Genomic DNA, 57671 nt, shown 5'->3' on the forward strand with positions numbered 1-57671 from the left:
AGCGAAAATGCACGCCCCAAGCGTGCATTGATCGATGAAATAAAAGAAGTTGACCTCTGGAAAAGAAAGAAAACGCTAAAGTTTTAACCACTAAAACAGAACGCCCACGATACATTCCCTGTTCCACATCGATAGAAGACGACGCAAGGGAACCTCAACATTCATCTTAAAGCGAAAATGCACGCCCCAAGCGTGCATTGATCGATGAAATAAAAGAAGTTGACCTCTGGAAAAGAAAGAAAACGCTCAGTCTTTAACCACTAAAACGGAACGCCCACGATACATTCCCGTTTTCAAATCAATGTGATGAGGACGACGTAATTCACCAGAATTTTTATCTTCGATATAAGTCGGCGCCTTCAGAGCATCAGCCGAACGGCGCATGCCCCTCTTCGCTGGAGAGGTTTTTCGTTTAGGTACAGCCATAAAAAGACACTCCAAATCCATTAAAACAGAAAAAGCAATGTCAAAAATGACAATGCTTCATTTAAAATACCATAAAATTTGAGTATATTATACACTGATAAAAAAGAAGAGGCAATGTCAAAATGATCCTCCTCTTACCAAAAATGACCTTCCTGTTATCAAAAATGGTGTCACAATAATCAAATGAATATCAAAAACATTGCAAAATTTAAGAATTTTATACACCAATGAAAGCTTTTTTATAAGCCCTTCATTCAATTTTTATTTGGTTTAAAAAGGGATTTGCGCATACAGTAGAGATACAGATAAAAAGAGAAGTTGATTTTTAATAAAAAACGACGCCAATTTATGAAAACAAGAAAAAGCAACAACCTTTCTCTTTAAACTTCATAATTTCATTTTTGTAAAAACAAAGGAAGCAAGAATGCACGAATTTACCACCCTTCTTGCAAAACATGGAAATACCGTTGAAAAGCGGCTTGATACCCTGTTAAGTGATCAAATCCAAACTGGTGAAATTTCACGCCCTAAAAATTTAATCAAAGCCATGCGCTATGGTGTGCTGAACGGTGGAAAACGCTTGCGTCCTTTTCTTGTAATTCAAAGTGCTGCACTTTTTGATGTCCCTGTAGAACATTCTCTTGATGTTGCGTGTGCCTTAGAATGTATCCATTGTTATTCGCTCATTCATGATGATCTTCCCGCTATGGATAACGATATACTCCGGCGTGGAAAACCCACTGTCCATGTAGCATTTGATGAAGCAACAGCAATTCTAGCAGGCAATGCCCTCTTAACATTTGCCTTTGAAATCATTGCCCATAAAGCTAGTAATCTATCTACAGATATTAGAATCAAGCTGATCACGTCTCTTGCACAATCGGCAGGACTTGGCGGTATGTTAGGTGGACAAATGCTGGACCTTGAAGCTGAAAAAAGACCGCAAGAAAGTACTGACATCATCACTCTACAACACATGAAAACAGCAGCCCTGATAAGCTTTGCTTGCCAAGCAGGTGCCATCATTGGCAATGCATCTAAAGAATTAACTGAAAAACTTACTGATTTTGGGACCTATCTTGGTTTAGCCTTTCAATTAACCGATGACCTTCTTGATGTCACCGCCAACACGCAAACCCTAGGAAAAACGGCTGGGAAAGATGAAACGGCACAAAAAGCCACTTTTGTTCATCTTTACGGCATTAAAGAAACCCAAAAAAAGCGTGATACACTCATCAGTAAAGCAGAAGCATTCTTACATCCTTTTGGCGCTAAAGCACTCCCCCTCCAACAAGCAGCACACTTTAGTGCAATACGCCAAAATTAAACTTCATCTACCCTATTGTACATAGTGTACACCGTCATATTTATTAAATGCATAATAGACTTTTCAAAGAAACATTACCATTAATCTCCATTATACTCCTTATCATGAAATGGGTGCGACAAATCTTGAGAGGAATTTCATTAAAACAAGCCGCGTGAATTTATAACACAAATGCATTCTGGGTATCCTATTTTGCATGAAAAATGCCTTCCATTAAAGACTGAAAGAAACAAAATGTGAAAATGCGTAATCACCATGTTTTAAAAGATATTACAGTGGGTGGTGGGTGCTTTAAAGCCGAATAAAAAACAACCGGAAAGAGGAAAACTCGTTTTCTCCTTTATATCTTTAATCTTCTAACGATAAGGCAAAAAATAAACAGAATAAGTATAAAACCAGGCATTTTATAAATCCGCAAAAAACAATAAAAATGCCGATTGGCTTTGTAGCCTTATCAAAGTCATCTGTTGTTTATTGCCAACCCTAGAAGTACAATGCCCTCAGTAGAGAGTCGTAATTTTTATGCCTTTCCACGCTATCTTGTTATAGAAGATCAAATATGGTTACATTCTGTAAATTCAGTCGTGTATTGCTTGCTCTCTAAAAACACTTTTACAAAAATGCTCGTTGTTTAGTTTAAGCATTATTTTTTTGAAGCTCGTATTTAAAATATCAGAAAAAAATGAATATAATGGCTATTTTGATTTTTATGCCACCCTCAAAGAACAAAGTCTTTTAATCCAATCTGCTCTGTAAACAGTCTAGTGTCCTACCGAGTAGGTTTCTCTCGTTTTCCACGCATGCGATTCACTTAAACTAAAGACGCAATAAACAAGACTTAAGAATATTCACCATGCAATTTTTAAAATATTTAATGTATCAAACAAGATACCTTCACCACCCCTCAAATGACAGTATGTTACGGCATAACAGGATAAATAAAGCCATTAATTTCAATAGAACGAAAGACCAAAAAAATATTATTACCGATCTCTCTTTTCTTAGCAAGAAATATATAATACATTGATTTATAATGATAATTTGCGGTTTTTAACTTGAATAAGAACCCTGAATACCGTAAGATTCTCTCATTTCAAATCTGTGTATATTGAATCAATAAAAATCACTTGCTTGCACATCACAAGCGGGAAAAGCCGTGTGGGGCAAAACATCAAAGAAAAGACTAAAAAATGCCTCTTATGAACCGTCTTAAAAACCAAGGGCAGTCCGCAACATTAGGGGCTAGCAAAGTGAATAATTGTGTCGGCATGCTCCTTCAAAAGCAGAAACATTTTTATTTACAAAAGTGTGTAATAACTTCAATTGAATAATAATCATGATCACTGTACAACTTTAATTCATCACGCTCTTTATCTCGTTTATTCAATTCATCACATAAAAAGAGAATTGATAAGATTAAACAGAGAATGATCATTGCAACAGAAAGATAAAAAAGGCCTTATTTTTAATATAATAGCGCAATTTAATTTATGATAAGTACTTTTTTCAAGCTAAGTGTAAATTTCCTCCTTTAAGTGAAATTTTCTTATTAAGATGAAAAGCATCATTGTAAGTGAACCTATGCCTGTTGTAAAAGCTGGAAAATATGTCCACCTTTTGAAGCCATAATAAAAAAACATGCAACATGGCCAAGAAAATGCCGCGATTATCAAGAGTATTATAGCCATTTAATATCCTTTGAGAGAATTTTTCTCATTATCCATTCAATGTCATTTGTAAATTCTTCTTGGTTTCATCATGTCATATATCGTGTTTAGCTCTATGCAAAAACGCGCTATTTGTTTAGTGTTGTCACCATGACCAGCTCTCATACTAGACACAAGGTCAATAATTTGTGTTGTTGGGCTGATGCCATTTCCGCTGGAAGAATTAAGAAATTTTTTCGCGTAATCAATCATGGGGTCGGTAGAATTCATAGACATATTATAGGCCCAAATAAAATCGCTTTCTCTCCAGTTATAGTCATTACGCAAACTGCTTATGACATTGAGTAACATATCTGCTGATATCCATTCATTATAATCACCACGCAATAAATTAACGAAGCGTCCACATAAAACAATCAGTATGTGACGATGCCGTATAATGTCAAACTTTGGTACGATATTCTGATAGCCATGGCTGTATACAAATTTTTTTGCTTGTTCATGCTTTTGAAAATGTTCAAAAGCGCCGTAATTTTCACTGATATATTTTTCGTAAAGTCTATCGTACTGTTCTAGACTATCCACGCGCGTACATCCCACCAATACAAATACAGAAAAAAGAGTTATCAATGTTACAACACGCGTTATGGATAACGATTTCATCGCTTTACCTTTTAATGACCATAATTTGTACGGCTTAACAGATTCCTATCAAATATATCAATATATGCTGTTTTCTTGTGGCTTATTTGTAGCAAATTGTACTCAACAATATTTCTGTACTTGGTTTTATTCCCTCTCAAAGAGGGGAGATATCATTCAAAGTTTCCATAGATAAGTTTATTATCTGGATAAGAGTATTTTCTAACATCAGAAAATACAGAGCTAACGCCACAATCAAAGAGAAAATACTCAAAAACGAGCCATAATGAGAATGAACAACGTAAAAAAATTATCTCAACAAGATGATTGATATTTTAAAGAAAACAGCAATAAAACGCGTTAAATATATCAACAATAAAATCCGTCATGAGGAAAGCCTATTTGAACAGGCTATAAATTGTCCGACTGCTTAAATTAGCTCTAATGAGATAAAGTGTTACCAGCAAGGAACCAATGAAAATGGGAAAACTGCTCCATCACCATTCCTTAATAAGCATATAATCTGGCACAATCATTTTCTTTATCAGCGTCCAATCTTATCAGCAACTCTTTGTGCAATATTCATGAGCAGCATTTTTATTTCCTTTTTAACGATTATTATGCCAAGCCCACTTATAATGTACAAGCAGATGACTTTGATTACTTCAACATACATAGATTTGAAATAAGAGTAACTGACACTATTCAGTCTTTCTCATTCAACATGCAAAAACAACGATGTGCCTTAATAAATAAAAGCCTTGCCCCACTATGAAACCCTATAAAACACGTATCGTAATAAGTTAATATTCTCACTGAACTTTTTTGAGAGTTCCTTCTAAAAAAAATACTGCTAACAAGTAAATCAATAAATAAATAGCAAAAATATAAACGAGTGAGAAAAAGCCAAATATATTGACCATATACGCACTCATGTAAAAAAATACCAATAAGCTAAATCTCCCAACAGTTGACAAGAAAGATTCATATGTAGCCCTGAAATAATCACTAATACTATCATGCAAAACAACTTCTACACGAAGATATGTATACTTAATGAGATAAAAAATCATACAGACTAAAATGACAGCCATTTCTTTTCTTGGTTCAAAGAAAGCAACGGTAAAAATCAGTGAAGCCGAAAGAAACAACAGTAAAATAAAATTCACTCTTTCACTTAGTTTTGTAAAGAGAAGACTAGCCAAGAGCTGAGAGAACAATATAAGTGAAAATGTCACACCAAGATCAAAATAAGTGACATTAATATTATGATCTTTAAATATCCACTGCCAATACTGCGAGAATATATTGAAAAAGATCAATGAAAAATAAAAGCATAAAGAGATATAAGGAACTCTAATAAAAATAGATAACATCTCTTTAGCATCATAAATAAGAGAATTCGCTTTATTTGGTTTTTTCTCTCCCTTCAGGTCATCAAGAAAAAACAAACCAAATAGTGTTGTCATCAACATTAAAAACGCCGCGATATACCATATATATTGGCTAGAATAATCAGCAAAATATGCCCCGATTAAACTGAATATAAACATGCCGATGTAATTATATTGAGAGCTGGAACCAAGCACTTTTTTAGTGGATGTCAATTTTTCTTTTGCATATTGAACAAGTAAAGCATTATAGGCTCCAGCAATTAATGTCAGCGATAAGGCATTAAAAGTTTCTGCCAAAAGAAAACCATAAAAGCTTGTAGAAAATCCCATGAGAAAGAGCCATGTGGCAGCAAAAGCCGCTGCCAAAACGATCGATATTTTATAACTTTTTCGATCAGCAAAATATCCCAGAGGAATATCGGTAACCATCATAATAAAAGCCTGAAACGACTTAATGACACCAATATCAATAAGCGTTAAGCCTTTTTCAAGCATATAAAAGACAATAAAGGCGCCAGTTAAAATCCTTATACCGTTAAATAAAAAGCCAAACGCTAATATACTTGTCATGCATTCCCCCAATAACGCCCAAAAAGGCACCCGTATACATCATTTTATATCAATATAAAAGCTTACATTTTACGACAAATAGGACTATAATCGCTATAAGGATTTCCAATCCTATCAATTTGATACCCCAAAAAATGCTGGGAAAATGCCTGAAAAATCAATAAACAATGTTCTTTCTATAATTTGATATTTGAAGAATCCGTTAAATATTTTACTGTCTCAAGAGCAGCCAAAAACCAGCAACAACATTTACGGATCCATTTAAAGTATTCATATCGTTTTGCTTAATAGTCTTAACACACTCAAACTCATTAATATCCTTCATAAGCTTCTGATTCTAAAACAGGCATATCATCTGGTTTTACCTAAAATAATAAGCAACCAACAACAGTATTGACCATAGCTAAAGCAGCATACAACAGCACCCTCTTCACATTGAAGACAGCTTGTTTAAAAAAACGACACACCCTTTTTACTTCAACCTTATGCGATTTTTACCTCAACCTTGCCCAAAGCGTGTATGAATATAATCACTCAAAAGCGCTTCAAATTCTTCAGCAATGTGATCACCCCGCAAAGTTTTTACCTTTTGTCCCTCAATAAAAACAGGTGCCGCTGGACTTTCCCCCACTCCAGGCAAAGAGATTCCAATATCCGCATGTTTTGACTCCCCCGGTCCATTGACGATACATCCCATCACAGCCACCTTCAAACTTTCAACGCCAGGGTATTTTTCACGCCAAACAGGCATATTTTTGTATAAATCTGCTTCAATTTTTTGCGCCAATTGTTGAAAGACCGTAGAAGTTGTGCGCCCACAACCAGGACAAGCCGCAACAACAGGCAAAAATTGGCGAAACCCCATCACTTGCAAAAGTTCTTGCCCCACCTTTACTTCTCGTGTCCGATCACCACCAGGTTTTGGTGTTAAGGAAATTCGTATCGTATCGCCAATCCCTTGCTGTAATAAAATACCCAAAGCCACCGAAGAAGCAACAATGCCCTTTGTTCCCATCCCAGCTTCCGTTAATCCCAAATGAAGAGCATAATCACAACGCGCCGCCAAGGTGGTATAGACAGCAATAAGATCTTGGACATCACTCACTTTAGCAGAAAGAATAATTTTATCACGCCCCAACCCTAACTCTTCTGCTAAAGTAGCCGAAAGCAAAGCCGACTGCACAACAGTTTCCCGCATCACTTCAGCCACAGATAAGGGTTTTTCTTGCTGTGCATTTTCATCCATAAGCCGTGTTAACAACGCATTATCAAGAGAGCCCCAATTCACGCCAATGCGAATAGGTTTATGATACCGACAAGCAATCTCAATAATTTCTGCAAATTGACGATCTTTTTTTGCGCCAAAACCAACATTTCCAGGATTGATGCGATATTTTGCAAGCGCCTCAGCACACGCAGGATGCTCAGATAAAAGCTTATGACCAATATAATGAAAATCCCCAACCAATGGTACAAAAAATCCTAACCTCTCCAATCGCTCCCGTATTTTTGGTACAGCCGCCGCCGCTTCATCGCGATCAACAGTAATTCGAACCAATTGTGAACCAGCTTGCCAAAGAGCAGCTACTTGAGAAACAGTTGCATCAACATCAGCGGTATCTGTATTGGTCATTGACTGTACAACTATCGGGCTCTGCCCCCCAATAATCACATCACCAACAGCAACACCAACAGATCGACGACGCTCAAGTGGTTTAGATAAAAAATAGGTCGTACTCATCAAGTCCTCAAATTTTTAAAACCTGCGCTATCAATCATTATTTACATTGACTTCCTCCGCGCTTCAAAGGACGAAAATTACACCGCCCACCAATCTTAACAGATTGCTCTCAAAAGGTTCTACCTACTAACACTGATGCAATACAATTCATAGGTGGATTCATTCTATAGACGCACCGGATAAGTTCTACTACTTCTGTTCAAGTTTATACTTCTACACTTGGTTGCTTCAAAAAGAAACTGAAACAAAACAGAGATAATACTGTATTTTTAAGTTGCCTGCCGATACCTTACATCAACGTCACCACAAAACAGTGTTTACAACACAACAGATAACGCCTAACAAAGCGCAATTTTTAAAAATGCATGAAAGACATCGCCAAATTAATCCAACATATTGATTTATAATAATCTATTTTTTACAAATTTGAATAGCAACCCCAAATATCGTAAGATTTCCTCATTTTAAATCTTCTTAATTGAATCAATCAATACCACTCCCTACAGCCACAAGAGAATAGATAGATAAAAACTCCTTATAAACTATTTCAAGTGCCAAAAGCTATCCCAACATTTTAAACAAACAAAAAAATGAAGACATCGCCCACCATCTTTATGAATGAATCTTACACCATTTTGTAAAAATTTTTACCTTACATCCTTAACAAACACCATCACGAAATGAACTCAAGCACATTAAGAAATGCCTCATTAAACCCAAACTCTTAACTCTCATCTCACCCACGCGCGGCATTATCAATGCAACCTTTCAATTTTCAAGCCGTTATAGCAAAACCCCAAACACCATCCCAACTGTCACACAACAATTTAACACATGAAGGAGTCAATAAATGTGTCTATTTTCACCCCATAGAAAAAATGCTAAAATTAAAAAACGTATAGCACAATTAAAAAGAGAGCTGGTCCCCGTAAATCATTGGAGTTTTCAAAATGATAGCTTTGAAAATATTTCTGAGCTGTTTAACACATGGAAACAAAAAGGCCGTCACGCACTTTATCACCTCAACGAACATGCTACAGAATTAAAGAAAAAAGCGAAAGAAAATCCTAAAAAAACCCTCGCATTAGCAGCAGGAGTCGTTTTAGTAAGCTTCTTACTGATCCGTAAAAATTAATAACACAACCAATAACCTTCCCTTTTAATGCCCGCCTCAAAACGGGCATTTTTATGGTTTACAAAATATAAACTTTACGTCTTTCTCCTAACTTTACGCCCTCACCTAAAAGGATAAGTTTCCCATCCGACCCAGTCTATAATCCAATTTTTTATCTGGCTTCCCCCTACCCCCATCTTCCAAACATGCGGTGACACCACACCTCAAAGGACAGTGTTGTGCAAAACCACAAGCAAAGCTTCCAATACTCCACCCCCCCCTACTGAGTTAGTTCAAAAGAAATGGAAGTGAGTAAAGATGCATGCGCTTTAATATTCTAAGGAACATTATTTTACATCATGACATAAAAGTATAAGAAGCCTAAGAGCTTTAAAACATGTAGTATAGCAAACCAAACGAAATCTTCCAATGTAAACAACCACTTGCTATAAGTAAATGACGCAAAAATTAAACTGAAAAAACCCAAAATTTCATCCTCCAGAATCGACTCGCTGCGAAGTATCTACATAGGTAACTACGGACATGCCAGGAATGAGTTTTTCAATCCCTTCCTGCCCAGGATCTAAAGCAATCCGTACTGAAATACGTTGCGCAATTTTGATAAAATTACCAATTGTCGTATCCGTTTTTAACAATGAAAATTCTGAGCCTGTAGCAGGTGCAAAACGAACCACACGCCCTGTTAACTTTTTGTTGTTCAATGCATCAACAGAAAAAACAACCGGTTGTCCCACACGCATCTGAGAAAGTTGCGTTTCCTTATAATTAGCAATAATCCAAATATCATCAGAAATAACAGAGACCAATTGTGTCCCTGGCATAACATATTGCCCTACCCGCGCTCCAACTAATCCAATATAGCCTGTTCGAGGAGATAAAATCTTTGTGTGATCGAGATTAAGTTTTGCCAACTCAACACTCACCTTCGCTCCCGCAATTTCTGACTGTAAACTTTGCCGTTCAAGATCCAATTGTTTTTGCAATTGGCGTTTTGTTTCGAGAGCTGTCAAGAGTTGTGAAAGAGGACGAGAAACAGAACTTGCCGCATCACCAAAACCTAACTTTTTACTATCTGGAACAACATTGGAAAATGCTCGTGAACGCGCCAATTCCACCTCTGCTGTATTAATTTCGCCCTGCAAAAGCTGTGCTTGTAATTCAATACTTGCCAGTTTTGCATTTTTTGAATCGAGAACAGCCTGTGCCCGTGCAAGCTGCTGCCGAAAAAGAGAATCATCGAGCTCAAAAAGCAGCATTCCCTTTTCAACGCGTTGATAATCTTGCACATAAATCCGTGCGATTACCCCAGAGATCTGTGAACTAACCAGAGTAACATTGCCCTTAATAGAAGCATTATCCGTTATTTGAATGTTACTCACAAAAGGAGGAAGCCTCCAAGCCCACAAAATCAGCAAAACACCCGTAATGCCCGATAGGAATGCAACAATCGTAGCTTTTGACCGTAATTTTTTTATCATTTTTTTTTGCACCCCTCTTTTTATGACATTACTCTACTTTTCTAATGCACGCAAAGAGCATGACTTAACAATCATTGTGGCAAGAAAAATAACGAATACAACCATTGAAATATAAAAATAAAGCCGAAAAACGTCATCATAAGCAAAAATATTTGCTGTTAACTTAAATTTCTCTATCAACATAGAAGTACCCTGCTCACTTCTCAAGCCATTGGGAACAGAAACACCATAAGAAGGCGAAAATAAAGTATTCATCTCACCAGAAATAAGCGGATCAGTAATAATAATATTTTGTGTTAAGGACTCAAAGTTCTTATGGGCAAAATAAAACTGAAGGCTGCCAAAAAAAGCCGACCCCATCAATCCCCCTGTCACTTGCGTTAGCAAAAAAACAGCAATAAAACTTAAAACGTAACGCGGTCCTCGCTCACCAGCGATCACAAACCCTTTGAAAAGAGCAGGAGGCAAAAAAAGTGCATAACTAAAACTCACCAACCCTTGGCTCAACATCATATCTTGTGGGCGCGTTAAATGGTTTACATGACTATCTAAATAAGCTCCTAACGCCAAACAACCCAAAGACAACAAATAAAAATAATCCTCACGCCCCGCCCGTAAAAAAAAGACACAAACAGCCCCCCCTAACAGAATCCCTAATGTCACCGCAAGATACATGGGCGCCATCTCACGATTGAGCAAACCAAAAAGATTAAAAAACCCTACGGGCAAATTTGACCGCTCCAATAAAAAAACATGAAAAATAAATAAAATAAAAACAGATTGGACCATTTCTTTACTGAAAATCCAACGGAGATCAATCAACGGTTTTTCTCTATTAAGCTCAATAATAATAGCAATAGCCAACGATAAAATAGCAAGTGCGAGCCCCCAACCAATCCATGGTGCTTCATACCACCAATACAATATGCCAACAGACATGATCACAGCATTTAATCCAAGACCAAGAGCAATCAAACCATAGCTTATCCAATCTAATTTTTGAATAACCTTACTACGCACAACAGGAGTAAGAGGCAAAGTATAGATACAGACCAAGCTGATAAGAACCAACCCCATTTCCAGAGCGGAAAGACTGGAAAAACCACCATTTTCCAGCAAATCAGGAGAAATCAAACGTGATAAAGGTGCCGCTAAAGCCGCATTCATATAATTCAAACTAAGACCAACAGTAAACTTCTTTGCTGGAGCAAAAGCTTCCATCATATAAAGCAGCGCAAGCGAAGCCAAAGGAGCAGCAGCAATCCCAGCAAAAAAGCGAATAATCAATGCAGAACGCAAATCCGTAACAAAGAGCTGCAACACGCAAACCAAAACAAAGCCAAGAATTGATAATTCAGCAAAAGCGCGCAGCCCAAATTGATAGCGGATTTTGATCAACATAATCGCTACACTCACATTTGGCGCCATATAAGCCGCTACCAGCCATGTCGTCTCGGCCAAAGTTGCATGAAAATCACCCGTAAGATGGACAATGTTAGACTGAACAATATTAGCCCCTAAACCATAAGCCCATTGCAAAATAAGAGAAGCAAAAATATAAACAAAGCACTTTGGCAAAGGTCCTGCAAAGACACGACCAGGATGAGGAAAAGGTTTTGCACTCCTTTTAGCAGACACAACCGTACTCTTTTTTCCGCTCATGTCATCTTTTCCTGTAACTCTGCTACGCTTCTATCAACACAGCACCATCAGCTGACAACTGCTGGAAAAAAGCCTCTATTTTATGATTGTCCTCATCACTTGTCCCTCCTTCTAACGTCGCTTGAATCTGCAAAATCTGCTGTTCTAATACATCAAAAGAAAGATTCTCTACAGCCACAACGTGCTCTACCAATAAAGAGCAGCCTGAAAAGGTAATATTTGCAACGCCCCCGCATACAACAAATAATTTTTCACCCACAGAGGTGCGAACACGAACACTGCCCAACACAATACTTGCCACCAATGGCGCATGATGCGCCATAACTGTCAAATAACCTGAGGCTGAAGGAAGAACAACAGACACGACCTGCTCTGAAAACACAATTTTTTCAGGCGATACAAGCTCAAATAAAAAATGCTCTTCTCTATTGTTTTCCACAAAAGTCTCCACAATACCCGATATAAGGACTCTCCGTTTTCTCCAACGACTCGTCCTTTTTAACGAAAAATACCCATGACAGTTTTCTCTTGAATAAGAAGCTTCTTACTAAGAAGCCTCTGCCATGAGACGCTTTCCTTTTTCAAGTGCTTCATCAATCGAACCAACCATATAAAAAGCAGCTTCTGGTAAATCATCGTAATCGCCAGCACAAAGCCCCTTAAAGCCTTTGATTGTCTCTTCCAAAGGAACGAGTTTCCCCGGCGAACCAGTAAAGGCTTCCGCAACATGGAAAGGTTGCGAAAGGAAACGTTCAATTTTACGTGCCCGCCCCACCAGCAATTTGTCATCTTCAGAAAGTTCATCCATTCCAAGAATAGCAATAATATCCTGAAGCGCTCTATAACGTTGTAAAATGGTTTGCACTTGACAAGCAACAGTGTAATGCTCTTCCCCCACAATCAATGGATCCAACATACGCGAGAAAGAGTCAAGCGGATCAACCGCTGGATAAATCCCCTTTTCCGCAATAGAGCGCGAAAGAACAGTTGTTGCATCCAAATGAGCAAAAGACGCTGCCGGCGCCGGATCCGTCAAGTCATCTGCCGGAACATAAATTGCCTGAACGGAAGTAATAGAGCCTGTTTTTGTACTGGTAATACGTTCTTGCAACGCCCCCATATCCGTTGCCAAAGTCGGCTGATACCCAACAGCAGAAGGAATACGCCCTAAAAGAGCAGATACCTCAGCTCCTGCTTGCGTGAAACGGAAAATATTATCCACAAAGAAGAGAACATCTTGTCCTTCATCACGGAAACTTTCTGCAATTGTCAATCCTGAAAGAGCCACACGCGCACGCGCTCCTGGTGGTTCATTCATTTGCCCGTAAACAAGGGCACACTTTGACCCTTCCGTTGAACCATTATTCTCTTTTGGATTCACATTCACGCGGCTTTCGATCATTTCATAATAAAGATCATTTCCTTCACGTGTACGTTCTCCCACACCAGCAAATACAGAATAGCCACCATGTGCCTTTGCAATATTATTTATAAGCTCCATAATGAGAACGGTTTTTCCAACACCAGCACCACCAAACAAGCCAATTTTACCCCCTTTAGAATAAGGGGCTAACAAATCCACGACTTTAATACCGGTTACGAGAATTTCCGAAACAGTCGATTGTTCAACATATTCAGGTGCCTCTTGGTGAATAGAACGTGTTTTGGTTGAAGCGATTGGTCCCACATTATCCACCGGTTCCCCAATCACATTCATAATACGTCCCAACGTTGCTTCTCCTACAGGAACGCTAATTTGTGTGCCTGTATCCACAACCTTTTGGCCCCGCATCAAACCATCAGTCGTATCCATAGCAATCGTACGTACGGTATTTTCACCCAAATGCTGCGCAACTTCTAATACCAAGCGATTGCCTAAATTCTCTGTTTCCAAAGCGTTGAGAATTTTTGGCAATTCACCTTCAAATTGCACATCAACGACAGCACCAATAATCTGCTTGATTTCACCAACAGCGCCTTTTGCATGCTCTTCTTTTTTTGCGGATGTATCTTTTTTTACAGGTGTATCTTTAGCTGCATCACGCGCAGGTACAGAGGAAGCCTTTACATCCACTTGAGATTTCGAAGCGGCTTTTTTCACGCTGGAACGAGCAGCTGGTTTCTTTTTTTCACCTTTTTCTGTTCCTTTGCTTGAGGTTACTGCTTTTACCATCAATCCTTACCTTCTCCATTTAAAGCGCTTCAGCGCCCGCAATAATTTCGATCAATTCTGTCGTAATCTGTGCTTGACGTTGACGATTATAAGCCACCGTCAATTTACTAATCATTTCACCCGCATTGCGCGATGCATTATCCATAGCTGTCATCTTGGCGCCCATTTCACCAGCAACATTTTCTAGCAAAGCCCGAAAGATTTGCACCGAAAGATTACGTGGTACAAGGGCCTCTAAAAGAGACGCAGCATCAGGTTCATATTCATAAACAATCGATTGTGAACCTTTGTTATGATCGATTTGCTCCACAATATCTATTGCCCCAACAGCTGCTTTTGGAGCAACCATTGGAATCAAATCCAAAGCTGTTGGACGCTGATTAATTACGGAAACAAATTCAGAATAAAACAGCGTACAAACATCGAAAGCGCCTTCATTGAATAAATCAACAATCCGTTGACTAATCATCACTGCCTCTGCAAAACCAATTCGCTTTACAGCATGCAAATCGATATGATCAATTATCAAGCCTTTGTAATCACGCGATAAAATATCCGCGCCTTTTTTACCCACAGTGATAATTTTTACTATTTTATCAGTCGCCAACAATGCCTTAATCTGTTCACGTGCACGACGAGCAATTTGCACGTTAAAAGCACCACACAAACCGCGCTCAGCAGTACACACCACCAAAAGATGTACATCATCGCGCCCCGTACCACGCATAAGAGTAGGCGCATCAACACCATCTACATCAGCAGCAACACTGGTCAAAATATCAGCCATTCTCTTCGCATAAGGACGTGCAGACTGCGCTGCCTCTTGAGCACGATGCAACCTTGCCGCTGCAACCATTTGCATAGCTTTGGTAATCTTTTGTGTTGCTTTAACCGAAGCGATACGGTCTCTAAGATCTTTTAGTGAAGCCATTCAAGCATTCCATCAATTCATCACGAGAAATTTTTCGCATAAGTATCAAGAACAGTTATCAACTTATCTTTCAGCTCATCTGTTATTTGCTTTTGCTCAGCAATTGCCTTTAAGAGATCTTGATAATCACTACGCAACAGCACTAAAAGTCCCTGCTCAAACCGCGCAACATCAGAAACCGCCAAAGCATCAAGATAGCCATTCACACCCGCGAAAATAACCACCACCTGTTCTTCTGTTTTGAGTGGAGAAAATTGCGGCTGCTTCAACAGCTCTGTCAAACGCGCACCCCGATTTAACAGACGCTGGGTTGACGCATCCAAATCAGAGCCAAACTGCGCAAAAGCTGCCATTTCACGATATTGCGCCAATTCACCTTTAATCGAGCCAGCAACTTGCTTCATTGCCTTAATTTGTGCAGCAGAACCAACACGCGATACAGAAAGACCAACATTTACAGCAGGACGAATTCCTTGATAAAACAAATTAGTCTCTAGAAAAATTTGCCCATCAGTAATCGAAATCACATTTGTAGGAATATAGGCAGAAACATCATTTGCTTGCGTTTCAATAACCGGCAAAGCTGTCAACGACCCAGATCCATTTTCCGCATTCAACTTCGCAGCCCGCTCTAAAAGACGCGAGTGCAGATAGAAAACATCTCCCGGATAAGCTTCACGACCTGGAGGACGACGCAATAAAAGAGACATTTGACGATACGCCACCGCCTGTTTTGACAAGTCATCATAACCAATCAAAGCATGTTGCCCATTATCACGGAAATACTCACCCATAGCACACCCAGCAAGAGGTGCAATAAATTGCAGTGGTGCTGGATCAGAAGCAGTCGCTGCAACAATAATAGAATATTCCAGCGCTCCACGTTCTTCTAAAACTTTAACGAACTGTGCCACCGTCGAACGTTTTTGACCGATAGCCACATAAATACAATAAACTTTGTCTTGCTCTCGTCCAGCCCCTTTTTCATGAAAAGGTTTTTGGTTTAAAAATGTATCGAGCAAAATTGCTGTTTTTCCTGTTTGGCGATCACCAATCACCAATTCACGCTGCCCCCGTCCAATAGGGATGAGTGCGTCAATCGCTTTCAATCCGGTCGACATCGGTTCATGGACAGACTGACGCGGAATAATTCCAGGAGCCTTAACATCGACACGACGACGCTCTGTTGCTTTAATGGGACCCTTCCCATCGATAGGGTTTCCCAACGCATCAACCACACGCCCCAACAAAGCGGGACCCACAGGAACATCGACGATAGCGCCTAGCCGCTTTACACAATCACCTTCACGAATATCACGATCTGAGCCAAAAATGACCACACCAACATTATCAACTTCCAAATTGAGTGCCATACCACGCACACCGTTTGGAAAGGCGACCATTTCCCCTGCTTGGACATTATCCAAACCATAAACGCGAGCAATACCATCCCCTACAGAGAGAACCCAACCAATTTCTGAAACCTCAGCCTTTTGGTCAAAGTTTTTGATTTGCTCTTTTAGAATTTTTGAAATTTCAGATGGTCTAATATCCATCAGCTGACCTCTTTTTTCAATGCAAGCTTAAGTGAAGACAATTTTGTGAGAAGAGACGTATCAATTTGAGACGACCCCACACGAACGATTAATCCACCAAGAATTGTTGGATCCACAATGATGTGCAGCAAGACTTTTCCTCCAACAACACCTTCCAAAGCCTCACACAACTCTTGTCTTTGTTGAGAACTTAAAGGGCACGCAGAAACAATTTGCGCAGTAACCTGCCTACGAGCGCGTGCAACACAATGCTGAAAAGCACGTAAAATACCAAATACGGCACTAAGCCTACGATTTGTTGCAATAACACGTAAAAAATTACCAATGACCTGCCCTGCGTTTTTATCAGCAAATTTGATGTTTGCACAAACAGATTGCATTACCTTAATTTGCTCTTTAACTGAAAAGAATGGACTAAGCACAAAGCGTTTTAAATCCTTATGCTCCAAAACAAGCAAAAGATCCTCTACTGCCTTTTCAACCTTTTCAACGTTTCCGGCTTCTTGAACGCAATCAAAAAGCGCTTGCGCATAGCGTTGATCTACCAACGGCAGCGGTATGAGAGAAAATGAATCCGACACGAAATACCGCCTCTTTCCCTTGAGCGACTCTCTGATAGTTATCAGATGAAATGAAACAGACATTCTCAATCTTAAGAATCTTTTTCTTAAAACCTAGAACAAAAATCACTTGGTTTCTAGCATAGACATAGCCGACTCGCAACACCACAAATCGCTGCTTTTTAAAAATTTTAATAAAATATTCAAAATATTTTTGAAAAGCATTTTTTTTAGATATACAGGATGGCATCACAGTTTTTTTATGCCTCTTTTTGACATTCTCTGAGCGATTTTTTCACTCTCTTTGATTTTTCTTCAAATGCCCTTGCCACCATAATAAAACACTTCTTCTCCAAAAAACACTCCCTTTATCACCACAAGACCTTTAATGAGATGCAGCTGCGATTGAAAAAGTCTATTATTTCAAACTGATAAGAAAGAAAAAACAATGAATATCCTCCTAAAAATTAAAGAAAACATTGATCTTTTTTCTTCAAATACCCACTCCTTTTAAAAAATTTCACCAAGTAATATTTTCTTGTAAGCACACTCTTTAAATATACAAAACATTGATTTATAATGACAATATATCATTTTTCATACCGGATAAGCTTCAAATATCGACAAATTCTCTCTTTTCAAATTTTTTTATCAAAAACATGACCTTCATTAAGCCCACATAGCTTCACTTTATATATCACTATATTGCACTGATTTTAGAAAAAGCATAGATCGCTATCAATTTGAACTCGAATAGAATTGGATACTTTTGGTGTACAGCTAAGCATTTTCAGCCCTTATAAAAAGAATCCGCCTATCAAAAAGATACTGTCCCTCGTACAAAAAAGGAGTAAAAGCCGAAATGATAGTGCCCTCGAAGAAGAGAAGCGCTTCTGCTGGTTCTATAACAAAGATATTTTTTCCCGTGGCTCTACTTAATGCAATGGACATGTATCATATTTTGCTGCCTGGATGCTTATTCTGAATAATATAAGAATTCAAGTAAAGCACCTTAAGCAAAGAGACCTTCACTTTATGCGATACTGGTTTTAGAAAAAACTTTGCGGATCAATATCAATTTGAACCCGAACGGAACTGGGCATTTTGGGTGTACCGCTAAGCATTGCACGTATAAACCCTTGTATATCAAAAGAACGCTGTCCTTGCAGCAAAAGCCGAAAACGATAACGCCCCCGAACCAAAGCCAAAGGCGCTTCTGCTGGTCCCATAACCGAGATATTTTTTTCCCGTGGCGCTGCCTGACGCAATGCGCGCGCATAATGTTCTGCTGCTTGGCGCTGTTGTGCAGACACGATCAAAGAGGCAAGCCGCCCATAGGGAGGCAAATGATAATGCTGACGCGCTGCAATCTCACGTGTGTAAAAATCTTCTGGCTGGCATGCAAGTAAGGCTTTGATGACCGGATGATCTGGTTGATAAGTTTGCAATAATCCTAAACTTTTCAATCCCACACGCCCTGCTCTTCCGGTAACTTGAGAAAGCAGCTGATAGGTACGTTCACTTGCGCGTAAATCGCCATTGGCAAGACCAAGATCAGCATCAATAACACCAACCAGAGAGAGCTTGGGAAAATGATGTCCTTTAGCGACCAACTGTGTTCCAATAATAATGTCCACATCGCCATTTGCAATGGCTTGTAATTCGCTTCGCAACTTCCCAATCCCTCCTTTGAGATCTGTTGAAAGGATCAATGATCGCGCTTGAGGAAAAAGCATTTGTGTTTCTTCGGCAATTCTTTCCACACCCGGTCCACAAGCCACGAGATGATCTAATGTCCCGCATTCAGGACAGGCTTGAGGAAGTGGTTCATGATATCCACAATGATGACATTTCAGTTGCCCTTGCGCACGATGTTCGACCAACCAACTTGAACAATCGGTACAATGAAAACGATGTCCGCAAATTCGGCATAAAGTTAAAGGTGCATAACCACGACGATTAAGAAAAAGAAGAGCTTGTTCGCCCTTATCAAGCGTTTGTTTTAAAGCTCTTTCAAGAGCAAAGGAAATAAAGCGCCCCTTTTGCACTCCTCCTTGGCGCATATCAATCACCCGCAACTGTGGAAGTGCAACTTCTTTAAAACGGGAAGGTAAATGCACCTTTTGATAACGCCCTTTTAAAACATTGGCTTGGCTTTCAATCGACGGTGTTGCTGAAGATAAAATAACAGGAAAATGCTCAAAAGAGCCCCGTGCAACAGCCATATCACGCGCATGATAAAAAATGCGCTCTTCTTGTTTATAAGCGCTATCATGCTCTTCATCGACAACAATCAAGCCAAGCTCATGAAAGGGAAGAAAAAGTGCCGAACGAGCCCCCGCAACGACACGCACCCGCCCTTCTGCAACTTGCCGCCAGACGCGTTCTCTACGACGTGGCGTCAGATCAGAATGCCATTCTGCTGCCGCAGCGCCAAAACGTGCATAAAAACGATCTAAAAACTGCTGCGTTAAAGCAATTTCCGGCAATAAAATTAAAACCTGCTTACCCCCTTTGAAGGCTTGAGCAACCGCTTCAAAATAAACCTCTGTCTTTCCTGATCCGGTAACACCATCAAGCAAAAAAACTTGAAACTGAGAAGATAAAACACCTTCCCGCAATAATGTTGCTGCTTCACTTTGCGCTCCCTGCAACTGAGGGGGACAAAAATCAGGATCAGGCATTGCCACAAGATCAGGAGCAGGAACCTTAACATCTTCAAAAATTCCTAGCGCTTTTAAACCTTCAACAACAGAAACCGAAGTTCCAGCCGCATGTGCCAGACCAGAACGTGTCCATATCTTCTCATTACGCACCAATTCCAAAATCCGTGATCGCGCTGGTGTGAGACGTTCTACATTTCCACCACAATATCGCAAACCCAGCATCTGCGCTTCCGGCTCTAAAGCAGCCGGTACCGACAAAACCAATCGTGCTACAAGACCAAAAGGCGCCATTGTATAGCGACTAACAAAACGCAAAAATGTGATCATTTCTGCTTTTAATGGGGGACAATCAAAAACATGAAGCAGAGAGCGTAATTTTTCACGCGCCACAGGAGCAGACTTTTGCCCATCGGCTGTCTGCTCTCCAACGTCCACAACAAAACCGCAAAGCTCACGCCCCATCAACGGAACCCGAACAAAGGAACCAACGTTCACCTCCATAGAAGATGGAACTTTATAACTATAAGCGTGAGCAACAGGAAGAGGAACCAATACGGATACAATCTTTTCCTCTATCATGTTTGAATTCATCTTTTAAACCAATCTACGACCTATTGAGCACCAACAGGCCTAAACCTTAATCTTTAAACACTCTTATAAAATTCATTGCAGGATTCAATCCCCCCGATTACAACACTTTTCTAACAAAAATTCTTTTTAATACTCATTTCATCACCAAAGTGCCAGTAAAAGAACCAATCTCATCGTCTATAACAAAAAACTCTATAGCAAAAAAACCAGCGCCATTCTTCTGTGTAAATAAAGCGCATCACTATTAAGCATTCAACATGCTATCGGTTAAGTGCATCCTTCAACAAAGCGATCCCATAGTGTGACCTCTTCCCAACACACACGTTTATTTTTTTACCGCCTCATATCTCAATTTATCTTCAACAAACTGATTTATAAAGATATAATCATCATTTTACCTATTGTAATAAAACCCTCAATACGATGAATTTTTCTCATTTCAACCCCATCGAGGAACATTTGTAAATCCTTATTGATGAAAGAGTATCCCATGATTTTAATTATAGGGAGAATAATATTGCAAATGGAGCCGTTACAATATTCACCTTGGCTTTGTGCCAAAACGTGAAAACACGTGTATACATCTTTCAGCTTGATTGAGAATCAAGCAACAATACAAGCAGCACAAAAGCGTATTGTTGAAGAATGGAGAACACAGAATAAATCAATGTAATTGACCATAAAAAAAACCCTTCATGCGTAAAATTTTACAGGCGTTCTTCAACAGTGTTTTACGACAAAATAAATCCATCCGCTTTCATCAAAAACAAAGTTAAACATACCCCCTAAAAAAGGAAGGTATCTTATGATGCACTCTCAAATATCAAGAGCAATCGCAAATAGGAAATGAGCAAAGTGTTTGATAATGCTAGCTTATTTCCATAAATATAAAAACACCGCTACGCAAAGATGCCAATACGCAAAAATGTTGGTACGCAATGAATTCTATACCTTATCACGAGTAACACTATGAAATGGGTGTGGAAACGATAAATCATATTTCTTTACCGAAAACGGGTACATGATTAACACCATAGCATTCTTGTTCTTTACACAGATATTAATTCTTTCTCTTGCTTTTGCAGTCAACAATAGCGCATAACAAAAAATAGGATAAAGCTAAAAAGAAGAGGTTAGAGATGAAATTTTTTGTGGATAGCGCCAATATTGAAGAAATTCAAGAGTTACAGAATTTAAGCCTTGTTGATGGTGTTACCACCAATCCCTCTCTTATCCTAAAATCAGGACGCAATATTTTTGATGTTACAAAAGAAATTTGTGCTCTCGTTAGCGGACCTGTTTCTGCTGAAGTTGCAGCAACGGAATTTGAAAGCATCATGAAAGAAGCAGCTGTTTTAGCAAAGATTGCCGACAATATTTGTATCAAGCTTCCTTTAACACTCGATGGATTAAAAGCCTGTAAAGCCCTCACAGCAGCAGGACTAAAAACAAATCTCACACTTTGTTTTTCTGCCAATCAAGCCTTATTAGCCGCCAAAGCAGGTGCAACATTCGTTTCACCTTTTATTGGTAGACTTGATGATTGTGGAAATGATGGAAGTGAACTGCTTCATGAAATTCGCACAATTTATGATAACTATAACTTTGAAACACAAATCCTAGCCGCTTCAATCCGCACCGTTAATCATGTCAAAGAAGCAGCACTAAGCGGTGCTGACATTGCAACAGTTCCACCAGCAATCTTAAAAGCACTGGTCAAACACCCTCTCACCGACAAAGGGTTGCAAATATTCCTCGACGACTGGAAAAAAACAGGACAAAATATTGCTTAATATCTAGAATTTTTATTGGAAAGATCTTTTGAAAGTAACAAAAAGATCTGTTCAGCCAACTCTTCCGCAACACGTTTTTTTGCATCTTCTTCTGCTTGCAGCGTTGCATATTCTTGACGAAGTCGCTCAAAAGATGCATTCATCATTGCTGTTCCTTTTGCAACAAGAGTATTTTTCATATCCTGCAAAGTGTAAGAAGCTCTGCTCATAACAGTTCCAACAGAAGGTCGTCCCTTTCTCTTTTTCTCGAAATCAACCTCTATCTGCATAGATTCTCTTGTAAAGACGGATATCTGTAATGCCAATTGATAAGCAGGTAGAGAAGGTTTAGCACCATTTCCATACAAAAGAAAAAGCAGATGGTTGCGCACCATTTGACCAAAACGATCCGAAGGTTCTTCCACAACAATAGAAGCAAGCTTTTGCGCTAATCCCAAAGAAGCTTGTCCAGAAGGGTATCCAGAAGCAGGATTCCCATAAGAAGCAGAATCCATTGTCATTGCACTCTGCAACTCTTGACGGTAAAGCGGTTCAACTTTGCATCCACACAACAGTGTGAATACACCAGCTAAAATGACAAGAATAGAACTTCTAAAAAACGACATTCACAATCCTTTTTGGAACAACAATGATTTTTTTCACAGGCTTTTCAACCAGCTGCGCCTTTACAAAATCTAACGCCAAAACCGCTTCTTTAATCATCACCTCATCAGCAGTTGCTGCAACGCTCACCTCACCGCGTTTTTTACCATTAATTTGTACTGGCAAAGTATAGCATTCCGCAACGGTTAACGTAGGATCATAAATAGGCCAAGCAAGCGCAGATATTAAATTTTTTCCCCCTAAAGCAGCATGACATTCTTCTGCTAAATGGGGCATCATTGGTGCAATCATAGCAAGAAAAAAATCCATGGCTTGACGTAAAGAAGCTTTCATTTCATCGTCAACACTTTCTATCCTATTTAACCACGGTGCCATAATATTCAAGAATTCATAAAGGCGTGCAATAGCCCGATTAAAAGCGAATTTTTCCAAATCATCTTCTACAGCGCAAAGCGTGCGATGTGCGACCTTTGAGAGTTCCAAAGCCGCTCCCTGATGCCCTGCACAAGGCGCCACATCCTTTAAAATAGAAGCACTCACAGCCACATGGCGCCAAACACGCTGTACAAAGCGATGTGCACCTTCAACACCAGATTCTGTCCAAATGACATCCCGCTCGGGAGGAGAATCTGACAACACAAACCAACGCACAGTATCAGCGCCATAAGATGCAATAATATCATCAGGATCAACGACATTCTTTTTTGATTTTGACATTTTCTCAATCAAACCAATCGTCACTTCACTTTGATCGGTTAATTTATAAGCACACCGCTTTCCATCTTTTTCAACAATCGAAATTTCTGCTGGAGAAACCCACCCTTTATCATCTCGATAGGTTTCATGCACCACCATACCTTGGGTAAAAAGCCCCTTAAAAGGCTCATCTACCGTCACATGACCGACCAATTTCATAGCACGCATAAAAAAGCGTGCATAAAGAAGATGCAAAATGGCATGCTCAATTCCACCAATATATTGTTGCACAGGCAACCATTCAGCTGTTGCTTGTTTGTCAACAGGTTCCTGCGCAAAAGGAGCCGTAAAGCGTGCATAATACCAAGAAGAGTCAACAAATGTGTCCATAGTATCGGTTTCGCGTTTGGCAGGTTGACCACAGGAAGGACAAGTAACATTCTGCCACCTTTCATGTCGTGCAAGAGGATTTCCTGGTTGATCAAAAGTAACATCATCAGGCAACACAACCGGTAAATTGGCACGTGGAACAGGAACAACCCCACAAGTTGTACAATGGATCATCGGAATGGGACACCCCCAATAACGTTGACGTGAAATCCCCCAATCACGCAAACGAAATTGCACTGTTTTCTTCCCTTGCGGTTGCCCATTGAGCATTTGCTTTTCAAGCTTTTTAGCAGCTTCTTCAAAAGCTTGTCGGGGTGTCAAACCATCCAAAAAACTAGAATTGATCATCACCCCATCACCCGTATAAGGTGTTTCAGGTGTGACAAAATCTTCTGCTTGCTCTCCTTTTGGTAAAACCACCGGTTTTATTGGAAGATCATATTTACGCGCAAAATCGAAATCTCTCTGATCATGAGCTGGACAACCAAAAACAACCCCTGTTCCATAGTCCATAAGCACAAAATTCGCGATATAAACGGGAATATGTACTGTTGAATCGAAAGGATGAACAGCCAAAAGGGGCGTGAGAAACCCTTGTTTTTCAGCTGTTTCAAGTGCTGCCGTTGTCGTTCCACCACACCGACAATTTTCAATAAAAGCACTCAACGCTTTGTCTTTTTTTGCCAAAGCTTGTGCAATAGGATGATCAACAGACAGAGCCAAAAAGGAAGCGCCAAACAGTGTATCAGGACGCGTTGAATAACAAACAACCTCATCAAATTTCTCACAAACATCATCAGCATCACCCGCCGACTTTAAAGCCCAACGAATCAGCAAACCTTGTGATTTTCCAATCCAGTTTTTTTGCATGGTGCGAACTTTTTCCGGCCATTGGTTCAGCTCTTCAAGCCCAGCCAAGAGATCTTCACTAAAGTCGCTAATTTTGAAAAACCACTGCGTCAACTCACGTTGTTCCACCAACGCACCAGAACGCCATCCCCGCCCATCAACAACCTGTTCATTGGCCAAAACAGTATGATCAACAGGATCCCAATTCACCTTAGCCACTTTACGTGCTACCAACCCCTTTTGATAGAAATCAAGGAACAACATTTGTTGTCGGTGGTAATATTCCTCATCACAAGTCGCAAATTCACGCGCCCAATCTAATGAGAGTCCTAATTGTTTTAATTGCCCGCGCATGACCGCAATATTTTGATAGGTCCAAGTTTTAGGATGCACTTTATTTTGCATAGCGGCATTTTCAGCCGGCATCCCAAAAGCATCCCACCCCATGGGATGAAGCACATTAAACCCCTTGGCGCGTTTATAGCGTGCAACCACATCCCCCATGGCATAATTGCGCACATGCCCCATGTGAATACGGCCAGAAGGATAAGGAAACATTTCTAAAACATAATATTTTTCACGAGCATCTTCTTGAAGAGTCTGAAAAATTTTCTTTTCATCCCAAATTTCTTGCCATTTTTTTTCTCTCGCACGTGGATTATAGCGTTCGCCTATATTATAATGTCCAATTATCATTCCCATTATACTCTTTTAATAAAACAGAACCAAAAACTTGTTTTATTATGCTTGACCATGGATTAACCTCATCGTCAACATTTTCGTGAAATATTTCCCTAAGTATTTTATAAAACTTTAAAAAAAACGACCAACTCTTGAACAAAAAAGGTAAAGCACAAAAACATGAATACACAAACGCCCCTCGATGCCCCTTCCGTTGAAGCATGGCAAAACCTTCAAAAAGACATTGCTGAAACATGCCAAGAGTTACAACGCCCTGTAGAAGAAATTGAACTTATCGCTGTTTCAAAAACTGTTTCTGCTGTTGATATACGCCCCATTTTACAAGCAGGCCAATTTTTGTTTGCAGAAAACCGCGTACAAGAAGCAGCACAAAAATGGCCTGCTTTACGTCAACAATTTGAAAATATTAAACTCCATCTCATCGGTCCCCTACAATCAAATAAAACGGCAGAGGCAGTAAAACTTTTTGATGTCATCCAAACGGTTGACCGTGAAAAAATAGCCAAAAGCTTAGCTGAAGAAATGGAAAAGCAAAAAAGGCATCTTCCTTGCTATGTTCAGGTTAACATTGGCTTAGAACCGCAAAAAAGTGGTATCGCACCACAAGAAGCTACATCTTTTGTCAACCAATGCAAAAACAACTATGGACTCGATATCATCGGACTTATGGGCATCCCCCCTGTCGACGAAAACCCCGGCCCCTATTTCGCGCTCTTAGCAAAATTAGCAAAACAAGCAGGTCTTCCAAAGCTTTCCATGGGCATGTCCAGTGACTTCAAAACCGCTCTACAGTTTGGCTCTAACGTCCTTCGCATTGGCTCTGCTTTATTTGGAAAACGCCCTGTGTAAAGCAATTTCCTCTCATATAAATTCCCATTGAAAATTCTACGAACAAACCAAAAACAAAAGAAATGAGAAAAATATTTCCTTCAATATCAATAAAAGGGCAATTCTAGCAAAAAAGATTCCAGTCCCTCTTTCATCCTGTTAGCAAAATAAGCAAAAAAGCTGGTCTTCTCAAATTTTTCACCGGTACATCCACAACACATACAATAGCTTCAAGATAGCATTGCAATTTGGCTCTCATATTCTCGCACATTGGCTCTACTTTACTCCCCTCTGACCGCCTCTCCAGCAAAAGCAATATAAAAAATAAATCCTTATATAAAGGCAAAATGATAAGAGGGGCGTTGCGCATGAATGAAAAAACTGTCGCGAAATAAATAATTACAAAAGAATATTGAATAAGATCATCGCAATGATTTCCATTGAAAATCATGAATTCTCTTAACTTCTCCAACACGCGTAAACAATTTCCCCACATGCCAATGGCATAAAGCAGACAAAAAGAGGTTTATGGTTGCATAATACAGTAACAAAACTCTTTCATGTAAGTCACTTGAGCAAAATAAACATCTCAAATACCCAATAGAGCACCAAGAACCGCGCTAAACAACATGATAGCAATCTATAAGGTCAACGATAGTATAGAGCCTTTCTATGCTCTACAAAGCGTAAATACAGTCAATATCTGCTTGAAAAATAAAAGAACGAATCCCACGCATGTGCGCATAATACATGCAGGCAAAACAATGGCAATGAGACCGATTTCAATAACGATATTCCTTTGTCGATCTCGTAAACAAAGAGAAAAACTTCAACTTTTCATATGCGCAATTTTTCTGATTTTAAACTTTAATTAAGAAAAATATGGTGTAATTTCTTATATTTTAAAATATTGAAAGTAATATTATTATATTTTTAAGAATAATAATTCCATATATACATAATATATATTATTTATACAGTATTTTTATTGCCATTTTTGAAGTTTATCTTTGACATTTTTCTAAAAATACATAATAGCCATTTGAAATGTATCATTATGATACTACTTTTAATATAGATAATTCAAGGAGGATTAAAATAAGAAATTTTGCTTCAGGTTTAACTTATACGATAAATGATTCAACACCTATCATTTATGGAAATGCATGTAGTACTAATGATTTTATGTATCACATAGGTGCAGGGGGGTTGCATGGAGCTTTTGATGGAGGAATAGGCGGGGCATTTGGCGGTATGTCTGGAGGACCAGCGGGGGCGCTTTCAGGTGGACTCTTAGGTGCCGCAGGTGGATTCTTAGCAGGTGGTCTTTGGGCTTTTGGAGAAAAAGTTTGGGAGTGTTGGTTCTAATTTATAGAGAATAGCGACAAAGATATCTCTGAAATTAGTATTTTTGTAAATATATTCGAAAGAATATACCAAATATCTATGGATAAAATATTTTTCAGAGATATCTACTATATAAAATATTATAATCAGGATTTTTCTATAATGGATATTCTTTATAAAGTTGCAAGATTGTTCTTAATACTTGTTGTATTTATCCCTATATATGCTACTTTTGTTAAAACATTCGGTGGTTGGAGTTGGAAACTATCTATAATAACAGGATTATTTGTGGGAATTCTATTTTTTATTTCTGATAGTTTATGTAGATATTTTGGGTTATATTAATCTTTATTGGATGAGTTCCGAGCACGCTGAATAAAGTAGCGACGATACTATTAATGAGTGGTTATGATTTATAATGACAGATTTTACTCATAAAATTATTGAATCGCTTATAGTAACATTTTTTTTGGTTTAATATATCTTTTTTATTATAAGTTTATTTATTATAGTTGGAAAGATTCTCTAAAAAAATCATTATTAATAAGCTCAATATTCTTTCTTGTTAGTCTTTTATTTAACTATATTGGTTTATATCAAATTTTGAGAAATATTTTATAATAGACATTTTTAAAATGTCTTAGTGTGTTTATAAAAAGCTCTATACCGCAATAGGTTTTGCTATATTTGAGTATCCTAAAAACATAGAATACCCTCTTTAATATCATCACATCAGATTTAAAAATTGACTATTCTAATCTTTGTCATTTAGTCTAACCTCATAATGAAAAGCTTTTGGGAAAACTCTGCCACAAATATAACCATACAAAAATACAGAGGCAGATTTTTCCAAACAATAAAAAGAGGGAAACATGACTGAAAAAATTTATCCAATATCAGAAGAGATCAAAAAAAATACTTTACTCGATGAGGAAACTTATCAACAATGGTATCGAGAAAGCATCAATGATCCAGAAAGCTTCTGGGCCAAACATGGTCAACGCATTGAATGGTTTAAACCTTTTACAAAAGTAAAAAACACTTCTTTTAACGGAGATGTCTCCATTCAATGGTACGAAGATGGGATAACAAATGTTACCTATAATTGCATTGATCGCCACCTGAAAACCCATGGAGACAAAATCGCACTCATTTGGGAAGGAGATAATCCTTACCATGATAAAAAAATAACCTATAACGAGCTTTATGAACATGTTTGTCGTTTTGCTAATCTTTTGAAAAGTCGTGGCATTAAGAAAGGCGATAAAGTAACCATTTATCTTCCTATGATTCCCGAAGCAGCCTATGCCATGCTTGCTTGTGCTCGCATTGGAGCTATTCATTCGGTTATTTTTGCTGGCTTTTCTGCTGAGGCAATAGCAGGACGCCTTGTCGATTGTGAATCAACCTTCATTATTACCGCTGATCAAGGCTTGCGTGGCAGCAAACGGATCAACTTAAAAGACAATGTTGATCATGCTATTGAGATAGCAGCGCGCCAAAACGTGCAGGTGGACCAAGTCATGGTTATACGGCGGACTTGTGGACCCATTCAATGGGTAGAGGGGCGTGATTTTTGGTACCACGAAGAGATAGCTCATGCCAAAACAGCTTGTCCAGCAGAACCCATGAATGCTGAAGATCCGCTTTTTATTCTTTATACTTCAGGCTCCACCGGCAAACCTAAAGGTGTTTTGCATACCACAGCAGGCTATCTTGTTTTTGCCTCGATGACTCACCAATATGTTTTTGATTACCACCCCGATGAAGTTTACTGGTGTACGGCTGATATTGGTTGGATAACCGGCCATTCTTACTTGGTTTATGGACCTTTATGTAATGGTGCGACCACTTTAATGTTTGAAGGCACACCAACCTTTCCTGACAAAGGCAGATTCTGGGAAATTGTCGACAAGCATCAAGTCAATACACTCTACACCGCACCAACAGCTATCCGCGCCTTAATGGGAGCAGGAAATTCGTTTGTTGAACACTCAGACAGAACATCGTTGCGTCTTTTAGGCACAGTAGGCGAACCTATTAACCCAGAAGCATGGGAATGGTTTTATCATACAGTTGGAAATGACCGTTGTCCGATTCTCGATACATGGTGGCAAACGGAAACAGGAGGGCATATGATCACACCCTTGCCCGGTGCAACCCCCCTCAAAGCAGGATCGGCCACACGTCCTTTCTTTGGTGTTCAACCCCAAATTGTTGATGCCCAAGGTAATGTTTTAGAAGGTGAAGCAGAAGGCAATCTTTGTATCAGTGATTCATGGCCCGGACAAATGCGCACACTTTATAAAGATCATGAACGCTTTATTCAAACTTATTTTTCCTCCTATAAAGGAAAATATTTTTCAGGCGATAGCTGTAGGCGCGATAGCGACGGTTATTATTGGATCACAGGACGGGTTGATGACATTCTCAATGTCTCGGGGCACAGGTTAGGAACCGCTGAAATTGAATCAGCTCTTGTTTCTCATCCCGCTGTATCAGAAGCAGCTATTGTGGGTTACCCGCATCCCATTAAAGGACAAGGAATTTATAGTTTTGTGACTCTCATGGAAGGAACAGCGCCAAGTGAAGAATTGCAAAAAGACCTTATCAAGCATGTGAGACAAGAAATAGGCTCTATTGCCATATTGGATAAAATTCAGTTTGCTCCGCAGCTTCCCAAAACGCGATCAGGGAAAATTATGAGACGTATTTTACGAAAAATCGCTGAAAACGATTTTGATACTCTCGGAGATATTTCAACTCTTGCCGAACCACAAGTTGTTGAAGATCTGATTGCCAACCGACAAAACTAAAAAACACGACGAAATACAACATACGGTGGTTTTTGTTTTTTGCTAAAATTATCTCAGCATTATTACGAAAACCACCGAGGATAATAAAAAACAAAACAATTCATGAAAAGCTCAATCATTCTAACAACAAACGCTTTTCTTCATGAGAGGTAAGAAATAATTTAAGCCAAAACCTCAGGATTGGGATACGAACAAGAATAAGAAAGTAAGATAAAAAGAGCAACATAGCTTTTTAAAATCACCCAATGTCCACTCAGTGCAAAAAAAGCTTCTGAGTAAGAAGGAAAAATAGTTCTGATGTTTATGCTAGAATCCCTTTGAAATTCCTGCTAAAATCATAAATAAGGCTAAAAAAAGAAAGTATAAGTGATAATATTCTTGAGCAAAAATATTTATCTATAACGAGGGTGTATAAAAAATATTGAAAACCATGAAATCTAAAATAAACAAGCTTACAACAAAAATCTAAAGCAATGAAAGTAAGAGTTTTTAGAATAAATGATGCAATATAAAATCAGGAGTAATAATAAAAAGTGATTCATTTTGAAAATGTCGGCCTACGCTATGGAATGGGCCCTGAGGTCCTTCGTGATATTAGCTTTCATATTCCTCCTGGATCATTTCAATTTCTCACAGGTGCCTCTGGAGCAGGGAAAACGTCGCTGATGCGTCTTATGTTTTTGGCACTCAAACCCACCCGCGGTCATATTGATCTCTTTGGAACAGACACAGCATTACTCAAACGACAAGAGCTCCCTGCGCTGCGACAACGTATCGGGGTGGTTTTTCAAGATTTTCGTTTACTCGACCACATGACCACTTATGAAAATGTCTCCTTACCTTTACGCATTAAAGGACAAGAAGAAGCAACCTATCGCAGTGAAGTGGAAGATCTTCTCTGTTGGGTAGGTCTTGGAGATCATATTCATGTTTTACCACCGGTTCTTTCCGGTGGGGAAAAACAAAGGGTAGCCATTGCACGCGCACTCATTGATCAACCTGAAATTCTACTTGCCGATGAACCCACCGGAAATGTCGATCCGCCCTTGGCAAAACGCCTCCTCCGTTTGTTTATTGAATTAAACCGTTTTGGAACGGCTGTTATCATTGCCACCCATGATATTGCCTTAATGGAACAAGTTGCAGCACGGCGTATGCTTCTCCATAACGGACGGATGACGATTCATGAATAAATCTTTCCCCATTTTTACAAGCAATAAAAAAAATACAACAGCGATTATTCCCAGTGGTAATATTTCTGGAAAAGCATTAGTTGCCGTGATTGCTATTATGACATTTCTTTCAAGCCTCACCTTAATCGGTGTTGATTTGGTCCAACGTGCCGCCCAAAATTGGAGTAATCAGATTAGCTATGAAGCAACAATACAAATACGCCCCATTGACAATGTTGATATCAACAAAGCACTCCGTGATGCCGTACAATTGGTTAAAACATTTTCTGGTGTACAAGATGCAAAAATTGTTGACCAAAAAGCTACAGAAAAGTTACTGGAGCCATGGCTTGGAACAGGCTTCAATGTCAATGAACTACCCCTTCCCCGCCTCATCATTGTGACCCTGAATGGGGATGAAAAAATCAATTTTTCAGCCATTAATCACGCCATTAAAACCCAAATTCCAGGAGGTCAATTTGATGATCACCGTGTTTGGGTTCATCGTTTTGCGACCATGGCACACACCACTGTTTTCATTGGTTTTTCAATTTTAGCATTGGTTTTAGGCTCTCTTATCCTCACCATCATTTTTGCCACCCGCAATGCATTGGCAGAAAATACACATATTATCAATGTCTTATATTTCCTTGGTACTGAAACTCTTTTCATTGCGCGCCAATTTGACTGGCATTTTTTTAAAACTGCGCTGCGTGGTGCTTTATATGGTGGTCTTACAAGCATATTTCTGTTTTCAGCCTTTTGCTTCTGGACGAATTATAACTTGGGAAGAGTAGAAGCTAGCCAAGTAACAGCTTTGTTTGGACATCTTTCCATAAGTTCCATCCCCTACGGAAAAATCACTCTGCTTATTATTTTCGTTTCTTTTCTCACCACCCTTACCAACCGCATGACTATTTTAGCGCAACTGAAAAAAATCGATCAATGTGAAAACGGTTTATTTTAATTTTATGACTCACAACAGCCCCAACTCATTGATGCAAAAAAATTTAGAACGTCCTCTTCCAAAACGGCCCCACTATAATAGTTGGTCTCCCTGCTTTTTATTTCGCTATTTTCCACCGACAACCCTTACTCTTTCAATCATTGTTTTAATTTTCTGGGGCGGTTTTATTATTTTTTCTGAAAAAACTGAACGACTTTCTCCCCCAACACCTCTCCCCAAAGCGGATGCCATTATCGTGCTTACAGGCGGAGAAAACCGAATAGAGACAGGACTTAATCTCTTACAAAGGGGGTTTGGTTCACGTCTCCTCATCAGTGGCGTAAATACCACAACCAATCTGAAAAGTCTCATGCACAACATGCATATTACCCCACGGCTTATCTCCTGTTGTATTGACATCGGACATCAAGCGATTAACACCAGAGGAAATGCTAAAGAAAGCGCCGATTGGATCAAAAAACACCACTATAAAACCCTTTATATCGTCACCCATGATTACCATGTGTGGCGCTCAATGCGAGAACTTAAATATTTAATGCCTGATATCCATTTCATTGCCTATCCTGTTAAAAAGAACAATGCTGAAAGTGCAATACAACAGATCAATCAAATCCGCATTCTTATATTCCAATATATTAAAACGCTCCAAGTCTATATCAGAACCGCATTCTAATCTTTATCCTTCTGACTTTTTAAAAACCTTGCCATCTTCTGACCTCTTCATACCTTTCTTTCATACCCTTCCACACGAGTTGCCTCTATAAAAACTCGACAGAGCTTACCCTCATACAACGCAGAACATCCCAATGCACGTGTCACTGTATTTGCACGTTCACCCAAAACATCTCTTACATCCCAAACATATCTCACAGCGCGGATCTGTACATGCCATCCCAATATTATAAGCTCTTGTAAATAGAGTCCCCAGACAACTATAAGATCTCCCGACTTATTATAGGAGATCTATTGACACCACCCTCTTTACCCTTCATAAAAAATGCAAACCGCCTCACCCTATATTTTGCCACCTCCCAAGTATTACGATAGCTCTTAAACCTCTTGGGATGATTGGTAAGAGGCATGCATTACGCCTTTCTTAAACACGAACATACCAACCTCGTATGACATGCAAAGAAGTAATTTTAATAGATTTAAAATGAGAAAATTTATAATACTTAGATTTCTCATTCAACAGAGAGAATGTTAAACTATCATTATAAGTCAATATATTAGTAACAATCTCTTATTCTAAAAAGCATCTTCATAAGAGCATTTTAGATCACAGATAGAAATAAGCTCAAAACGCACACCGCGACAAATACCCTACGTTTTTTATCGCAATCTTTTTTGAAATCATTTCGCTCTCTAAGATCACCTTTTGTCTGGTTTCCTCTCCCAAAAAGAACGAAAACTTTTAAACTCTATTGATCTGTAAACAATAATAACTCAGCTTCTTGTCTAACGCGTTCCACCTGCTCACTTCAATATCAGAACACCTCAAAAGACAGATTTCATGAGAATTGTCATTTCCTCTCAACATCTCAAAAGGCGACGATTCTTATTAGCAACGATTTGTAAACAATCCACTTTCTCTGGACAGGTTCCACTCAGCTTCCCCATTTATATGGTTTACTCACATAAAGCTCGACAAGAAAACCCTGCCTGAGAATATTCATCACTACCGCTAAAGCTCATGCGTCATAATTTTAGCGACCTCACTGCCTAAGGTGCTTTATCACATACAATATATTGATTTATAATGAAATTTATTACGCTTCAACTTGAATGAGAGCTCTCAATATCATCAGATTCTCTCATTTCAAATCTGTTCTCTATTGAATCAATCAAAACCATTTTCTTGCACATCACATAGGACTTGCACATCACAAAGGAAGAGAGCCTGCGCAGCGTAAAACTGTACAAGAAAGACATGCCTCTTATGGACGTGTCTCAAGTGCCAAGGGCTGTCGCAATACCCACGAGCTGACAAGGTGTGTGATAGTGCCAGTTTGTTACGACACAGCGCTATTTTACCGCACAATGGATAATTTAACCTTTTCAGTTTCTCTCACTTCCAATTTTGGCAGGTTGCGCACAATTTTCATTGTTTCCAAGCTTACAGTAATAACCCGCTGAAACAATTCCAATGGATAAGCTGGATTACCCACCGTTTCAACAGCATAGCGATTGGCATCATTCACAATCCCACTCGCTTTATCCGTTTTGACAACCTGCCGCTCCATAACCCATTCAAGAGCAGGCCTGCCATTGATCACATACTCATAAGCTTCAAGAGGAATATTCTGCATCGTGATATTCGCATTATAAACCACGGTGCTTTTGTCAATAGCACCACGCTTACCAGCAAATTTCATTGCTTCAACACGATAAAAACTCTTCTCATCAGAAATCACCCAAGTTCTTGGATCACCCTGTTTATAGGTAACGGGATAGGGTTCAACCTCTTCATAATTCATATGCAAATCACCAAGCTTTCGCCCCGCTGTAACAAAAGCCCAAAAATCCTCTACCTTTTTAACTGTTGGAATACGCGGCAATTGTTTAGATAAATTATGCGCATAACGAGCACGATAATCTTCAGAATGCAAAATCCCGTAAACATAATAAAACAAATCATCCTTTGTTATCATTTCACCAGGATAAGCTGCCTTAAAATAAGCCAACCCTTCATCCGTAAGAGCATCACGCCGCTCTAAACCAGTTTCTTTACTTTCCTCTGCAAAATTTGCAAACAAATGAACCTGATCCCCCTCCTTATTTTTCAAGGACACAGCATCTTCATAAACATACCGTGGAAAACATTGACCAGTATCCATTGCATGAAGATTAGATAAATTCTTAGTCATCAGAACAGAAAAGCCACTGCTTGCTCCAATTCCCGTAACTTGTATCACCTTATTTTCAGCCGCTTGTTCCAGAGGAAAAATACGTGGCATTTGTAAAACTCTATGGTTAAAAACACGATTGTAATAGAGCCACTGTTGTGTAAAAGGACGATAAAGGCTCTGGGTAATATACGTATCTTTAAATTTAAAAGCTTTCCCCCTTATTAATTCTTCTTTAAGGCTACTACTCCAACTAATCTTTCTAGAATCTGTATTGACAAAATCGTTCACAGCATTTGCACGTGCTTTGCGATCAGAATGTAGATACGCAGCATTAAAACGCTCTACTTCACTGTTATAAAAAGCAATCATATTGCTCATATTCTTTGCTAAAGCTTCACGACTTGAGTTATATGTCCAAGCATCACGACTAGTTTGTATACCGCCAGAAAAATTTTCAAAGAGCCTTTTATCACTGCCTTTCTTGTCACCTAAGGCTAGAAATTTTTCAAAATCATTATTGCGCTGATTCAGCCAATCGCCATGCTCATCAGGTGTAATCATCTGCCAGCTGTGTTCACGTGTGATACCACCAATACTCCCCAACCTCTGAAGTTCACGGAGCTTTTCTTTTGCTGTGAGATAATCTCCAATATCACGAAAATATATTTTCCCATGCTGTTGTGCATCCGGATTTTTAACCAAAATGGAAATCGCAATAGGTGCGCGAGACCCAGAACCAAAAATCTTTCCCCCCTCCTTTCGAGAGAGTTCTCCAGAAGTTCGTTGATTCCCCCGCAAATGGAAAATATAAAGGCTGCTAAATTCCTCGATTAAACATTTTCGTAAACCATCCGTAGAGTAACTACTGATAAAACCTGCATTTGTCACAAAACCAATAACACCACAGTCTTTTATACGGTCACTTGCCCAACGAATGGCACGAATATAACTGTCATAAAGTCCATTAACATTGCTTGCTTTAGATTGAGCGGCATAGGTTTCACGAATGCGACGATCCAATTTAGGATAGCCAATATTCTGCGCATTGTCGTTTTCACTTTTTTGTCCAGAAGAATAAGGGGGGTTGCCAACAATAACACGAATATCCAGTTCCTTCTGGTGCGCCCGACGTGTACTGTTATCCACCAGCAAATCACTGATCAGGTCTTTTTCTTGCTCATAAAGCTGGAATGTATCGGTTAAACAAATTCCCTCAAACGGAACATAATCGCCCCCCATCAGACCATGATAGGTCGTCTCAATATTAATGGCTGCAATATAATAGGCTAAAAGCACGATTTCATTGGCATGAATTTCACGACAAAATTTGTGTTTCACTTCTTCTGGCTTTATCAGGCCCGATTGTAAAAGCCGCGTGATAAAAGTACCCGTTCCAGTAAAAGGATCCATGATGTGCACACCCGGTGAGCCAAGCGTTTGCCCAAATTCTTGCTCTAAGACATCATTGACAGAGTGCAAAATAAAATCCACAACCTCGACGGGGGTATAAACAATGCCTAGTTTTTCTACAGTGCGTGGAAAAGCATAACGAAAAAACTTATCATAAAGCTCTACAATCAACCTCTGTTTTGCTTTTGGATCCGTAATGCCACTGGCTCGTAATTTTACACTTGCGTAAAATTTTTCCAGATCTTTGGATTCCTTATCAAGATTTGCCTCATCAAGCACATCAAGCATACGCTGCATAGCACGCGAGACAGGATTCTCACGTGTGAACTGATAGCCTTCAAACAACACCTGAAAGACAGGACGCGTGATAATATGCTGTGCCAACATCTCAATCGCATCAGCTTCTGTAACAGCATCATTTAAGTCATCACGCAGTTCTGCCACAAACCTGTCAAAGGCTTGACGCGCCTCAGTATTTGGCTCTGCCAGAATGCCTGTTAAGCGCGTGATATGATTCTTAGCAATTTCAGCAATATTGCTCGCCCAATCCTCCCAATAATCACGTGTCCCACATTTCTTAACGATCTTTGCCAAAATCGCACGAGAAAGTTCATCTACGCAGAAAGAAAACTCCTCGTTTACCTGCTCTGTAAGAAAGCAATCATGCTCCAGACTTCCAATTCCCGCTCGTGCAGGCTGTGAGCGAACCGGAAGATTGTCTACAACAGCCGTAACAGCCTGTAACTCAGTGCTCTGCGTGACACCAATAATCTCAATCACATTGCTGATATCTTGCCCGAGGGATGCCTTATTAATCGTCGCATCAAAACGATCATCATGCGCACGCAAAGCATTTAAAATTTGCCAGATAACCCGATATTTATCATTGTTGTTCAAAGCCTGTTCCACTGGAGTATCAGGAGGAATACCAATTGGCAAAATGACATATCCCATCTTTTTACCTTCAGAGCGACGCATCACCCGCCCAACCGCTTGCACAACATCAATCTGGCTTTTGCGTGGATTTAAAAACATGATCGCATCAAGAGCCGGAACATCCACCCCCTCAGACAAACACCGAGCATTGGTCAAAATACGACAAACATCATCCCCACTATCAGCTTTCAACCAGTCAAGTAATGCACCACGATCCTTCGCATTGAAAGTGCCATCAACATGCTCAATTTCACACTTCAGAAAATGCTCATTTTCTGTATCCTCTTTTGTATAATCAAGATATTCTCTAACAACCGCAGAAAACTCATCACGCACAAGTTCAGAACTTTTAATAGTTTTACAAAACGCTAAAGCACGATGCATAGGATATAAATCCGTACCAACATCAGCCTTCATATTTTGTTTTGTCAAAGCCTTATAACAGCCAATAATCTTTGTTGCATCATCAAGAATAAGCTCAGAATCGCTATCACTAAGGCGCTTCTGAACAGCGGAACTGACCAATTTTTCGTCCATTGCTAAGACAATAACCTTATAATCTGTTAAAAGATCATTTTGTACTGCCCATGAAAAACCCCGATAAAAAAGTGTTTTACCAAAAAGCTTTTCATCATCCATAGAAGCAAGAACAGCATTAACTTCATTCGCGCGACTTTTTGCGTTATCACCAAAAATACGTGGTGTCGCTGTCATATAAAGGCGTTTCTTGGCACGAATAACATCATTGGAATGCACCTTAACAAAATTGGATTCATCCTCGCCCACCAGCGTTGCCCCTGTTGTACGGTGCGCTTCATCACAAATGATAAGATCAAATGTTGGCAAACCATAGTTTTTCTGAGCATCAGCAATCACCTGAATAGATTGATAGGTTGCAAACACCACGGTCATCTTATCTGCAACACTCTTCGCCACCTGTTCTGCAAGTTTAGCAGCATCGGTTGTCGCCGGAAAAGCAAGATCAAACACATCAATTTCAGCAACATCATCACTATTTTTACGACGCTTTCCCACTTGTGTATCGGAACAAACAGCAAAAGATGTCAATCCGATTCCTGCATCCGTTGTCCATTCACGCACCGTCTGTGACATCAGTGCCAAGGAAGGAACAAGAAACAAAACAAACTTGCCTTCACCCGCCAAATCCTCAGCAATTTTAAGACTGGTAAATGTCTTACCAGTACCACAAGCCATAATAAGCTTCCCCCGATCTGCTTGAGCAAGCCCAGCACGCACATCACGCAATGCTTCCAATTGATGTGGACGCAACTTCTTTTTATCCTCCAAAACAACTTTGCCTTGGGCTGCAAAAGTTTCCCAACGGATCGGACTTTGTTGTATATCGGAAAGATTAATCCGTATAACAGGAATATCCTGCCCCCGTATCATTGTTTCAGCGTTATCACTCCAAGTACTTTCAGTACTATCTATAATAACACGCCGCTTGAATGGAGCTTTCCCTGATGCCGAAATAAAACTATCAATATCTGCTTTTTTAATTCGATAGGCTGCATCATAAAATTTACATTGGATTGCTGCAAATCCCTCTTCATCACGAAGCTTTGCCACAAGATCAATACCGGTATCCCGACCATCCCAAGCATTTTCACGAGCCCAATCTTTAAAGGTTTGAACCTTCTCATAACACCCAGACTGAAGAGGATCATGTGTCAGATAAGCAAGAGCAAAACGCTCAAAATATGTACCTTTATCTCGTTCGGTACGCGCTTCATCACGATAGCTCTGTAAAAGCGATTGCAGCGTCGTCATGCTTTTCTCTCTATTAAAAACATCTTCAATTATCGAATCTAGACCTATTCATTAATGCCTCTTGTTCTACCCAAAAAACTTAAAAAAAGCTTAAAATTGCTTGATTTTAAGATATTTCTTCTATGCTTAATTAAATCAACAAGAGAGAATCTTTTGATCTTTTTGAGTATCCCCCAAATCATATGATGCATTTATTGATGTCTATATCCCTATGGAAATAAACGGTAAGGCGTGATGATTTTGAAAATATTTTTTGCCTTTTGTTAAGAATACACAATAAAGTGCGCAATAATTTTAGGATTTAGCTTAAGAATGAGAGGAGGAAATGGATAAGACACCTGCGAACACACAAGATACCAAGGAAGAAACTCCACACACAAAACAGCGCATTTTACGAACGATCATGCATATAATTTCACTATAAATACGCAAAATATTAGTTGTGATATTCAAAATATTGATTTTTGAATATTTTTTTGTCTTTTGTTCTTTCGTAGATTAATTATTCGCTTCTTATACTTTATAGCGGGTGGTTTTAGAATTCTTTTTTATATGTACAATATATTGATTTATAATGATAATATAGCGTCATTCATATTAAATTAGAACTCTGAATAACGTAAGATTTTCTCATTTCAAATCTGTTTATCTTGAATCAATCAAAACCACCCGCTTGCACATCACAAGCGGGATGAGTGTGTGGAGAAAAACTGTACAAGAAATGACTAAAAATGGCTCTTATGAACCGTCTTAATGCAAGGTCTATCAGCAACACCCACGAGCTGGCAAATATAATGATGGTGCCGGCTTATTACTTCATAAGCGTAAAGATGGAGGTGCTCAATAGATTTACCATGAACAGCGTCGCAAAATAGGCTTGGATACCTTGAGAAATGTTTCTTTAAAACAAGAGTGTTAATGTGCAACACAATGGCGCTCCGTATCGAACTTGTAGCAGGAGGAAGAATACCATACCAACTAGACATACCATTGCTCATCACTAGCGGCCATTATGTTTTTTAGCAGCATAATTGCAGCTTGGTATTACGATGTTCTCTTACTTCATCTCACATCTGCTGAATATGAGCTTATTCTTTTTCAATAAATGAAAGCCCCTTTCATTCATACATCATTCAAAATAAGAAGCTATCCGCCTCTCAAACTTTTTGTCTTCCTCACCAAACTCATGAAATCAAACCCGCATCTCACGGTATTAGTTCTTAAGATCACGCCCCCTACCGAGTATCTGACGGCATCCTTACCCTAGAAACTCAAATGGCTTGTTTATCCTTCAGCTCCAAAATCATGAGATAAGGCAGAAAAAAGCGATGCCTTAAACAAAATATTCTAAAGAAAGCTAAGTTACTCGCATAAAGGAACAGAAAATGGCTGTGTCTTAGGTCACATTTTAAAACTTGAGCACGATCATAATTTATTTGCATAAACCTAAACACCTATAATTTGCACCACCTTCTGCAAAACTAAAAGTGAGAAATCCTCATAACCTCTTTTCCGAAAATCTTAAAAAGACTAAACGAAACCTCTTAAACTGCTCAACTATCTCGATACCAGTTCATTTTTTTGGAAGAACGGAGGTTTAAGCTGTTTTTGGCATCAACCTTCTTTTTTGTTCTTTTGTTTGTTAGCAGATATACTATTCACTTCCCCCGCCTCTTTTTAGGTTAAATCTTAAGAATCGTCGCGCAGTATATTTTATTTGTCCTCCTCTTCACATCTCAGAAGACGAGAATTTTTAACAAAATTCAGTCTGCAAGCAATCTCATTCTAACGGGTTCTATTTAATTTCTCCTTAATAGGATTTACTTCCATAAGACTCGACAAGAAAGATTTAAAATATTCATCATGCATTCTCAAAACATTTAATGCCTCAAGAAGGCTTATATGCCTACCATATCTCACATGATGGGGTGCCCTATAAAACGTTCACCTCTAGTGGTACACTCCACTTAATGAACAAAGCGTTTTCTAAAATAGAGCAGCAAATAATGCTAAACTTTTTCCATTCATGTTTCGCTTCATAAATGCTTCATCCAAGTGGAAAGCATCACGAACAAACATGCCCCAATTGATAAAGCTTAATCGCGTGAAAGAGCGACAACAGGGTCAAGCCGTGAAGCTTGCCGCGCTGGAGAAAAGCCAAAACATATTCCTATGAGGGTTGAAAAAGTAAGAGACATAATGATCGATTCAATAGTATAAACCAAATGAATAGGTGCCTTAAACAGAAGAAACAAGCCACCGATAGAAAGTCCAAGCAAGATCCCCAAACCACCACCAATCACACAAACCAAAATCGCTTCAATGAGAAATTGCTGTAAAATATCACTTTGCCGTGCACCAACTGCCATACGCACGCCGATTTCATTGATCCGCTCAGAAACTGTGACCAACATAATATTCATCACCCCTATACCCCCCACAACCAGGGAAATAGCTGCAATTGAAGAAATTAAAAGTGTTAAAATATTTGTACTCTCCATAACACGTTCACGGAAAAATTCAGAATTTCTAATGAAAAAATCCTCCCCGCCATGCCGCATAATGAGAAAACGTTTTATCATGGTCTCCGCTAAATATGAATCAATATCATCAGCAATCCTAACAATAATTGCACGAACTTCTGTTGTACCAAGAAAACGCGTCTGCACTGTTGTATAGGGTAAATAAAGCTGTAAAGTATTTGATGTATCTCCACTTGCATTATTTTGCGAATCAACAACACCAATAATACGCGCAGGAACATTACCCACATTCACCACCTTTCCAAGGGGGCTTTCATGGCTATGGGGGAAAAGAACAGACAATGCTTCTTTCTCGATCACGAGATCAACCGCCCGATCATGGACACTTTTTTGATCAAAAAACTGTCCTTTGAAAACTTTGAGCCCCTGTGTCTGAAAAAATTGTTCTCCCACCCCCGCAATAATGGCATTGACTTCAACTGCACCAAAACGCACTTTCGAGCTTGCTGAAATCTGTGGTGTCACACCAGAAACATAAGGTAATCCAGACAAGGCTTCTGCATCAGCTTCAACCAAACTGGTTATTTTTTCTGCTTGTGGATCAGAAAAACTTTTACCAGGAAAAATGGTTAATGTATTAGTACCCAAACTTTTAAAATTTTCCAGAATTTTCTCTCGTGTACCATTCCCTAAAGCCACCATAGCAATAATCGCCCCAATACCGATAATCACCCCAAGCATTGTTAGAAAAGTCCGCATGCGATGTGCATTCATTGCCAACAGAGCCATCACAAACGCCTCACGGAATCGCTCAACAAAAGAACGAAAAAAGCCCAGTTTTTGTTGGCCTTTTAGATTTTGTTGTTCCTGAAAAGATTTTCCACCAACTTTTGTTTTTGCAACCCTTGACCGTTTATCAGCAATAATTTCCCCATCACTGATTTCGATAATACGCTCTGCTCTTTCAGCCACCTGCATATCATGGGTTACAATGATAATGGTACGCCCCTCTTGATGAAGTTCATCCAAAATATGCAATACTTCTTGCCCACTCTTTTTGTCCAATGCACCAGTTGGTTCATCTGCAAGAATGACCTCCGCATTATTCATGAGCGCCCGAGCAATAGAAACACGTTGTTGCTGACCACCGGAAAGCTGATTTGGACGATGATTTATCCGATCACCCATGCCCAAACGCGTTAAAAGATCCTGTGCCCGCTTTTTCCTTGCTTCCACGGCACATCCCGCATAAATAGCCGGAATTTCAACATTACCAAGAGCTGTCAATTCATTCAACAAATGGTAACGCTGAAAAATAAAACCAAAATGATTACGTCGCAAAGCCGACAATTCATCCGCAGAAAGGGAAGCTGTTTCTTTACCAGAGATCCAATAACGACCAGAAGTTGGACGATCAAGACAGCCTAAAATATTCATCAAGGTCGATTTACCTGAACCGGAAGCACCTACAATTGCCACCATTTCACCACGTTTAATGGTAAGATTGATGTTTTTCAAAACGGTAACAAACGCTTCGCCCGCAGGAAATTTGCGCACAATATTTTCCAAGACGAAGACAGCATCTGCTTGATTTGTGCTCATGCTTTAACTCTCGTCTTCGCTATGCATGTGAGAAGACTCTGGCATCACTCCATCAGACGAACTGGTGACGACGACATCACCCTCGTTAAGTCCTGAAATAATCTCTGCCATAACCTTATTATTCAACCCAACGCTCACCTGTTTAGTAACCACCTTATTTTCCCCCACCAAAACAGAAACCCATGCTTTACGCTCTCTTGTCTCATCGCGTAAAGCATCACTTGGAACCAACAAGACATTCTGCGCGCGCCCTAAGATAATATGAACTTGAGCAGTCATATAGGTTCGCAAAAAATTGTCCGCATTATCAACATGTAGAATTCCATTGTAATAGATAGCCGATGATATTAAAGCACTAGAACCACTCACCATACCAGGATTAATACTCACATCAGCACGAATTGCTTCAGGAGCCGGCTCTACTTTTTCTAAAACGCCTTCATAACGACGCTGTGAATTACCTAGAACTGTAAAATAAAGTGGTTGTCCAGCTCGGACTTTAAGAACATCTGCTTCTGAGATTTGCGCCTTGATCGTCATCTTTGATAAATCACCCAAAATAACAATCGTTGGCGCCGACTGAACCGCATTCACATTCTGCCCTTCTTCCACAACTGTTGCCAAAACCGTTCCCGCTGAAGGGGCAGTGATGCGTGTATAACCTAAATTAACCTCTGCACTCTCCACATCAATTTGTGCTTGCACAATCTGCTGACGAAGTTGTTCAATTTGCGCCTCGCGTATTTTCACCTGTGTCGTAGCCTCATCGAGGTTCGCACGTGAAACCGCACGTGTTTCAATCATTTTTTTCTGACGCTCTAAATTTTTCTGTGCAAGAGAAAGATAGGCTTCTTGTTCTACCAAACTCGCATAATAATGCGATAATGCTGCTTTTTTTCTTTTTAAATCATTTTCCTGATCTGTAGGATCAATTTCTGCCAAGAGATCGCCTTCTTTCACAACACTCCCAGGGGAAACATGCATTGACACCACACGCCCTGTTGCTCGCGCACCAACAGCCACCAACCGGTAAGGACGTACAAGACCAGAAGCTAAAACACTTTCCTCAATATCCCCACGTTTCACCACCGCTGTTATATAAGTTGGAGCAGATGTTCCAAAAAAAACAGAACGTAACCATAACAACAAGAGAATGAGAAATATAGCAGTTAAAAAGAAGGAAAGTTTTTTGTGTTTTGTAATGAAATTTTTGAGTAAGTTTTTTTTCATTTCCCTACCTTTGCACGCGAACGAGGTGCATTATCAACGACTTCTGGACGCGATACATCAACAACGCCATCCCAGCCCCCCCCCAATGCTTTCATCAACGTGATATATTGCGTAACCAAAGAAACACGGCTATCTTTAAGCGCCATTTGTGCAGAATAATAAGAGCGATCAGCATTTAACAATTCAAGAAAACTGGTATTTCCATTCTCAAAAAGGTTCCGTGAAAGTTTTAAGGAATGAAGAGAAGCTTTATTCGCAACGATTAGCTTTTCTAAGCGTTGATGCTCCTTCGTTAATCTTACAAGCGCATTTTCTACATCTTCTAAAGCTTCCAACACAGCAGCTCGATAAGTAATAAAAGCTTGATCACGCTGCGCGCGCGCTACCGCAATAGAAGCCTCGACCTGACCTCCATTAAAAAGAGGAAAACGAAGACCAGGTCCAAAAGACCAGCCAATCGTTGAATTTTTCCATAATTGATCAATTGCCGTTGCTGCTGTCGAAATATTGCCTGTTAAAGTAAGTGATGGATAACGATCTGCTTCACGTTGACCAATCCGTGCTGTCGCTTGCGCATATTGACGCTCTGCCCGTCGTAAATCTGGACGTGTTAACAAAATATCGGCTGGAATTCCTGCTGGTATCGGCCAGCGTGGTTGTGGAATCTTTGCATGCTTAGCATTTTTTTGTAAAAGATCCTTCAATGCCGTAGGCACACGACCAGTTAAGACAGAAAGGCGATGAACGCTCATTGCTAAATTCGCTTCCATCTGTGATATATCTGCTTCTGTATTTGCCATTTGTGCTTGCGCATTTGAAACATCAAGCTCAGAAACATCACCAGCTGTTAATCTAGCGCGCATCAGTTCATAAGTTTTACGTTGTGATACAGCAATTTGCCGCACAATAAACAACTTTTGTTGCCAACCACGCATTTGCACATAATTTGTTGCCACATCTCCTAGTAATGTCACCATGGTAGCGCGCATATCTTCCACAGCCGCATCAAGGCCATAACGCGCCGCTTCAACCGCACGTTTATGCCCACCAAAAAAATCAAGCTCCCAGCTTGCATCAAAACCACTACTATACTGGTTGAACAATGCATCAGACTGTCCAGAACGACTACGGGTTCCTGAAATTGAATTGGACACATTTGGCAAAAGAGTTCCCACAACCTGTCCTAAACCCGCACGCGCCTCACGTACCCGAGCTTTGGCAACAGCAACATTATTATTTCCAGAAATCGCGTAATCCATTAACGCATCTAGAACAGGATCATTCAAATGCCGCCACCATCCGGCAAGCGCAACGGGCTGCCCAGCAGTCTGTGCAGATTTTTCTCCCCAAACTGCTGGAACACGAAAAGATGTTTTCTGGTAATTAGGACCAACCATACATCCTGACAAAAGCAAACACAACAAGACACTAAAAAATAATCCACGAGAAGCGCCCCATTTGAGATTTCTGATATACATCCAGTCTCCCGCATTCTTTCAGAATCATTATTTAATATTAATACTTTATTTACCTCTTATTTCAAACTTGACGTGAAAAATCAAATACAGTTTGCACAGGAATATGATCTGAAGGACGTTCCCATCCGCGCGCATCACGAAAAATCGAAAGATCTACAACAAAAGGGGCTAAATCTTGAGAAGACCAAACATGGTCAAGCCGCCGCCCATAATCGGTAAATGCCCAATCGCGAGCACGATAACTCCACCATGTGTAAAGCTTGGTAGGAACAGGAATATGCAACCGCATCAGATCAACCCATCCACCTTGACAACACAAATCCTGTAAACGCTCGGTTTCAATGGGAGTATGGCTTACAACCTTCAACAATTGCTGATGAGACCAAACATCCTCTGCCAAAGGAGCAATATTTAAATCTCCCACCAAAAGAGAAGAAAGACCATCGCCTTGATCCGCACGAATGGAGGACATTTCTTCTAAAAAATCAAGCTTATGACGAAACTTTTCATTCACATCAGCATCAGGGATATCTCCCCCAGCAGGAACATAAAAATTATGAATCCGCAAGCTTCTCCCATGGGCTTCCACAATAACTGAGATATAACGGCAATCTTGGTTTTGGCAAAAAAAACGCTTTTCTACCTTTTTAAAAGGCAAACGAGAAACAATAGCCACCCCGTTATAAGATTTTTGTCCACTCAATGCGATATGCTTATAACCCGCTGCTTCAAAAGCCTCCACTGGAAATAAAGCATCTGGACATTTTGTTTCCTGTAGACACAAAACATCTGCGGAAAAGAGTTCCAAATACTGAAAAACCTGTGCAAGACGCAAACGAATAGAATTAATATTCCAAGTCGCAATACGAAAGAACATTTGTTTTAATCCCAATGACGTAACACTCTTTCTTCATTTCTTCGAAGGAAGCGTGAACATCCCATTAGCGAACCGGACGTCTGTCCGCACATTCATAATCTGCACAGTAGTTTCCAAATTTTGTTGGTCAACAATTGTCCACTGTCGCAAAGCAGAGCCTTTAGAATCAAAAACCATCCTTATTTGCCCTGCCCCAATCGTTTTATCACGCAGAACAATCGTTACAGCCCCTGGATCTTCGCGAAATGCGAACAAGCGCCCAGAAGATACATCAATTTTATCATCCAACAAAAACTTCATTGGCGTTTGCGAAAGTTGTGAAAAGTTCCAAGTATTCAAAGCCCGATTGTTAATACCCACAAATTGGCCATCTGAAATAATCTGTAAAGGCATTTTTTTGTAAATGAAACGAATTTTCCCTGGGCGCTCTAAATAAAATGTCCCCTGAGACATTTTTCCCTTTGGACTAAACTGAATAAAATCACCTGTCATTGTTTTGATTGCCGCAAAGTGATTCACAACATTTTGCGCCTTTATCACTTTATTAGATGCTTGCGAAAAAACAGGAAAAGTTAAACACCAAAAGATAATAATTCCCACCAACCCAAAGATTCTTCTTTGCGGTAAAAAAGACGTTTTCATAAAAAATGCTCCCAAGCAATACTTAATTGACTTTATAATTCATAACTTAAGTGATCAACGACGAATAAATACCCTTCTTTATAAGATAAAGATATTGTTTGAAAAAAATATCAAAAGATTTTTAAAAGTATTCTTCTTCGACAGTCTCCAAAATTTTTCGCTTACCCATATCATTAGCTGGACTAATGATGCCTTCTTCTTCTATCCTTTCGATCAATGTGGCGGCACAGTTATAACCAATGCCTAAACGACATTGAATATAAGAAGTTGAAGCCTTACGATCACGAAGCATAATAGCAACAGCTTGACAATAGGAATCATCTGCTAAAGAAACATCCCTCTATTTCTTGCGATCTCTTTCGGTATCGTTTCCAAATAACCAGTCTGCGTTTATGTTTCCGAAATCATCAAATTTTCCTGCTTATCTGCTGATTTTCTAAACGCATAATATATTCTTTCCCACCCCTAATCTATGAAGCAACATAAATTATAGTCAATACATAATGGATTAAGGACTAAACATATTACTCGCGAACATGAAAGCTCTTTTAAGTATCAAAAATGCTTTTTTGACTTCCTTCCCACCCAAAAGAATAAAAATCTTCATCCGAACCACTCTGTAAACAGTTTGGAGTTTAGCAAATTTCACTTAGCTTCCCACCCCATATAATTCATTTATATTAAGACTCGACAGATCAGCCTTGCCCTAAATATTTAGAGCGCACTTAAAAAGACACTTAAATACCAAACCTTACATGCTTTTACCCCCCTCTACACTCGCAATGACATTATTTTATACCAAGATATTGATTTATAATAATTTATCTTTTTAACTTAAATCATAACGCCAAAGACAATAAGATTCTCTCATCACATACTCTCTCATATTGAATCAATTCAAATCATTTGCTTGCACGTTACAAGCAAGGTTGGTGTATGGATAAAAGTTATATAAGATAAAGAATCCCCTTATAAGGAGTCTCAAGTACCAAGGAGCTATCGCAAATTGAGAGCTGGTATATGAAAATGCAGAATTTCTACGATACAATAGGATAAACACTTGTTTTACAAGGTATTATAAAAAACAACTATAAAGATTTTTCAAAAGCGCTCTTCTTCAGCAGGCACTAAAATTTCTCGTTTCCCTGCGTGATTTGCTGGACTAATAATACCTTCTTCTTCCATCCTCTCAATCAATGTCGCAGCGCGGTTATAACCAATGCCTAAACGGCGTTGAATATAAGAGGTCGAAGCCTTACGATCACGAAGCACAATAGCAACAGCTTGACTATAGGGATCATCTTCTGAAGGAGAAGACAAAGAAACATCAGCACCATCCTCTTCAACTTCTTGCGTAATTGTTTCTAAATAATCCGGTCGTGCTTGCGCTTTGAGATGCGCAACAACCTGCTCCACTTCATCATCCGCAACAAAAGGCCCATGCACACGCTGAATACGTCCTCCTCCCATCATAAAGAGCATATCTCCTTGTCCCAATAATTGCTCGGCCCCCTGTTCGCCTAAAATTGTTCGGCTATCAATTTTTGAACTCACAGAAAAAGAAATACGTGTAGGAAAATTGGCTTTGATCGTCCCAGTAATAACATCGACAGAAGGACGCTGTGTCGCCATAATTACATGGATACCGGCAGCACGTGCCATTTGTGCTAAACGTTGAACCGCTCCTTCAATATCTTTACCAGCAACCATCATCAAATCAGCCATTTCATCAATAATGACAACAATATAGGGCATAGGACTAAAATCAAGTGTTTCCGTTTCATAAAGAGGCTCACCAGTCTCGCGATCAAATCCAACTTGAATTGTCCGCACCATTGTCTCTCCCTGACTTGCAGCTTCCCTAAGACGTGCATTAAACCCATCAATATTACGAACACCTAGTTTTGACATTTTACTATAGCGTTCTTCCATTTCACGAACAGCCCACTTTAAAGCAATCACGGCTTTTTTAGGATCTGTCACCACGGGTGTTAATAAATGGGGAATGCCATCATAAACCGAAAGCTCAAGCATTTTCGGGTCCACCATAATGAGACGACATTGTTCAGGTGTCATACGATAAAGCAATGATAAAATCATTGTATTGATAGCAACAGACTTTCCCGATCCTGTTGTACCAGCAACCAAAAGATGGGGCATTTTTGCTAAATCTGCAACAACAGCTTCCCCCCCGATTGTCTTACCCAAAGCAAGTCCTAGCTTGGCTTTGCTGTCAATAAATTCTTGCGCCTGCAACATTTCTCGTAAATAAACCATCTCACGCTTTGCATTGGGCAATTCTATTCCAATAACATTACGTCCTGGAACCACCGCAACACGCGCCGAAATCGCACGCATCGAGCGTGCAATATCATCTGCCAAACCAATGATACGGGAAGACTTAATGCCTGCTGCCGGTTCAAATTCATACAAAGTTACCACCGGTCCAGGACAAGCATCTATAATTTTTCCTTTGACCCCAAAATCTAACAAAACCCCTTCAAGCTCCTGAGAATTTGCTCTTAAAACAGCAGGAGAAAGTTTTGCATCCTTAACAGACGGTGGTGGAACCGAAAGATAATCTACAAGAGGAAGAACAAAACCACCCTTTGAAGAAGCTGTTAAAGACTTTCGATTTTTAACAGGAGAAACATAGGCTTTATTTTGATTTTCCTCACACTTTACTTTTTCACCTAAAAAAGTTGGCTCAATCCGATCAAATGGCTTTCCTTGCCCTTTACTCTGAAAACGCCTTTTGAAACAGAATAAACGAAAAAAACGCGCTTGTAAAAAATAAAAAAGATGCAAAAGAGCGCCACAAGTTGTCGCAAAAAAACCATGATTTTCACGATCCTCCTCTGCGGCATATTCCGTATCTTCTTCCAACTCAAAGACTGGATTAACGATTTCGTCTTTTGGAATGCTTTTTTCTTTTCTTTTCTTTGTTCGACGCCGCCATATCACATTACCAGCAAAAGCAGCGGTGAAAAAACCTAAAAGAATAAAAACAACACTGAAAAACACCGTGTAAGGAGGAGAAAGAAAAAGAGGAAAGACTGAAGAAGCAACACTTAAAACTTTATCTCCTAAAACCCCTCCCAATCCCATTGGCAATGGCCAATAAGTAAAAGAAGCAACAGGTGACATAAGGGCAAAAGCAATTAAAAAACAAATCGTTGATAGCACCCATAAAAAAAAGCGCAAAGTCAAATTGTAGATATTCTTTTGCGCCAACAAGAGAAAAGACCAAAATAACGGTGGCAACAAAACAGAAAGACTTGCCAAGCCAAAAAACTGCATAATAAAATCTGAAAAAATTGCCCCCATCCACCCCATAAGGTTTGTAACCTCATTTGTACTTGCATGGGTTAAAGATGGATCCGCAACATTCCACGTCGCCAAAGCAAACACACAAAAAATAATAAAGCCCAAAAGCCCGAGCCCAATAAATACTCCTATCTGACGTAAAAACATCTCAATAAGACGCGAACCTTGAGAATTTCGCACTTCTAATGAATCATAAGGAGAAGAACTTCGGTGCATCTATCAATTCCAAATACAAAACTTTCATATTTTAAAGAGTTATAACTCCCTCTCTCTCTAAAAAAAGCATGAAGCTTAAACTCTGTGCCGATTTGTAAACAAATAGCCTGTAAACAATCCGACTTCTTATCTAGCGCGTTCTACCTTCTAACCACTTCATATCATTCATATACCACCACCCTAAGAGACAATCCTTCATAAGGCGCACAAAAAGCTCTCCCTGAATATTTATCAAACGATCAACCAAAAAACACCTCATGTGTAAAGTGTTACATGGGTGCTATAGGCACCTTCCTAAACAAATAATATTTTTTACGCTACATCATGATAACGGCAAAATATGAATACTGTTTTAACCATCACGAATGACCACAATTTTTTATCTATTTTTATCTATCATACTAACGAAATGTCCCCCTTCAGGACAAGCATACTGAAGTAACTCACACAACTTAAAAAATACACGACCATCTTTGTTTATTTTTAGTTTTCTTTTTTATCAACCAAGTGTAAAAAGAATTGAAGAAGATATTTAAAAAAGCTTATCCGATAAATCTGTAAGATGAATCACATAAATGATTAAGCAGAAAAACTCTGAAAAACCAATCTGTCATCAGATTGGTGCTAAAAAGAAACCTCGTTTTTGTAAAGCAGAGAGAAAAGTAAAAGTTAAGATATTTTAGGCAATATAAAAAGATATTCTTTTTAAAAGAAAGCAAACTATAAACAATGGAAGAAGTATTGTGTGTTCTAATCGCAATAAAGACGTAAAACCCAATAAAAAAATTAAATCTCATAAAACTAAACAATGTGATCTGCTCATTGCAGGGGGGGCAGCTGTCGGTTTAACCCTAGCGATAGCACTCAAGCAAACAGCCCCTAATCTGAAAATAAAAATCGTTGATGCTGCTCCACAAGGAGATCCCGCTGCTTCTAACATACGAACCATTGCCCTTGCTGCTGCTTCTATTCGTATGTTAAAACAATTACAATGTTGGGAATCTATAAAACTCTATGCGCAACCCATTCATTCAATGATCATCACAGATACAAGCACAAATGATCCTGTCAAACCCACTCTTTTAACCTTTGAAGGCGACATTAATCCCGGCGAGCCCTTTGCTGCTATGGTAGAGCATAGAGAACTCATTAACACTTTAAAAAAACGTGTCAAAGGTCTCAATATCCCTGTTATTACAAACACCCGTGTCATTGATTTTCATCAAGAAGATCAACATACAACCGTCACTTTAAATAATGAAGAGGTTTGGCAAACAAAATTGCTTATTGCAGCTGACGGAGCCCATTCGAAATTACGCCAAAAAGCTGGTCTGAAAAATTTTTCTCATCCCTATAAACAAACAGCAATCATCTGCACAGTTGAACATGAAAAACCCCATAATGGTCAAGCAATTCAACATTTTTTACCTGCCGGTCCTTTTGCTCTTCTCCCTCTCAAAGGCAACCGATCCGCCATTGTGTGGAATGAAGATCATAAAACTGCGCAATATTATCTCAAAGCTGATACACTTATTTTTGAAACAGAACTCGAAAGACGCATTGGCCATCGATTAGGCAAACTCTCTTGGGATGGCGAACGTCAAGCTTTTCCTTTGAGTCTTTCTTTAACACGTCAATGCGTTAAACCACGTTTTGCTCTCGTTGGCGATGCCGCCCATACCATCCACCCCATTGCAGGACAAGGACTCAATTTAGGATTACGCGATAGCGCTGCGCTGGCTGAAGTGATTATTGAAACAGCACGACTAGGTCTTGACATTGGCTCCCTCACGGCTTTAGAGCGCTATCAAAGCTGGAGACGTTTTGAAATTGTCCGTATGGCTTTAAGCAATGATTGGCTTAATAAACTCTTTTCTAATGATAGCCTTCTTTTACGGATGCTCCGCGATACCGGCCTTGGAATCATTAATCAAGCACCAAAAATAAAAAAATACTTCATTCAAGAAGCTGCCGGACTCTCTCCAAATGCCCCACGTCTTCTACGCGGCTTCCCACTTTAAGCAAAAATTCATACTATTTCACTTTTTTTACAACCTTTGCCTTCCTCCTTCAAAGAACAAAAAATTCCTATCTCATCCAATCTGTTTACAAACCGGATTCCTGTCGAGTAATTTTTTCTTGACTTCCTCCTCCCATATTTCACTTAACATTAAACTCGACAAGCAAGCTACATTCTAAGAATATTCACCATACACTGAAAAAACGTTTAATATCTCAGAGAGGTTGTTGCTTTATATCACCACACCTTAAAAGAAGCCATTTCACGGCATAATAAAATAAACAAGACTTTTTAGCACACAACACTTTTATTTATAATAATAAGTTCATTGTTCTCATATTGAGTGAGAAATCTAAAGATCATAAAATACCCTTATTTCAAATCTCTCTCATGTTGAAGCAATCAAAATCATTCGCTTGCACATCACAAGCGAAAGTGTCGTATAAATAAAACAATTAAACAAAGCGACAAAAGCCTCCCTCTCTCAAGAACTAAGGACTTTAGCAATATTGGAGGCGAGTAAAGTGTATAAGGACGCCGGCTTATACTTTTTATTGAAGTAAAAATGGTGGTGTACAATGAATTTTATATGATCATAGGGGCTTTTACGTTATACTATTCATGAGAAGCGCCATAAAATAAGCTTAGTTGCATTGAAAAATTTTCTTTTAAAAAAGCGCGTAAATTGGAAACATAAATGTATTCCGTTTGGGGCATTCTGCTTCTCAGACAAACTCTTTAACTTATTGTGGAATACCACACGACTTTAGAAAAAATATTCCAATATATAACAAAGTATTCCGTACTCTATACCATCACACACAATTGTAAACCTGCATACCCCCTATTTCACACCATAAAAGAAGATAAACCGCAATAGAAATGATCCAATCCTTTTATTTTCAAATACACTCTTTATTCATTATTCATAAACGCTCATAAATGAATTTTAATCACAAACGCTCAGAAATATGTCATAAATTCTATAAAACCCATAACAGCCATAGAAATTTTCCATTTTTCTACATACTCACTCATCTCAACTAAACGAACGATAAATAAAGTAAATGCCTCATATATAATCTCACAGAAAAAAGACCAAACAAAATCTATAACATCAGGCTTGTTCTACAGAACAGTATTTCAAAAATATAAGTATGCTAATTTATTAACATATTAATTGATAAAATTATCATTTTACATATTGAGTTAAAATCCCTATGCAATAAATTATTCTCATTTCGACCATTTTTGTAAATAATCAATAAAACTATTTATTTACATAGACTAAAAAGAGCAACGTTAATGAAACGATAAAAAGAAGTAAAATATCCCCCCTCTCTCACATGCCAAAAGCAATTACAATATTCCAATCTGGCATCATCATTATGCTTGCCAGATTATGACAACAAGACCTTTTGCATTTAAATAAATTGTTCACGCTCCCTATCATTGTATTTGGTAACTCAATACTTTAATATATTCGTTCAGTATGTTTATACAATTAAATTACCCAAAAGAGCATACTTCTTGCATTTACATTCCTTGGTATTCCCTTATCTTGTAAAGATCGCACACGTGTTACGTTACTTCGAGTTCATCAAGTGTATACCCATTCTCCAACCACTCTTTAATCCACTTAGGTCTACGTCCACGCCCATTCCATAATTCCCATTGGTTATTGGGATTTCTATAATGGCGCTCTTTGCTCACAAGATCAGCGATATCAATTCCATGGGCATTAGCAATTTCAAGAATTTTTCGTCGCGCATTTTGCTTTTCCTTTGCTTGCCGTTTTTTTAATTCCACATCGATTTGTGTACGCATCTCTTGTAGTTCATCAAAATTCATATTTTTGAGATCATTCACCTTAATTACTCCCCTTGCAAAAAAGAATCTTTTCTTGCCATATTTTAAACACAATTATAGACAATTTCTGTCTATTTATTATCGAAATTAAAATTACGATACATATATCACTTTGACGGAGATGTGCTTTGGACCACAAAGAGCTGTTTATTGGTATATCAATTACCACCACTGCATCTTTTTTCAGTTCAATTGCTGGAACTACTAAATGCAGTGCTCAAACACCATCACACCTCTCTGACTCTCATGAATCAGTAGTCAAAAGTAAATATAAATCGTCACTCTATAAATTATGGCAATACGCAACAAAGAACAAGCCCTCTCTGTATAATGATAGTGTAGTTCATTATAACAGTAAAACCTCCCCTTACACACAACGGCTTTTTACTTCGTATAAATTTTTTTTGAAAAAATTTTTGCAACTAGAGAATTATATAAAACAAGCAGCTTCAATACAGTATCAAAGATTATTATTTTTTAAAAGCAGCGCCTTTTTTCGTGATTCCAATAATATTGGTTGGCGTAATATGCTCTATTTTATTCAACACTTTTATCTTGTTGGTTGGATATTTGCATATATTAGAAATCTTCTTAGAAGAGAACAAAGCAATAATCACAAGGAATATTCTAAGCTAAACAATCTCATTCTGCAAATTTATAAAATCAAAAGACAACGAGAAAAAGCACAACACAGAATTAGCATTTGTATTAATAAAATTCTTCATAATAAGGTGTATTGCTAATGATTGTTCCAGATTTCACATTTTTTGCTGCTGCATACATATCCAATACGCCCCCCATGATATTTTCAGTTGTTGCCGAACAAGAAACGCGGGACAATGTCTATGTAACAGATGATAAAGATAACTTGTTCTATCAATCATCTCAGCTTAAGGAAACAATCGCAACAGCTGAACAGAATGAACATAATTTTAACATAATTTTAGGGCAAATTGATGTTGGAAATATGAAATTGTTTTCTCTTTTTGATGCGTTTGATTTTTGCGGAAATATTACAGCTGTACAAAGCGCTTTAACTTACTGCTATCAACAAACAACATCAAAGTGCATCTTTGAAAAAGCGACTTTGCAGTCTATGCTGAATTTTTACAATACAGAAAACTCAAGCCACACCCGTATGCAAAAAGTTACTTCATATGTTGGAGTAAAAGCTGCTGTACGAGGAAATGAAGGCTTGCAGGAGCCTATAAAGCTTAAAAAAGAAGAACCAGAACAGACAACTAAAGTAGATTCTCTTCCTCTCTCTTCAAAAGGAGAGGAAGATGCATTTACACATAAAGAAAGTAGCGCCCACGATGCTTTTTCAGCTGAAGATTTTTCTTCATCGAGAAGATCGCTGAGTGATGACTGATATTTTCACGAAACTCCAGAAATTTGATAGGATATTATAATGAAAGGTAGATAAGAAAATGTTAAAGCTCTAATTAGTAAGATTGAACAAAATCTCTTCTAATTGAGGGCAAAGATAATGAAAATGATAGAACAAAACAGCGTTGATATAGCATTTAGTCAAAAAGCAGCACGTGAGATTACAGTCGTGATGCTTTCAGAAAGGGAATGGTATTTCACGTTTATTTCCGATGATCCAATCACCGGAAAGCCAAATAAATATACATTACTTACACAAAGAGGAAAACTAAGAACTTGGGCTGATCCAAAATATCTCTTTAAATTTCTTCATGAAAGAGGGGTCATTTGTGGGAGTTTTAATCTTAATCAGGATAAAGAACATGAAACAATTAAATATTCTTCACACAACAGCTCGTAATAAAATTGCTGCATTTTCTGCAGCTTTAACTGTATTTTTTATGACCGCTCCTGTATCCGCCCAAGCAGCGGGTTTAGAGCCTGCAAAAAAAGCTTTAGGACTGCTTCAAACAGATTTAAAAACGATTATCCCTATCGCTGCTGCCGTAATACTTTTGTGCTTAGCAATTGGTTATGCAGGGCGCTATATCGGAAAAGACACATTTGTACGGTGGGCAATCGGTGTTGTTATCGCTGGTTCAGCAACTGAACTTGCTAGTTTATTATTTAAACCCAACTAATAAATCTTTTGAAACATGAAATGCTTCTTTCATGAAAAAAGAATTTTAGACTTTAATACTTTTATTCCACATCAATTCAATGAAATTATCCCTTATTTCATGGAAAAACTACTTGCGCCAAATACAATTTGATAAGGTTGAACAATATGAAAAAATTAATCAATTTTCAATTGAATGATAATAATAAAAT

At 38.9% G+C, this 57671-nt stretch carries 37 protein-coding genes and 2 pseudogenes (1 of these 39 cut by a window edge); 16 read left to right on the forward strand and 23 right to left on the reverse strand.

The annotated features are described in order from the left end of the window. Window positions 1–246: 246 nt before the first annotated feature. Window positions 247–426: a 50S ribosomal protein L32 gene (gene rpmF, locus ACFINR_RS02905; RefSeq protein WP_005774555.1), complete on the reverse strand. Its 180-nt coding sequence runs from the start codon at window positions 424–426 to the stop codon at window positions 247–249. Between the two features lie 424 nt (window positions 427–850). On the opposite strand from rpmF, the gene ACFINR_RS02910 reads away from it, so the two are divergent. Then, entirely contained in the window at window positions 851–1753 is a 903-nt protein-coding gene (locus ACFINR_RS02910) for a polyprenyl synthetase family protein (RefSeq protein ID WP_375632065.1), read from the forward strand. A 1730-nt stretch (window positions 1754–3483) separates the two neighbouring features. On the opposite strand, the gene ACFINR_RS02915 is transcribed toward ACFINR_RS02910, so the two are convergent. The 3 genes from ACFINR_RS02915 to ispG form a co-directional block, all read right to left on the reverse strand. Next, window positions 3484–4083, reverse strand: coding sequence for a hypothetical protein (locus ACFINR_RS02915; RefSeq protein ID WP_375632066.1), 600 nt, complete (start codon window positions 4081–4083; stop codon window positions 3484–3486). Between the two features lie 791 nt (window positions 4084–4874). Continuing rightward, window positions 4875–6026, reverse strand: coding sequence for an MFS transporter (locus tag ACFINR_RS02920; RefSeq protein ID WP_375652460.1), 1152 nt, complete (start codon window positions 6024–6026; stop codon window positions 4875–4877). Window positions 6027–6525: 499 nt separating this feature from the next. Next, on the reverse strand, window positions 6526–7767 hold the full coding sequence (ispG, locus tag ACFINR_RS02925; RefSeq protein ID WP_375632068.1) for a flavodoxin-dependent (E)-4-hydroxy-3-methylbut-2-enyl-diphosphate synthase: 1242 nt from the start codon (window positions 7765–7767) through the stop codon (window positions 6526–6528). An 850-nt stretch (window positions 7768–8617) separates the two neighbouring features. Here ispG and ACFINR_RS02930 point away from each other — a divergent pair. Beyond that, window positions 8618–8902 carry a hypothetical protein gene (locus tag ACFINR_RS02930; protein ID WP_375611728.1) on the forward strand — a complete coding sequence of 95 codons (285 nt, stop codon included), beginning with the start codon at window positions 8618–8620 and terminating at the stop codon, window positions 8900–8902. A 470-nt stretch (window positions 8903–9372) separates the two neighbouring features. On the opposite strand, the gene ACFINR_RS02935 is transcribed toward ACFINR_RS02930, so the two are convergent. From ACFINR_RS02935 to ACFINR_RS02970, 8 genes are all read right to left on the reverse strand, one after another. Next, on the reverse strand, window positions 9373–10380 hold the full coding sequence (locus ACFINR_RS02935; protein ID WP_375611727.1) for an HlyD family secretion protein: 1008 nt from the start codon (window positions 10378–10380) through the stop codon (window positions 9373–9375). 33 nt (window positions 10381–10413) lie between these two features. After that, window positions 10414–12042, reverse strand: a complete 1629-nt coding sequence (locus tag ACFINR_RS02940) for an MFS transporter (RefSeq protein WP_375632069.1) — start codon at window positions 12040–12042, stop codon at window positions 10414–10416. Window positions 12043–12064: 22 nt separating this feature from the next. After that, the gene (gene atpC, locus ACFINR_RS02945; RefSeq protein ID WP_375611725.1) at window positions 12065–12481 is read right to left on the reverse strand and encodes an ATP synthase F1 subunit epsilon; all 417 of its coding nucleotides are present in this window, start codon (window positions 12479–12481) and stop codon (window positions 12065–12067) included. Between the two features lie 108 nt (window positions 12482–12589). Continuing rightward, a complete protein-coding gene (atpD, locus tag ACFINR_RS02950; RefSeq protein ID WP_375613176.1) occupies window positions 12590–14215 on the reverse strand; it encodes a F0F1 ATP synthase subunit beta in 1626 nt (541 codons plus the stop codon). 19 nt (window positions 14216–14234) lie between these two features. Next, a complete protein-coding gene (locus ACFINR_RS02955) occupies window positions 14235–15146 on the reverse strand; it encodes a F0F1 ATP synthase subunit gamma (RefSeq protein ID WP_375629656.1) in 912 nt (303 codons plus the stop codon). A 20-nt stretch (window positions 15147–15166) separates the two neighbouring features. Further along, window positions 15167–16702: a F0F1 ATP synthase subunit alpha gene (gene atpA / locus ACFINR_RS02960; RefSeq protein WP_273790513.1), complete on the reverse strand. Its 1536-nt coding sequence runs from the start codon at window positions 16700–16702 to the stop codon at window positions 15167–15169. Then, entirely contained in the window at window positions 16702–17283 is a 582-nt protein-coding gene (atpH, locus tag ACFINR_RS02965) for an ATP synthase F1 subunit delta (RefSeq protein ID WP_375613174.1), read from the reverse strand. The genes atpA and atpH overlap by 1 nt, the downstream gene beginning before the upstream one ends. A 1028-nt stretch (window positions 17284–18311) precedes the next feature. Beyond that, on the reverse strand, window positions 18312–20507 hold the full coding sequence (locus tag ACFINR_RS02970; RefSeq protein WP_375652461.1) for a primosomal protein N': 2196 nt from the start codon (window positions 20505–20507) through the stop codon (window positions 18312–18314). Window positions 20508–21658: 1151 nt separating this feature from the next. On the opposite strand from ACFINR_RS02970, the gene fsa reads away from it, so the two are divergent. After that, a complete protein-coding gene (gene fsa / locus ACFINR_RS02975; protein ID WP_375652462.1) occupies window positions 21659–22312 on the forward strand; it encodes a fructose-6-phosphate aldolase in 654 nt (217 codons plus the stop codon). Here the strand turns inward: fsa and lptE are convergent. Continuing rightward, the gene (gene lptE, locus ACFINR_RS02980; RefSeq protein ID WP_375628707.1) at window positions 22309–22917 is read right to left on the reverse strand and encodes an LPS assembly lipoprotein LptE; all 609 of its coding nucleotides are present in this window, start codon (window positions 22915–22917) and stop codon (window positions 22309–22311) included. The genes fsa and lptE overlap by 4 nt on opposite strands. Further along, the gene (gene leuS, locus ACFINR_RS02985) at window positions 22904–25546 is read right to left on the reverse strand and encodes a leucine--tRNA ligase (RefSeq protein WP_375652487.1); all 2643 of its coding nucleotides are present in this window, start codon (window positions 25544–25546) and stop codon (window positions 22904–22906) included. The genes lptE and leuS overlap by 14 nt, the downstream gene beginning before the upstream one ends. 165 nt (window positions 25547–25711) lie before the next feature. Between leuS and ACFINR_RS02990 the strand changes: the two genes are divergently transcribed. The 6 genes from ACFINR_RS02990 (at window position 25712) to ACFINR_RS03015 (ending at window position 33355) form a co-directional block, all read left to right on the forward strand. After that, the gene (locus ACFINR_RS02990; protein WP_375652463.1) at window positions 25712–26401 is read left to right on the forward strand and encodes a YggS family pyridoxal phosphate-dependent enzyme; all 690 of its coding nucleotides are present in this window, start codon (window positions 25712–25714) and stop codon (window positions 26399–26401) included. Between the two features lie 1164 nt (window positions 26402–27565). After that, on the forward strand, window positions 27566–27748 hold the full coding sequence (locus tag ACFINR_RS02995; RefSeq protein WP_375652464.1) for a hypothetical protein: 183 nt from the start codon (window positions 27566–27568) through the stop codon (window positions 27746–27748). 851 nt (window positions 27749–28599) lie between these two features. Further along, window positions 28600–30543 (forward strand): acetate--CoA ligase, encoded by a 1944-nt coding sequence (gene acs / locus ACFINR_RS03000; RefSeq protein ID WP_375652465.1) that lies wholly within the window; start codon window positions 28600–28602, stop codon window positions 30541–30543. Between the two features lie 533 nt (window positions 30544–31076). Continuing rightward, window positions 31077–31736 carry a cell division ATP-binding protein FtsE gene (gene ftsE, locus ACFINR_RS03005; protein WP_273723097.1) on the forward strand — a complete coding sequence of 220 codons (660 nt, stop codon included), beginning with the start codon at window positions 31077–31079 and terminating at the stop codon, window positions 31734–31736. Then, on the forward strand, window positions 31729–32682 hold the full coding sequence (locus ACFINR_RS03010; protein ID WP_375652466.1) for a cell division protein FtsX: 954 nt from the start codon (window positions 31729–31731) through the stop codon (window positions 32680–32682). Before ftsE ends, ACFINR_RS03010 begins: the two co-directional genes overlap by 8 nt. A gap of 4 nt (window positions 32683–32686) precedes the next feature. Further along, on the forward strand, window positions 32687–33355 hold the full coding sequence (locus ACFINR_RS03015) for a YdcF family protein (RefSeq protein ID WP_375652467.1): 669 nt from the start codon (window positions 32687–32689) through the stop codon (window positions 33353–33355). Between the two features lie 1357 nt (window positions 33356–34712). On the opposite strand, the gene ACFINR_RS03020 is transcribed toward ACFINR_RS03015, so the two are convergent. Continuing rightward, window positions 34713–39668, reverse strand: a complete 4956-nt coding sequence (locus ACFINR_RS03020; protein WP_375652468.1) for a DEAD/DEAH box helicase — start codon at window positions 39666–39668, stop codon at window positions 34713–34715. 731 nt (window positions 39669–40399) lie between these two features. Between ACFINR_RS03020 and ACFINR_RS03025 the strand changes: the two are divergent. Further along, a pseudogene (locus ACFINR_RS03025) lies at window positions 40400–40584 on the forward strand (integrase); the annotation flags it as partial. A 1180-nt stretch (window positions 40585–41764) separates the two neighbouring features. Here the strand turns inward: ACFINR_RS03025 and ACFINR_RS03030 are convergent. From ACFINR_RS03030 to ACFINR_RS03060, 7 genes and pseudogenes are all read right to left on the reverse strand, one after another. Further along, window positions 41765–43753: a MacB family efflux pump subunit gene (locus ACFINR_RS03030; protein WP_375632079.1), complete on the reverse strand. Its 1989-nt coding sequence runs from the start codon at window positions 43751–43753 to the stop codon at window positions 41765–41767. Between the two features lie 3 nt (window positions 43754–43756). After that, window positions 43757–44983: an efflux RND transporter periplasmic adaptor subunit gene (locus tag ACFINR_RS03035; protein WP_375652469.1), complete on the reverse strand. Its 1227-nt coding sequence runs from the start codon at window positions 44981–44983 to the stop codon at window positions 43757–43759. Continuing rightward, window positions 44980–46461 carry an efflux transporter outer membrane subunit gene (locus ACFINR_RS03040; protein ID WP_375613163.1) on the reverse strand — a complete coding sequence of 494 codons (1482 nt, stop codon included), beginning with the start codon at window positions 46459–46461 and terminating at the stop codon, window positions 44980–44982. The genes ACFINR_RS03035 and ACFINR_RS03040 overlap by 4 nt, the downstream gene beginning before the upstream one ends. Window positions 46462–46522: 61 nt before the next feature. Beyond that, window positions 46523–47338 carry an exodeoxyribonuclease III gene (locus ACFINR_RS03045; RefSeq protein WP_375611707.1) on the reverse strand — a complete coding sequence of 272 codons (816 nt, stop codon included), beginning with the start codon at window positions 47336–47338 and terminating at the stop codon, window positions 46523–46525. A gap of 33 nt (window positions 47339–47371) precedes the next feature. Further along, on the reverse strand, window positions 47372–47980 hold the full coding sequence (locus ACFINR_RS03050) for an outer membrane lipoprotein carrier protein LolA (RefSeq protein WP_375652470.1): 609 nt from the start codon (window positions 47978–47980) through the stop codon (window positions 47372–47374). A gap of 121 nt (window positions 47981–48101) precedes the next feature. Then, window positions 48102–48358, reverse strand: a pseudogene (locus ACFINR_RS03055) (DNA translocase FtsK); the annotation flags it as partial. 723 nt (window positions 48359–49081) lie between these two features. Continuing rightward, the gene (locus ACFINR_RS03060; protein WP_375649746.1) at window positions 49082–51523 is read right to left on the reverse strand and encodes a DNA translocase FtsK 4TM domain-containing protein; all 2442 of its coding nucleotides are present in this window, start codon (window positions 51521–51523) and stop codon (window positions 49082–49084) included. Window positions 51524–52266: 743 nt separating this feature from the next. Between ACFINR_RS03060 and ACFINR_RS03065 the strand changes: the two genes are divergently transcribed. Next, the gene (locus ACFINR_RS03065) at window positions 52267–53544 is read left to right on the forward strand and encodes a ubiquinone biosynthesis hydroxylase (RefSeq protein WP_375652471.1); all 1278 of its coding nucleotides are present in this window, start codon (window positions 52267–52269) and stop codon (window positions 53542–53544) included. A gap of 1580 nt (window positions 53545–55124) precedes the next feature. Here the strand turns inward: ACFINR_RS03065 and ACFINR_RS03070 are convergent. Further along, window positions 55125–55412: an H-NS family nucleoid-associated regulatory protein gene (locus ACFINR_RS03070; protein ID WP_015857007.1), complete on the reverse strand. Its 288-nt coding sequence runs from the start codon at window positions 55410–55412 to the stop codon at window positions 55125–55127. 128 nt (window positions 55413–55540) lie between these two features. Between ACFINR_RS03070 and ACFINR_RS03075 the strand changes: the two genes are divergently transcribed. The 5 genes from ACFINR_RS03075 to trwL (ACFINR_RS03095) form a co-directional block, all read left to right on the forward strand. Next, window positions 55541–56155: a hypothetical protein gene (locus ACFINR_RS03075; RefSeq protein WP_375652472.1), complete on the forward strand. Its 615-nt coding sequence runs from the start codon at window positions 55541–55543 to the stop codon at window positions 56153–56155. Next, window positions 56155–56784 carry a TrwN protein gene (locus tag ACFINR_RS03080; protein ID WP_375652473.1) on the forward strand — a complete coding sequence of 210 codons (630 nt, stop codon included), beginning with the start codon at window positions 56155–56157 and terminating at the stop codon, window positions 56782–56784. Before ACFINR_RS03075 ends, ACFINR_RS03080 begins: the two co-directional genes overlap by 1 nt. 117 nt (window positions 56785–56901) lie before the next feature. Beyond that, the gene (korA, locus tag ACFINR_RS03085) at window positions 56902–57201 is read left to right on the forward strand and encodes a KorA family transcriptional regulator (protein ID WP_015857010.1); all 300 of its coding nucleotides are present in this window, start codon (window positions 56902–56904) and stop codon (window positions 57199–57201) included. Next, on the forward strand, window positions 57164–57481 hold the full coding sequence (gene trwL / locus ACFINR_RS03090; RefSeq protein WP_375652474.1) for a VirB2 family type IV secretion system major pilin TrwL: 318 nt from the start codon (window positions 57164–57166) through the stop codon (window positions 57479–57481). The genes korA and trwL (ACFINR_RS03090) overlap by 38 nt, the downstream gene beginning before the upstream one ends. A 146-nt stretch (window positions 57482–57627) precedes the next feature. After that, window positions 57628–57671, forward strand: partial view of a VirB2 family type IV secretion system major pilin TrwL gene (trwL, locus tag ACFINR_RS03095; RefSeq protein WP_375652475.1) — the start only. The gene runs 277 nt beyond the window's last position; only the first 44 of its 321 coding nucleotides appear in the window; it begins with the start codon at window positions 57628–57630; its stop codon lies off the right edge, out of view.

Origin of the sequence: Bartonella sp. AP19HLJMH (assembly GCF_042196245.1) — a bacterium.
GTDB lineage: Bacteria > Pseudomonadota > Alphaproteobacteria > Rhizobiales > Rhizobiaceae > Bartonella.

What these genes read in the sequence shown, in the direction of transcription:
- rpmF (WP_005774555.1), bottom strand. Translation starts at nt 426, where the DNA reads ATGGCTGTACCTAAACGAAAAACCTCTCCAGCGAAGAGGGGCATGCGC.
- ACFINR_RS02910 (WP_375632065.1), top strand. Translation starts at nt 851, where the DNA reads ATGCACGAATTTACCACCCTTCTTGCAAAACATGGAAATACCGTTGAA.
- ACFINR_RS02915 (WP_375632066.1), bottom strand. Translation starts at nt 4,083, where the DNA reads ATGAAATCGTTATCCATAACGCGTGTTGTAACATTGATAACTCTTTTT.
- ACFINR_RS02920 (WP_375652460.1), bottom strand. Translation starts at nt 6,026, where the DNA reads ATGACAAGTATATTAGCGTTTGGCTTTTTATTTAACGGTATAAGGATT.
- ispG (WP_375632068.1), bottom strand. Translation starts at nt 7,767, where the DNA reads ATGAGTACGACCTATTTTTTATCTAAACCACTTGAGCGTCGTCGATCT.
- ACFINR_RS02930 (WP_375611728.1), top strand. Translation starts at nt 8,618, where the DNA reads ATGTGTCTATTTTCACCCCATAGAAAAAATGCTAAAATTAAAAAACGT.
- ACFINR_RS02935 (WP_375611727.1), bottom strand. Translation starts at nt 10,380, where the DNA reads ATGATAAAAAAATTACGGTCAAAAGCTACGATTGTTGCATTCCTATCG.
- ACFINR_RS02940 (WP_375632069.1), bottom strand. Translation starts at nt 12,042, where the DNA reads ATGAGCGGAAAAAAGAGTACGGTTGTGTCTGCTAAAAGGAGTGCAAAA.
- atpD (WP_375613176.1), bottom strand. Translation starts at nt 14,215, where the DNA reads ATGGTAAAAGCAGTAACCTCAAGCAAAGGAACAGAAAAAGGTGAAAAA.
- ACFINR_RS02955 (WP_375629656.1), bottom strand. Translation starts at nt 15,146, where the DNA reads ATGGCTTCACTAAAAGATCTTAGAGACCGTATCGCTTCGGTTAAAGCA.
- atpA (WP_273790513.1), bottom strand. Translation starts at nt 16,702, where the DNA reads ATGGATATTAGACCATCTGAAATTTCAAAAATTCTAAAAGAGCAAATC.
- ACFINR_RS02970 (WP_375652461.1), bottom strand. Translation starts at nt 20,507, where the DNA reads ATGATAGAGGAAAAGATTGTATCCGTATTGGTTCCTCTTCCTGTTGCT.
- fsa (WP_375652462.1), top strand. Translation starts at nt 21,659, where the DNA reads ATGAAATTTTTTGTGGATAGCGCCAATATTGAAGAAATTCAAGAGTTA.
- lptE (WP_375628707.1), bottom strand. Translation starts at nt 22,917, where the DNA reads ATGTCGTTTTTTAGAAGTTCTATTCTTGTCATTTTAGCTGGTGTATTC.
- leuS (WP_375652487.1), bottom strand. Translation starts at nt 25,546, where the DNA reads ATGATAATTGGACATTATAATATAGGCGAACGCTATAATCCACGTGCG.
- ACFINR_RS02990 (WP_375652463.1), top strand. Translation starts at nt 25,712, where the DNA reads ATGAATACACAAACGCCCCTCGATGCCCCTTCCGTTGAAGCATGGCAA.
- ACFINR_RS02995 (WP_375652464.1), top strand. Translation starts at nt 27,566, where the DNA reads ATGTATCACATAGGTGCAGGGGGGTTGCATGGAGCTTTTGATGGAGGA.
- acs (WP_375652465.1), top strand. Translation starts at nt 28,600, where the DNA reads ATGACTGAAAAAATTTATCCAATATCAGAAGAGATCAAAAAAAATACT.
- ACFINR_RS03010 (WP_375652466.1), top strand. Translation starts at nt 31,729, where the DNA reads ATGAATAAATCTTTCCCCATTTTTACAAGCAATAAAAAAAATACAACA.
- ACFINR_RS03015 (WP_375652467.1), top strand. Translation starts at nt 32,687, where the DNA reads ATGACTCACAACAGCCCCAACTCATTGATGCAAAAAAATTTAGAACGT.
- ACFINR_RS03020 (WP_375652468.1), bottom strand. Translation starts at nt 39,668, where the DNA reads ATGACGACGCTGCAATCGCTTTTACAGAGCTATCGTGATGAAGCGCGT.
- ACFINR_RS03030 (WP_375632079.1), bottom strand. Translation starts at nt 43,753, where the DNA reads ATGAGCACAAATCAAGCAGATGCTGTCTTCGTCTTGGAAAATATTGTG.
- ACFINR_RS03035 (WP_375652469.1), bottom strand. Translation starts at nt 44,983, where the DNA reads ATGAAAAAAAACTTACTCAAAAATTTCATTACAAAACACAAAAAACTT.
- ACFINR_RS03040 (WP_375613163.1), bottom strand. Translation starts at nt 46,461, where the DNA reads ATGTATATCAGAAATCTCAAATGGGGCGCTTCTCGTGGATTATTTTTT.
- ACFINR_RS03045 (WP_375611707.1), bottom strand. Translation starts at nt 47,338, where the DNA reads ATGTTCTTTCGTATTGCGACTTGGAATATTAATTCTATTCGTTTGCGT.
- ACFINR_RS03050 (WP_375652470.1), bottom strand. Translation starts at nt 47,980, where the DNA reads ATGAAAACGTCTTTTTTACCGCAAAGAAGAATCTTTGGGTTGGTGGGA.
- ACFINR_RS03060 (WP_375649746.1), bottom strand. Translation starts at nt 51,523, where the DNA reads ATGCACCGAAGTTCTTCTCCTTATGATTCATTAGAAGTGCGAAATTCT.
- ACFINR_RS03080 (WP_375652473.1), top strand. Translation starts at nt 56,155, where the DNA reads ATGATTGTTCCAGATTTCACATTTTTTGCTGCTGCATACATATCCAAT.
- korA (WP_015857010.1), top strand. Translation starts at nt 56,902, where the DNA reads ATGAAAATGATAGAACAAAACAGCGTTGATATAGCATTTAGTCAAAAA.
- trwL (WP_375652474.1), top strand. Translation starts at nt 57,164, where the DNA reads ATGAAACAATTAAATATTCTTCACACAACAGCTCGTAATAAAATTGCT.